The following is a 53,721-nucleotide window of genomic DNA, read 5'->3' as shown; positions in this document are numbered from 1 at the left end:
GCTTCTGGACCATCTTGTCGCCAGGGGAGTGATAGAGACATGACAGACAAGATACCGCTGGCCGGTGTAATCGGCTCGCCCGTGGCCCATTCGCTCTCGCCGCGCCTGCACGGCCACTGGCTCGCCACCTATGGCCTCAAGGGTCATTACATCCCGATGGACGTTGCGCCGGAAGACCTGGAACAGGTCCTGCGCACCCTGCCCCGCATGGGCTTCGTCGGCGTCAACGTCACCATCCCGCACAAGGAGGCCGCGCTCGCGCTGGCCGATCTGGTGACCGACCGTGCCGCCCTGATCGGCGCCGCCAACACGCTGATCTTCAACGAGGATGGCCGGATCCACGCCGATTGTACCGATGGCTACGGGTTCATCGCCAACATGCGCCAGAACGCTTCCGGCTGGTCGGCGGCCGATGGTCCTGCCGCGATCCTCGGCGCCGGCGGCGCCGCCCGAGCGGTGATCTCGGCCATGCTGGATGCCGGTGCACCGGAGATCCGCATCGCCAACCGCACCCGTGCCCGCGCAGACGCCCTGCGCGCCGAGTTCGGCCCCCGTCTGGTGGTGCATGACTGGGGCATGGCCGGCCTGATGTTCGAAGGCGCGAGGACGGTGGTGAACACCACGTCGCTCGGCATGGTGGGCAAGACCGAGTTCACGCTTTCACTCGATCGGCTGGAGCCCGAGGCCGTCGCGACCGACATCGTCTACGCGCCCCTGCGCACGGGATTCCTGCAGGCCGCCGAAGCCCGCGGCTGCCGCACAGTCGACGGCCTGGGCATGCTTCTCCACCAGGCCGCGCCCGGGTTCGAACGCTGGTTCGGCCAACGTCCAGTCGTCGACCAGGCTCTGCGCGACGCGGTCCTCGGCCAATGAGCCGGCCCTTCCTGATCGGCCTCACCGGGTCCATCGGCATGGGCAAATCGACCACCGCTGCCATGTTTGCCGACGAGGGTGTTGCCGTCTGGGATGCCGATGCCGCCGTCCATCGGCTCTATGCCCCGGGGGGTGCCGCCGTCGAGCCGATCCGCGCGCTGCATCCGGCCGCGATCTCGGACGAGTCCGTCAGCCGCCATGCGCTGAAGGCTTGGATCGCGACGGACGACAGCGCCCTGTCGCGGATCGAGGCCATCGTCCACCCGCTCGTCGCGGCGGATCGCCAGTCCTTCATCGACACCACCGAGGCGCGCTTCGCCCTTTTCGATATCCCGCTGTTGTTTGAAACCGGCGCCGATGCGGCGATGGACCTGACGGTCACCGTTTCGGTCTCTCCCGCCGAGCAGCGCCGCCGGGTGCTCGACCGTCCGGGCATGACGCCGGAACAATTCCAGCATATCCTCTCCCGGCAGATGCCCGATGCCGAGAAGCGCGCCCGGGCTGACGTCGTCATCGACACCACCACCATCGAGGGCGCCCGCGCCCAGGTCGCGAAACTGATGAAGGATCTCAGGCAGAAACATGCGTGAAATCGTGCTCGACACCGAAACCACCGGCCTCGACCCCTACGATGGCCACCGTATCGTCGAAATCGGCGGCGTGGAGCTCGACAACCACGTGCCGACCGGGCGCACCTATCACCAGTACATCAATCCCCGCCGTGACATGCCGACCGAGGCTTTCGAAGTTCATGGAATTTCGGAAGAATTCCTCGCCGACAAGCCCGTTTTCGAAGCCATCGCGCAGGAATTCGTGGATTTCGTCGGCGATGCCCTTCTGGTGATCCACAACGCCTCATTCGACATGAAATTCCTCAACGCCGAACTGGAATGGGCCGGGTTCAAGGCGATGCCGATGTCCCAGTCGCTCGACACGCTGGCCATCGCCCGCAAGCGGTTTCCCGGCTCGCCCGCCAGCCTCGACGCGCTCTGCCGTCGCTTCGGCATCGACAACTCCAATCGGACCTTGCACGGCGCCCTGCTCGACTCCGAGATCCTTGCCGATGTCTACCTGGAGCTGATCGGTGGTCGGCAACCGGACTTCGCGCTCTCCACCAGCGGCGGCGGAAGCACGAGCCAGGGCCAAAGCAGCTGGCGCCCCGGCCCGCGGCCGGCGCCCCTGCCCTCGCGCCTGACGGCTGAGGAACTCGACGCGCACAAAAAGCTCATCGACAGCCTCGGAGACGACGCTCTCTGGAAGAAATTCGCCGGCTGACGCCGCCCGCGCCCGCTTCACCTGTCTGGAAATTTCCTCTGGGGGAGCCCCGGACCGGCGCGCGGGGGGCAGACAGCCCCCCGTCCGGCCGTGACGATCAGGCGTCGGCCTTGGCTTTCGCGGCCTGCTCGGCCTGCGCGCGGCGGATCAGCTCCTGCCGGTAAAGAGCAACGAAATCAACGTTGTCGAGGTTCAGCGGCGGGAAGCCACCGTCCCGGGTCACGTCCGACACGATGCGCCGCACGAAGGGGAACAGCATCCGCGGGCACTCGATCAGAAGGAAGGGGTGCAGCTGCTCTTCGGGAACGTTCTCGATGTGGAAGATCCCGCCGTATTCCAGCTCGAGCAGGAACAGCACCGAGTCCGTGCCCTTGCTCTTGGACTCGACCTTGAACTTGGTGATGACCTCGTACTGGTTTTCGGTGCTGCGCTTCTTGGCGTCGAGGTTCACCTGTACCTGGACGTCCGGCTGCAGCTCGCCGCTGATGCCTTTCTGAACGACGACGTTCTCGAACGACAGGTCGCGGATGAACTGCCCGAGCACGCGCATCTGCGGCGGTTGCGGTTGCGGTTGCGTCTGGCCGTCGCCGGCTGCCGGCGCGCCGGTTTCGTTGGGTTGATCGGACATGGTTCTCTCCCGAAATGGATCAATTCTGCTTGATTTGGCTGTATCAAACCGCCGCCAAGGTCTCAATCCCGTGTCCATCCCGACGGACCTTGCGTCCGCCGCGGCTCGGGCTTGATCTCTTCATAGTCGCCGTCGATCACCGACCCACGGTCACCGGTCGGGCGGTTGTAGGATGAGCTGTGGAACGTCGCGGAGGACGTAACGACCATCCGCTTGCGGATCTGCTGGAACGCGGCCTCGCGCACTTTTGGCACCATCAGCAGGAAACCGACCGCATCGGTAAAAAATCCGGGCGTCAGCAGCAGCGCTCCGGCCAGGATGATCATGGCCCCATGCGCGAGCGGTTCGGTCGGATCGTTCAATTCGCCCATGCTGCGTTGCAATTGCATCAACACGCCCCGGCCCTGCCGCCGAAGCAGCGAGGTACCCAGAACCGCCGTTACAACCACGATGAACAGCGTCCAACCCAGCCCCAGAAGGGAGCCGACCTGAATGAACAATGCGATCTCGATCAACGGGATCGCGATGAAGAGCAGCAGGAACGGCATCGGTGTCCTCCAACCGGGTTTGCGTTTGTGGACTTGTCATCCTTGGTCGCTTACATAAGTGCGGTGGGCACGACTTACCAACCCGCCACGTACAAGAGGACATAGATGAGCGCTGCCGTGATCCAGCTCCTGGTTTTGGCCGGGATCGCAATTTTCCTGATCCTGCGGCTTCGGTCTGTGCTCGGGACGAGGGAAGGTTTCGAGAAACCGCAGCTTCCGCCGAACGAGCGCGAGAACCTGCGCCGCGGCGACCGGCCCGATTTCGAAGTGATCGACGGGGGCCCGGACCGCGACATCATCGACCACGTTCCCGAGGGCAGCTCTGCCGCTCTGGCACTGGCCCAGATGAAGCGCGCCGAACCCTCGTTCAGCGTCCATGAGTTCTTGCAGGGCGCCCGCGGCGCTTACGAGATGATCCTCATGGCCTTCGAGCACGGCGAGCTCGAGCGGATCGAGCCTTTCCTGGACAACGATGTGCGCGACGCCTTCGCCGAGGTCATTGCACAGCGCGAGGCCCAGGGTCTGACCGTAAGCTCCAACTTCGTGGGCGTCCGCGAGCTGTCGCTGACCGGCGCGGAGTTCGATGCGGGCACCGATACCGCCGAGATCACCGTGCGTTTCGTCGGCGAGATGACCCACATCGTCCGCGATGCCGAGGGCAAGGTGCTTGAAGGCAGCGAAACCGAAATCAAGCGCCAGCGCGACGTCTGGACCTTTGCCCGCAAGATGGGCACCGGCGATCCCAACTGGCAGCTGGTCGCCACGGGCGAATGACCCCGGCGCGGCCGGTTCCGGCCGCATCTCCCCTTTCGCATCACAGCCCTCTCGCCTTCGACGATCTCGTCGGCTGGCGAAAGGACGACCACGAGGCCGCGCTCGCGGCCTTTGTGGTCACCTGCGATATCCCCGACGGCCCCGAATGGCGGCAGATGGGCGATGCAGCCCGGGCACAACCGGACCCGCGCGCCTTCTTCGAGCGGTTCTTTCGCCCGGTCCTGATCGGCGACGGGCCGGCGCTCTTCACCGGATATTATGAACCGGAACTGCCCGGCGCGCTGAGCCGGAGCGCGCGCTTCTGCCATCCGATCTACGCCAGGCCTGATGATCTGCCCGAGACCGAGCCCTGGGTGACCCGGGCCGAGATCGAGGCGGGCGGGCTGCTCGAGGGCCGCGGGCTCGAGATCGCCTGGCTGGACGATCCCGCAGAGGCGTTTTTCCTTCAGGTTCAAGGTTCTGGCCGGATCCGGCTTCCCGATGGCACGATCCTCCGCGTGGGCTATGACGGCCGCAACGGGCACCCCTACCGCTCGATCGGACAGGAGATGATCCGCCGCGGGCTCTTCACCCCGGAAGAGATCTCGGCCACGGCCATCAAGGACTGGCTCCGCGGCCATCCCGCCGAGTGCCGGGGAATACTGCAGCACAACCCGTCCTTCGTCTTCTTCCGCGTGCTGACCGACGTGCCGGCCGACAAGGGCCCTATCGGCACGATGGGTCGCCCGGTCACGCCGGGCCGTAGTGTTGCCGTCGACCCCGGGTTTACCCCGCTCGGCGCGCCGGTCTGGATCGAGACCGACGGGCCGGACCCGATCCGCCGGCTGATGATCGCGCAGGACACCGGCTCGGCGATAAAGGGTCCGCAACGGGCCGACATCTTCTGCGGCAGCGGCGATCAGGCGGGCATTACCGCGGGCGCGTTGCGCGATCCGGGACGCATGTTGGTGCTCATGCCCCTGCCGGTGAAGGATTGAGGTCGCGCGGATGTCGAGCAAACGGCCCCCCCGTCGCCTCAGCGAGGACGACATCGCCATCTGGCGCAACGTCGCGCGCAGCGCCACGCCGATGCATCCGCGCGCGAAGGCTGTCACGCCCGAGGGCGCGAAACCCGAACCGGCCCAGCCGGAACCCCTGCCCCGTTCCCCTGCCATTCCGGAATTCCGGGTCGGCGAGGCCGCGCGCTACGACCATTCCAAGGGTCACAACCTGACGCCGACCCTGAGCGCCCGGCTGGCCGCCGAACCGCTGCGCATGGACCACAAGACCTTCAACCGGATGAAGCGTGGCAAGTTGCGGCCCGAGCGCAAGATCGACCTGCACGGCATGACGCTCGCCCGGGCGCACCCGGCGCTCAGCCGTTTCATCATCTCGGCCCAGGCCGATGGTTGCCGACTGGTGCTGGTGGTGACCGGCAAGGGCAGCACCCAGCGGCCCGACGACGACGGGCCTATCCCGACCCCGCGCGGCATCCTGCGCACCCAGGTGCCGCAATGGCTCCGCATGGCGCCGCTCGGGGCGCTGGTCCTGCAGGTTTCGCAGGCGCATGCGAGCCACGGCGGCTCAGGCGCCTACTACGTCTACCTGTCCCGCCGGCGCTAGCAGCCGCCCGGCGCGCCGCAACCCGATGGCGGCAAGCAGCGTCGCGACAAGGCAATAGCCCGCCATCATCTGTAGCTGCGTCTCGAAGCCGATCCCTGCATCCACCGCGACGCCGGTCACCACCGGCCCGATGGCGGAGCCGAAGACCATCGCCGAGGTCGCCATCGCCTTGATCGAGCCGAGATACCGGGTTCCGTAGGCTTCGGCCCAGAAGGCGTTGGGCAGGGTCGCGTTCGCGCCGCTGGTCATGCCGACCAGCGCCATCCCGAGCGCCACCCCCAACAGCGAATGGGCCAGCGACAGGGTCAGCAACCCGCAGGCCATCGGCAACAGGAGGAACGTGAGCAGGCGGAACGTGCCCAGCCGGTCAAGCGCGACGCCGCTCACCATCATCGTCGTCACCGCGCAGACGGTGAAAACCGGGAACAGAGCGACCAGCGAGAGATGGGCGATCCCCTTGATCTCCGCCAGAAGAACCTGCTGAAAAAACAAGGAAGTAACCAGAAACGGCGGCGCCAGGACCAGCGGCAGGATCAGCCAGAACAGCCAGTGTCGCAGCACCTCGCCCCGCTGCCAGGCGCGGCCTTCCATCCCGACGGAAGGGCTGGCGTCGAGATCGGCCTGCGGTGTCCGCTCCAGTCGCAACAGGGACAGCAGCACCGGCACCACGCAAAGGATCAGCATCGCCGCCAGCAGCCACAGGCTCCGCCATCCGGCGACACCGAGCAGCGCGACGAAGCTCAGCGGCATCAGCGACTCGCCCAGGGTGATCCCGAGGCTCGCCACCGAAAGCGCGCGGCCCCGCGTTGCGACGAACCAGCGGCCCATGGCGACGATCGCGATATGGGTGGTCATCCCCTGCCCCGCGAGCCGCAGGGCGAAGATCACGAATGGCAGCGCCCAGGCGCCCGGCGCCACAGCCATCGCGAGGCAGGCGAGCGCGAAGAACGGCAGCACCACCTGGATCAGCTCCCGCACCCGGAACCGATCCGTCAGGGTGCCGGCCCAGATCATGGTGATCGCCGAGGCCAGCGTGCCGGCCGAGTAGATCGCGCCCCAGTCCCCGTGACTCAGCCCGAAGGCGCCGCGGATCTCGCCGGCGAAGACCGAGATGAAAAAGGTCTGCCCGAAGCTCGACGTCAGCGTCAGCAGGAATCCCGCGGCCAGCCAGGCGGCGTTCTCGCGCAGAAAGGTCAGCGTGGAGGTCATCGTCCGGCCCGTCCTGCGGAAGGCCGGGCCGGGTTCGGGTCAAAGTGTGTGAAATGGAAAAAGGAAAGCATGGCGCAGCACTAGCGCCATTGCGGTGCCCGCGCCATGCTTTCTGTATCGTCAGAGGACGTAGCGGCTCAGATCGGCCGACCGGGACAGTTCGCCCAGGTTCTTTTCAACGAAATCGGCATCCACCGTCACGGCCTGACCGGCCCGATCCGGCGCGGCAAAGCTGAGTTCCTCGAACACCCGTTCCATGACCGTGTAGAGCCGCCGCGCGCCGATGTTCTCCACCGACTGGTTCACTTCCGCCGCGATCCGGGCCAGCGCCGCAATACCGTCGTCGGTAAAGCTCACGCCGACCTCTTCGGTCGCCATCAGCGCCGTGTACTGGCGGGTCAGCGCGTTGTCGGTCTCGGTCAGGATGCGCACGAAATCGCCCTCGGTCAGCGCCCGCAGCTCGACGCGGATCGGCAGGCGGCCTTGCAATTCCGGCAGCAAATCCGAGGGTTTGGCGATGTGGAACGCGCCGCTGGCGATGAACAGGATGTGGTCCGTCTTGACCGGCCCGTGCTTCGTCGAGACGGTCGTGCCCTCGATCAGCGGCAGCAGGTCGCGCTGCACGCCCTCGCGGCTGACGTCTCCGCCGCGGGTTTCCTGCCGCGCACAGACCTTGTCGATCTCGTCGATGAAGACGATCCCGTTTTCCTGGACCGATTCCAGCGCCACCTTGGTCACCGTCTCGTCGTCCAGGAGCTTGTCGGCCTCCTCGGAGATCAGCACCTCGTAGCTGTCGGCCACGGTCAGTTTCCGCTTCACCTTCCGCCCGCCAAAGGCCTTGCCGAATATGCTCCCGAGGTCCATCGCTCCCATGTTCATCCCGGGCTGCCCCGGAATGTCGAACATCGGCATCGACGGCCCGGCCTCGGCCACCTCCAGCTCGATCACCGTGTCGTCGAGCTCGCCGCGCTTGAGCTTGCCGCGGAACATCTCCCGCGTCTGCTCCCGCGCATCGGATCCTGCAATCGCCTCCAGAACCCGCTCCTCGGCATTCGCATGGGCCTTGGCCTTGACCTCCTCGCGCATGTATTCCCGGGTCTGCTGGATCGCCGCATCCACCAGGTCGCGCACGATCTGCTCGACGTCCCGGCCGACATAGCCGACCTCGGTGAACTTCGTCGCCTCGACCTTGATGAAGGGCGCACGCGCCAGCTTGGCCAGCCGCCGGGAGATCTCGGTCTTGCCGACGCCGGTCGGCCCGATCATCAGGATGTTCTTGGGATAGACCTCCTCCCGCAGATCGTCGGCCAGTTGCTTGCGCCGCCAACGGTTGCGCAGCGCCACGGCCACGGCGCGCTTGGCGTCCTTCTGGCCGATGATGAAACGGTCGAGCTCGCTCACGATCTCGCGGGGGGTCAGGTCTGTCATATCCTTGCCTCGTCTGGCAGCGTCTGGGCCTAGGTAATCATGTGCGCCGCCAACGCAAGGCATTCGGCGCGGTTTCCGTCTCCCGGCAATCCTCCGCCGGACCTCGCGCTGCCCCTTGCCAGCCCGGCCAGTGCTTGCGCAAATGGCAGGACGCGGGCAGTCCGCCCGCCGGTTTGCCGGGAGCCTGCCGATGCGACTGCCTGCCCTTGCCTGCATTTTCGCGGTCCTCGTGCTCGCCGCCTGCGGCAGCCCGGCCGACCGCCGGCAGACATCCACTGCGCGCCTCGTGCCGCCGAACCACGTCACCGTCTCGCACCCCGTCTTCGCCGATCACGATCCCCACGACTGGGACGGGCGGCGGCCCACGGCCTACCCCGTCCACGGCATCGACGTCTCTCGCTGGCAGGGCGAGATCGACTGGCCCCGCGCCCGCGCCGCTGGCGTTTCCTTCGCCTTCATCAAGGCGACCGAGGGCAAGGAGGAGCTCGATCCCTCGTTCGAAGCCCACCGCCGCGGCGCCGCCCGCGCCGGAATTCCCCATGCCGCGTATCACTACTACTATTTCTGCGCCTCGGCAGAGGATCAGGCCCGCTGGTTCATCGCCAATGTCCCGCGCAGCATGACCAGCTTGCCCCATGTGCTCGACATGGAGTGGAACCACCGCTCGCCGACCTGCCGCAAGCGTCCCGACGGCGCGACAGTGCGGGCCGACGCCGCCCGTTTCCTCGACATCCTCGAGCGCCACTACGGCCGCCGTCCGGTCCTCTACACCACGGTCGATTTCTGGGAGCAGACCGGTATCGGCCGCCTGCCCCGAACCGAGTTCTGGCTCCGGTCTGTCGCCGACCACCCGCGCGAAACCTATCCCGGCGCGCGCTGGACGTTCTGGCAATACACCGGCACCGGCAGCATCCCCGGCATTCCGGGTCCGGTGGATATCAACGTCTTCGCCGGCTCGCAGGAGGCCTGGCAGACCTGGGCACGGTAGCGGCGGGCTCTCGACATGATTTTCCCGGCTTTTTCTGCTAGGCTCTCCCTTGGGGGCCCAGGCGTCGAGGGCCGAAACCATGGTCGAATACGGAATAGCCGCAGGCGGCGTGACGGGTGGCGGAAGCAGCTTCAACGGCTCGCGGGCCGCCGATCTGGTGATGTCCGTCGGACATGATCCGACGAAGCTTCTGATCGCCGGCGCCATTCTCGCCGCCCTGTTCTTGGTGCTTCGGGCGATCTGATCGCCGTCTGTCTCACGCCATGTTGCTCTTCTGCCGGGCGGGCCCGTATAGAGGCGCATGAACACGTCACCAGATCTCGACATCTTCCTTGTCGCCACCCCCGGCCTCGAAGACGCGCTGCTGTCCGAAACCCTCGAGCGGGGTTTCTCTGGCGCGAGCATAATCCCGGGCGGAGTCGAATTCCGCGGTGGTTGGCCGGAGGTCTGGCGCGCCAATCTCGAACTGCGCGGCGCGACCCGGGTGCTGGCCCGCATCGGCGCCTTCCGCGCATTTCACCTCGCCCAGCTCGACAAGCGCGCCCGCAAGTTTCCCTGGGCCGAGGTGCTGCGCCCCGATGTTCCGGTGCGGGTGGAGGCTTCCTGCCACCGGTCCAAGATCTATCACAAGGCTGCCGCCGCCCAGCGGGTCGCACGCGCCATCACGGAAACGCTCGGCGCACCGATTGCCGAGGACGCGCCGGTCCAGATCAAGTTGAGGATCGACGACGATCTCTGCACCATCTCGGTCGACACCTCCGGCGAGTCCCTGCACAAGCGCGGACACAAGGAGGCCGTCGGCAAGGCGCCGATGCGCGAGACAATGGCCGCGCTCCTCCTGCGGAGCTGCGGCTATACCGGAACGGAGCCGGTGCTCGACCCGATGTGCGGTTCCGGTACCTTCGTCATCGAGGCCGCGGAAATCGCCGCCGGCCTTGCCCCGGGCCGCAGCCGCAGCTTTGCCTTCGAACAGCTGGCGAACTTCGATCCGGCGGCTTGGGAAGCACTCCGCGCGTCGATCAAGCCATTGACTCCAAATCTAATCTTCCACGGCTCGGACCGTGATGCGGGCGCAATCCGGATGAGCCAGGCCAACGCCGAGCGCGCGGGCGTGGCCGGTTGGACGGAGTTCGTGACCCGCTCGGTCAGCGATCTGGAACGGCCCGAGGGCCCACCGGGCCTGGTGATCGTCAACCCGCCCTACGGTGCCCGGATCGGTAGCCGCAAACCGCTCTTTGCGGTCCACGATGCGCTCGGCCGCACCCTGAAGGAGCGCTTCTCCGGCTGGCGTGTCGGCATTGTCACCTCCGACGCGGGCCTTGCGAAGTCCACCGGCCTGCCCTTCCTGCCGACCGGCGCGCCGATCGCACATGGCTCGCTCAAGGTGCATCTGTTCCGCACCGACCCGCTGCCCTGACCGGCCTCAGCCGAGGTAGACCCGCCCCTCCGGGAACTTCACCCGCGAGGCCCGCTTTGTCGCCAGGAAATAGCCCAGCGTCAGCGGCCCGACCCGGCCCAGGAACATCAGGAAGATCATGATCGTCCGGCCGAGCGCGTCGAGCTCCCCGGTCGCGCCGCGGCTGAGCCCGGTGGTGCCGAAGGCGGAGGCGACCTCGAACGCGAGGTCGAGGAAATCGCCGTCATGCGAGATCGACACCAGGAACAGCCCGGTCAGCATGGTCAGCATCGCGATCGTGGTCAGCGCCATCACCTTGAGCACCTGTTCCGGCCCGATCCGGCGGCCGAAGGCGCGCGGCGAGCGCTGCTTGAAGAACGCCACGGTCGCCATCAGCGCGACCATCAGCGTCGTTACCTTGATCCCGCCCGCCGTGGAGGCGCTGCCGCCGCCCACCAGCATCAGCGCGATCATCATCAGCGAGGTGCTGTCGTGGATGTGCGACAGGTCCACCGTGTTGAACCCGGCGGTGCGTGTCGTGACCGACTGGAACCAGCTCGCCGCCAGTTTCTCGCCCACCGTTCCGAGCCCGCCCAGCGTGCCGGGATTGGTCCATTCGAGCGCCGCGAACCCGACCGTTCCATAGATCGTCAGCCCGACCGACCCGACGATCATCAGTTTGGTATGCAACGACAAAAGCCGCCAGCCGCGCTTCTCCATGATGTCCCCGATCACCACGAAACCGAGCCCGCCGGTGATGAAGAGCGCCGGCACCGCGATGTTGATGATCGGGTCGCTCACCCAGAATGACAGGCTGTCCGACCGAAGGCCGAAGCCGGCATTGTTGAACGCCGAGACCGAGTGGAAGATCGCGTACCAGAGCCCCTGACGGATCCCCAGGTCCGGCACGAAAACGAGGCACAGGACCGCGACCCCGGCGGCTTCCACCGCCAGCGAAATCCGGACAACGGAGCCGGCCAGCTTCATCAACTGGTGGGTCGTGCTCTGGTTGAGGTCTTCCCGCAGGACGTGCCGGGAATGGGCGTTGATCTTCAGCCCCAGCGACGAGAGCAGCAGCACCGCGAAGGTCATCAACCCGACCCCGCCGATCTGCACCAGCACCAGAAGCACCGTCTGCCCGAAAACCGTCAGATCCCGGCCCACGTCGATCACCGACAGGCCGGTCACCGTCACCGCCGAGGTCGCGGTAAAGAAGGCGTCGGCGAGCGTCAGCCCGTCGGTCGAGGCGAAGGGGAGCGACAGCAGCGCCGAACCGGTGAGGATCAGCCCGAGGTAGAGCAGCGCCAGCAGCACCGGCGGTGCTGGCAGCCTGTTCCGGCGCAGCCGATGCTTTGCCATTTCAGAGGCTCGCCGCGAAATCGCGCAGATCGTTCCGGCGGCCGAGCAGCATCAGCTTGTCCTCGACCTTCAATTGCGGATCGTCGGCCTCGGTGCCGAGGAAATCCGTGCCCCGCATCACGCCCAGGCTGCGGACGCCGAACTTGTCGCGCAGCCGCAGCTCCGACAGGCGCTTGCCCCCGAGTTGCTCCGGCACGAGGAAGTTCACCACGTGGAAGCCGTTGCCCATGCTGAGGTAATTCCGCATCCGCGGGTTGTGCAGCACCTGCGCGACGTGCAGCCCGACCTCTTCCTCGGGCAGGATCACCCGTTCGGCGCCGAGCTTGCTCAGGATCCTGTGGTGGGTGCGGTTGATCGCCTTGGCCCAGATCGTCTCGACGCCCACCATCTTGGTGTTGATCGTGGCAAGCACGTTCGCCTCCAGGTCCTCGCCGATGGCGATCAGCGCGACGTCGCAATCGCCGACGCCCGCTTCGCGCAGCGCGGCCTCGTCCCGGGCATCCGCGATCACGGCATAGGAGATATGGTCGGCAACTGCGGAGACGTTCCGCTCCTCGATGTCGATGCCGATCACCTCGTTGCCGATCCGCGCCAGCTCCCTGGCGACCGTGGTCCCGAACGTACCGAGGCCGATGACGGCGAAACTGCGCGGGGCGGAGGGCATGGCGTAACCTGCGTGCTGGGACAACGGCCCCACTATTGCCGAAACGCCGGCAGTTTCAACTCCGGTGGACGGATGCCGAGACCGGGCAAGGAGCCGCTCATGGATGCCGCCGGCCCGTCGATCCGGCGGAACAATTGCCAGCGGATTCCGTTCTCTTCCCGAAGGCGCCGCATGGTGCGAGCGCCGATATTCGAGGAAGGGGAATGCCATGAACTGGGATCAGATTCAGGGTAACTGGAAAGAGATGAAGGGCAAGGTCATCGAGTCCTGGGGCAAGCTCACCGAAGACGAGCTGACCGAGGCGCAGGGTGACCGCGAGCAGTTCGAAGGCCTGCTTCAGCAGAAGTACGGCAAGAGCAAGGAAGAAGCGCGCGAAGCCGTTGATCGCTGGCTGGCCGACGTCTGACAGCTCACCGCTCTCCCGAGGGAGAGCCACGGCGGGGCGTGATCGCCGGACGATACCGGTGCGGTCGATCCGCTGACGCCACCCCACGAGTGAATTCCCCCCATGTGCCCGGCCGGACGCGCGTGGGGGTATTTTTGTGCCCGCGGCTGGCCGGCGGACCGGGCGTCGCCGGGCGCCTGGCCAAAGGGCTGAAGGGGCAGGGCGGGTGTCACTCCGCCGTGGCCCTTTCGCTGCCCGCAGGGGCATCTCCGTTGGCTTCGATGTCCGCGATATAGGCTTTCATTTCCGCGATCTCGCTGCGCTGGGTCTCCGCGATCCGGGCGGCCAGCGCCTGCACCCGCGGATCGGACAGGGTCGCGCGTTCGCTGGTCATGATGGCGATGGAATGGTGCGGGATCATCGCCTTCATCCAGGCCAGGTCGCCCACCGTCGCCTGCGAGCGCACCATCGTGACGCCGAGCGCAAAGGCGAGGCCGGCGCCGATGAAGATCGCCATGTTGACCCGCCGGTTGGCATACATCCCAAGCATGAAGGCCAGCATGATGACGGCCATCGCGCCGCCCATGTAGAGCGCCATCCAAGCCCGCGTCTGGGAGAAGAACACATGCCCGAGCGCATAGGTGTTGAGATACATCAGGCCATACATCACCAGCGTGGACGTGCCGATCATCGCGAAAAACCGCCCGTAGCGCATTCCGCCCGAGCCGTGGTGTGAGCTGTCCATAAAATCCTCCGTCGATTTCTTGCGCCATGTCGGGGGCAGGGGAGCGCTCCGCTCCGCCTGCCATTCGGCGCTGTCAGAAATGGAAACGGGTGGCGGAGATCGGAGTTCCGCCACCCGTCGGGAAAGTATCCGCCCGGCGCGTCGGCACCGGGCGGTTCGTTGGGTCAGGGAGCCCGATCCCAAATGCGCAGCGCGGTGGCGGCGCTCAGGAAATCGGCGGCCGAAGTGTGATCGAGGCACATGACGCCTTCGCCGGGATCCTCCGGCATGCCGGCCCTGGTCATCAGCGCCTCGGCATCCGTGCTGTGAGCGATGAACTTGCCATGCGCCCAGGCGTCCGCCACCCAGGTCCGGGCAGCATGCATCGCCCCGAGGGCCTTGGCGCCGTCGCCGTCCACCAGGATCGCCGCCACGTCGAACAGGACCGAGGGGCCGCCGTCGATCTTCTCGTCGGCCTCCGTCGTGCTCCCGTCCGACAGCGTGACGCTGCCAACCCGCGGCCCGACGAGCACCGGTCTGACGCCGGCTTCCTTTGCGGCCTCTGTGAGCGAGGCCAGCGCCTCGGCGTCGGCGCCATCCGAGATCAGGATGCCGAGCTTGCGACCGGCGAGGCTCTCCAGGCCGTTCTTCAGGATCGACAGGGCAGGGGAGGCGGGCAAGCTCTCGTTCACAGGAAAGGCGGGTTCGGCCGGCTCGGGAAGCTCCATGCCGAGCCCTTCGGCGGTCGCCTCGGCCAGATCGGTGTGGATGTTCAGCAGGTGCGAGAGCATCCGGGTGCGGACCGCGGGCGTCTCGACCTTGCTGAGCTCGAACACCAGCGCGTCGACGATGTGGCGCTGCTCCACCTCGGTCTGGCTGATGTAGAACTGCCGCGCCTGGCTGTAGTGGTCGGCAAAGGTTTCCGACCGTTCGCGCACCTTCGGGCCGGGGTTCTCCTCCGGCAGCGACTGGAAGCCGTCTTCCGGACTCTCCCGCGGACCACCTTCCGCGCCGCCCCAGGAATTCGGCTCGTAATTGGCGCGGCCTGTGGGGTTTTGCATCGCCATGTGGCCGTCCTGCTGGAAGTGGTGGAACGGGCATTTCGGCGCGTTGATCGGCAGGTGCGCGAAATTGGGACTGCCCAGCCGCTTCAGCTGCGTGTCGAGATAGGAAAAGTTGCGCCCTTGCAGAAGCGGGTCGTCGGTGAAGTCGATGCCGGGGACGATGTTGCCGGTCTGAAAGGCGACCTGCTCGGTCTCGGCAAAGAAGTTGTCGACCATCCGGTCGAGCACCAGCCGGCCGACCTTGCGCACCGGCACCAGTTCCTCGGGGATCAGCTTGGTGGCGTCTAGCACGTCGAAATCGAAGCTGTCGGCGAAGTCGTCGTCAAAGACCTGCAGCCCCAGCTCCCATTCGGTATAGTCGCCGCTCTGGATCGCTTCCCACAGGTCGCGGCGGTGGAAATCTGGGTCCGCGCCGTTGATCCGCAGCGCCTCCGGCCAGGTGACGGATTGCACGCCCTGCTTCGGTTTCCAGTGGAACTTGACGAAATGCGATTGTCCTTCGGCGTTGACCATCCGGAAGGTGTGCACGCCGAAGCCCTCCATGAAGCGGAAGGAGCGGGGGATTGCCCGGTCAGACATGGTCCACATGACCATGTTCATCGCTTCGGGCATCAGCGAGATGAAGTCCCAGAAGTTGTCATGCGCCGTCTGCGCCTGCGGGAAGGCGCGGTCCGGGGCCTGTTTGGCGGCGTGGATCAGGTCGGGGAACTTGATCGCGTCCTGGATGAAGAACACCGGGATGTTGTTGCCGACGATGTCCCAGTTGCCCTCCTTGGTATAGAGCCGCACGGCGAAACCGCGCACGTCGCGGGCGAGGTCGGCCGAGCCCTTGTTGCCCGCCACGGTGGAGAAACGGACAAAGGCCGGCGTCTTCTCGCCCTTGCGCTGGAACAGGTCGGCGCGGGTCAGTTCCGGGATCGGGTCGTAGGTCTCGAAGTAACCGTGCGCGCCGTAGCCGCGGGCATGGACCACGCGCTCGGGGATGCGTTCATGGTCGAAGTGAAAGAGCTTCTCCCGGAAATGGAAATCCTCCATCAACGCCGGGCCGCGCGGGCCCTGCCGCAGCGTGTTCTGGTCGTCGGAAACGGGCGTGCCCTGCTGCGTTGTCAGGCGGGGAACGTCATTGCCGGATGTCTGGTGAATCTCTCCTGCGCTGCCGCGCCGGGATGTCTCTCGAGCCATGGGGATAATCTCCGTCTTGATGTGCCAGTGTCGGGCAGGGGACTCTGGCGGCAGGCGCAAAGCCCGGCCGTCCGGCCCCCATGTGCCCGGTTAACGGGTCAGTCCGGGATTGGTTCCTCAAGGTTTCGATAAAAAACTTAGGTAAATCAAATATATAAACACCACGAGAAAGGGCGCCGGAGACACGGTCTCCAGCCCTTGTAGGCGCGGATCGTCGGGTGGAGGACGGTCATGGCCGCAGCCTGCCACGCCTCACGGAACGTCAAACGCCGGAAAGCGCCCTCGGTTCCCATGCGGGCTCCGAAAACCCGAAAAACCCGGTGTGGTTGGCCCGCACGCGGGAACCTGCACCCCACCTCGCGCGTTACCCGTTCGCCGGCGGCTGTCCGGCGCATCTGTCACGACCTGGAGAAACAGACGTCATGAGTTCATCGAAATCCCGCGACCAGATCTGGAGCGAGTGGAGGGATCTGGTGAACATGAGCCCGGCCGAGATCGAGGACTGGCTGGAGACGGAACAGAGCAAGTCGGTGGGCGACACCGGCGATGCAGGCTCCACGGGGCGCGATTCCGGCCGCCGGATCGTCGAGATCAAGCGCAGCCGGAAGGACGAGCTGTCGGATGGCCATTGGGACCACATGGCCAAGGTCGTCGGCTACATCAAACGCCATTGTGCCCAGGGCGGCCCGGACGACGGCGTCGAGGACAGCGCCTGGCGGTATTCGCTGATGAACTGGGGCCACGATCCGCTCCGCTCCGACGGGTGTTCCTGAGATGGATGGCAGCCAATTCCTCTCCGCCGAGCCGCATCTGCGCGCGCTCCCCGATCCGGCGCCCATGGGGCGCCTCTCCCCGCCGTTGCAGCAACTCGTGGCGACGGAGCACCCCGAACCGGTCTTCCTGCCCGGTCTGTTCGAGACACCGCATGTCTGGGCGGACATCATCCATAGGCTCGACCTCGCGGATCCGCTCTGCCTCGACCTTCCCGGTCACGGGGCGGCGGATTGGGGCGAGCGGCTCCGGCCGAAGCTCCGGATCGACGCCTGGCTCGACGCCGCCGCGCGATCGATCGAACAGCGGCACGGCGAGACGGGCGTCGTGCTGGTGGGTCATTCGACCGGCGGCCTTCTGGCCCTCGCGCTGGCCGCGCGCCGCCCGGAACTGATCTCCGGCCTGTTCCTCGTGGGCGCGCTGACCTCCGGCGACCGCGGCCGCCGGTTCGACCCCTGCGCCCGGGCGATGATGCTGCCGGGCATCGGCCGTCCGCTGGCGCGCCTGTTCTGGTCCGCCTGGCTGCGCACGCCCGCCCGTTTCCGCCGTGGACTGGACGCTGCCGCCGGGATGGCGCTTGACGCGCCCTGGGCCGAGGACATGCGCCGCGCCCTTCTGGGCTGCGACCCGGACGCGGTGAGCGCCTGCGCCGAATGGGTGCTGACCGCCGATATCGGGCACCTGCTCGAACGGGTGGACGCGCCGGTCCTGTCGCTGATCGGGACAAGGGACATCGTGGTGCCGCCGCATCACCAGCTCGAACTCATCCGCAAGGCGCCGAAGGCGCAGGCCATGCTGATCGACGGCGGCCACCTGCTCTTTGCCGAAAGCCCGGGCGACGTCGCGACCGCGCTGCGCGGCTGGCTGCAGCATTGCGGCCGCATCGCCTGACCGAGTGAACCGACGAACCCGAAAAAAAGGGGCCGTACGGCCCCTTTCCCATTTTCAGATGTTCCGAAGCGCTGGGCGGCAACGGCCCCCGACAGTCACGCCGCGTCGGCGAGCTTGATGACGCGGTGCACGCCGATGTCGGGATAGCCGCCACCCTCCGAGAGGCCCGCGCGCAGCAGCTTGAGCCCGACCAGAACCATGTTGGCTTCCGACGCCCAGATCGCCGCTTCATCCGGCGTGAACCGCAGCAGGCAGACCTTGGGATCGTTCCGTCCACCTTCGAACCAGGCCGCGACGGGCGTGCTCCAGAGCTCGTCCAGCTTCGCGGCATCCTGCACGATCTCCAGCTGGCCGGTGACGCTGGCGTGGTAGTCCTGGTTGCTCGATACATAGGTCAGCGCGGCCTCCCGGCCCGCACCGATCCCCTGCGCCAAGTCGGTGTCGGACGAGGTGATGTACCACAGCACGCCGTCCTCCTCGTCGGTGAAATGGGTCATCGGCTGCGGATGCTGCGGGCTGTCCTTGAGCCAGAGCATCGACACCCGGCCCTTGTCGAGTTGCGCCCAGAGCTGCTCCCGTGCGCCTTCGTCGGTTTCCACTTTCCTGGCCATGAGATCATCCTTTCCGTTTGCGATTTGTGCGCGCCCCGCATCTGGCAACGCGCGATCCGTCCTTGTTGGGAAAACCGGCGAGGGGCGGGATTGGTTCCATGGAACCCGGGCGTTCTCTCGCGCGTTCTCCTGCCATCCACGTCACGGGAAAGGAGCGTGCAGGATGGCCCTGAGCTATGTGAGCGACACCGACCCCGGTTATCGGCGCCGCCGCTGCGGGCGCGGCTTCACCTATCTCGACACCGACGGCCGCCGCCTGGCAAAGGCCGAGACACGGGCGCGCCTCAAGGCGCTCGCGGTGCCGCCGGCCTATACCGATGTCTGGTACTGTCCCGATCCCCGGGGCCACCTGCAAGCCTCCGGCCGCGATGCGCGCGGGCGGAAACAGTACATCTATCACCCGGACTGGGCGGCGCGCCGGGCGGAGCTGAAGTTCGCGCAACTGCCGGCCTTCGGCGCCGCCTTGCCGCGTCTCCGGCGTTGGGTTGCAAGCCGCCTGCGGGACGATCCGTCCGACCGCGACACCGCCATCGCCGCGGTGCTGGCGCTGCTCGACCGTGCCTCGATCCGGGTGGGCGATCCGGCCTACGCGGCCGAGAACGAGAGCTTCGGCGCGACCACCTTGCAGGCCCGGCACGTGACGATCTCGGAAGACCGGATCAGGCTCCACTTCGCCGGCAAGGGCGGGCGCAGGATCCGCACCCAGCTGACCGGCACCCGGCTTGCCAGGGTGCTGGAGGCCTGTCAGGACCTGCCCGGCGCGGAGCTGGTCACTTTTGCCGAAAGCGGCGCGCCGGTCCGGTCCGAGCACCTGCGCGAGGTGATGAGCGACCTCGCCGGGGAAGAGCTGACGCCCAAGACCTTCCGCACCTGGAACGGCACCCACGCCGCCTTCTGCGCGGCCGCCGAAGGTGCGCTGAAGATTTCCGATCTGGCCAAGGCCGCCGCCGAACGGCTGCACAACACCCCGGCCATTGCCCGGACGAGCTACGTGCATCCCGAGGTGATCGCGCTCGCCGGAGCCGATGCAAAGCCCCTATCGTTCGACCCCGCGCCGGGAGATGGCTGGCGGGTCGGCGAGCCGGAACTGCTCCGTTTCCTGCAGGGCTAGCCGGCTGCGCCTGTGGCGTCGAGCTCCGGACCCGAGCCATTCGCGCACAGGAAAGTGGCGCTGGCGGAGCCGTCTGGCCAGTAACCTGCCGACCCCAGCACGCGCAGGCCAGACCCTGCCGATACTCGTGGTCAGCAACGCAGGGTTATGTCACAGTTGAATGCCTGGCCGCCGGAACTGTTCCAAATGGTCCCGGCCAAGCAAGGAACATGTGCCGCCAATGAAGCTGATTTTCCTGGAACCGGACGTGGTGATCGCCGCGGACATGGCCGAGACCGCGCGTGAGGTGTTCGGCCAGCCCGAGATCCGGATTGTCGAAACCATCGACGACGCCTGTGCCGCGCTCGCCGAAGACGGCGCGACATGGTCCGCGATGGTCCTCAACGGGACGACCGATGAACTGGCCGACGCCAGGCTGCGCGGGCTGTTGGAGCAGAGCGCCGTCCCGGCGATCGTGACCACGGCCGGCGATCTGGTGGAGCTTCCTGCCGGCTGGCACGCACTGCCAATGCCATTCACCAGCGGCGATCTTGCGACCCTGCTACTTCGCGTTGTGAGGCCGCGCCGCCCCGATTTCGACGGCGCCGCTCCCGGCCCCCGTGGGCCGGTGCTGGACATGTCCGGTCTGAACGGCGGGGACACAGGCGCGCCCTCGGCACATCCGCAGCCAGAGGTGCAGGCGCCGCTCGGTCTCGAGGCCCAAGCCCGCCGGCTGCGCTGATCCCGGCAGCGCCGGTCGCGCGCGACCGAGGGAGAAGGGCAGGGCGGTGCTCAGCCCGCGGCCAGCGCACCGCGTCGATCCCCGCCTCGGCCGTCGCCACCTTCGCCCAATGTGTCGGCTTTCACAGCGCCGCGCGATCCCATCGGGCGATCCGGCCCGACGGTCGTGTCCCGCGCGGTCTGCGCTTCCAGTTCGGCATCGAGCAGCGCCCCCGACAGAACGATCAGCGCCGAGAGCCACATCCAGGTGAGCAGGATGATCACCCCGGCAATCGTGCCGAAGGTCTCGTTGTAGCTGGCGAAGCTCTGCACGTAATGGCTGAACCCGATGGTGCCCGCGATCCATAGGACGCAGGCCAGCACCGACCCCGGCGTGAGCCAGCGCCATTTCGCGGACCGGCGGTCCGGTCCCCATCGATAGAGCATCGCGATCATCGCGATGCCGATCACCGCGCCGATGGGCCAGCGCGCGATCATCACGGCATCAACCAGCCCCTGACCCGCCCCGACGATCGCGAGGAACCCGGGGATCGCCGCCACGACGCCGATGAACAGCCCGAGCCCGGCGATCAGCGCCAGCGTCATGCCGATGGTCAGCAACCGGGTTTTCACGAAACCGCGCTCGTCCTCTTCCTCCCAGATCAGCCCGATCCCCTGGATCAGGCTGCCGGTCGCATTTGAGGCCGACCAGAGGGCGATGGCGAGCGAGAGAAGCGCTGCGAAGCCGAGCGAGTCGGACGCTGCTCCGGCCACCTCCCGCACCTGGTCGGAGATGATCGACGCGGCGGAATTCGGCAGTTGCTCGAAGAGCCACTGGGATTGCGAGACCAGCGTGCTCGGGTCCAGCACGAGGCCCAGAACGGCGACACCTGCTGAAATCGCAGGGAAAATTGCCAGCAATCCGTAAAACGCGACACCTGCGGCGATCAACGGCAGATGCAGCGATCCGAACCGTTGCCCCACGCGTGCCGCCGTGTCGCGCCACCCGGGAAGGGTCATTTCGGTCGGTCGTCTCGCATCGCGTCCGCGGCTCATGATCATGCTCCTCTTTGGGGCATTAACGCGATGCGGCGCGACAAGGTTCCGGGAACATATCGGTGAGACGCGGCGTTGGCTGCTCAAGGAAACACATCGCGAAAGGAGGCTGAGATGGCCGACGTCACCGAGAGAACCGTTACCGAACAAGTGAAGCATCACGCCCAGACTGTCGCCGAGGACACCCGCGAAAAGGTCGAGGCCCGCATCAAGGGCGAAGCCGAAGCCGCCTTCGACAGCGTGGCCAATCAGATGCATCGCCACGCCAGCGCAGCCGATGCAGCCGCCGCCGAGTTCGACCCGAATTCGATGCAGGCCCAGGCAATCGAACAGGTCGCGGCCCGGATCGACGACCTGGCGAACCAGGTGCGCAACACCGACATCGACCGCCTTGCCCACAGCCTGAGCGATGCCGCGCGGCGCAATCCGCTGCTCTTCGTCGCCGGTGCGACGCTGGCCGGCTTCGCCGCCACCCGCTTCCTCAAGGCGCGCGATCCCGAACCGCGCTATGCGCACCCGAGCGATGACCCCTGGGCGCGCGACACGGTTCCGCCGAACAGCGCGCCGACCATCGTTGGCGGCAATCACGTGAGCGCCGATCCGACCTCGCGCGGGGCGGTTTAAGTCATGGCGCGCCCTGCTGAACTCAAGGAGACCCCGAACCTGCTGGTGTCGGCCTTCCGGCACTTCAGCACCCTGCTGCAGGACGAGATCGAGCTGGCCAAGGCCGAGGCCCGTCGCAGCGCGACCCGGGCCGGCACCGGCCTCGCCCTGATCGGCGTGGCCGCCATCGTTGCCCTGACCGCGCTGGACGTGCTTGCGGCGGCGCTGGTGGCCTGGATCGCGGCAAGCGGTATCGAGGCCGGCTGGGCCGCGGTGATCGTGGGGGGCGGCGCGCTGCTGCTCGCCATAGTCCTCGCGCTCTACGGCAAGTCCCGCCTCAGCGCGGAGGCCCTCGCACCGGAGCGCACCGCCCGCAACATCCGGGCGGATATCGAAACCATCAAGGAGGCGACCCATGCCTGACGGATCCATGACCGACATCGAACAGCGTGTGGCCCGTGACCGGGCCGCCCTGGCCGACACGCTCGACCAGCTGAGCGACACCCTCGCGCCGGAACGGTTGAGGGCCGAGGCGCGGCAGACGCTCGACCGCTACCGCCGCGACATTGGCGGCCAGCTCTGGGACGCGACGCGCGAGAACCCGGCGGCTTTCGCCATGCTCGGTGCAGGGTTGGCGCTGCTCCTCGGCAACGCCTCCCGCCGTTCCGACGCCGCCGCCGCCGAAGATCCGGCGCAGGCGGTTCCCCCGGCCGAGGCGATGGCCGGATTCGACGCCCGCGTTGCCGCTGCGGACCGCGAGATGCGGGCCGAGATGACCGGCCGCTCCGACGAGGTGCCACGCGCCGAACGGATGCGGGCGGCCCTCGGGTCCGGGCTCGACCGTCTGCCTCCGGCCGCGCGCCAGCGGGTGATCGACGCAAGGGTCGCCGCGATCCGGGCGCAGGAGGCCGTCGAGCGACGCGCCCGCCGCATCACCCGCAAGTCCGAGGCGCTGATCGAACAGCAGCCTGTCGTCGCGGGCGCCGCCGCTTTCGGTGTCGGTGTCCTGCTCGCCGCCTTCCTGCCCGGCACCCGCCAGGAGGACGCGCTGCTCGGCCGTCACCGGGACGAGGCGATGCGCGCCGCCCACGCCGCGCTGAGCCGGGAACTCGAGGCGTTGCAGGCCGTCGGGCGCGATGTCCGGGGGCAGGTGCGCGACGTGCCGCACCGCGGCCCGGTCGCGATCCCGTCCTGACGCCGACCCACCGGGTCTTCGACGCGCGGAGACCCGACCATCCCCATTCAAGGAGACGATCCATGACCAGCACCTATCACCCCAACGGAAGCATCGACCCCAACGACACCACCAAGCCCCGGACCGGCGCCGCGAGCGACCCCGGCGTCGCGGACCAGGTCCGCGAACGGCTGGCCGAACATTCCGAGGCGCTCCGGGAGCGCGGCGCCGAGATGCGCGACCAGCTCGGCGGCACGGCCCAGCAACTGGGCGAGACCGCCCAGCAGGCCACGGAGGAAGGCGCGCGCTTCGTTCGCGAGAACCCGGGCCTTGCCCTCGCCGGCGCGCTCGGCGTCGGCCTGCTGATCGGGTTGAGCGTGCGCGGCCGCTCCTGATGCGCGCCACAATCGGAACGCCGGGCCGGCAGGCGGGACAGCCCCGCCTGCCGGCCTTTCTTTTGGCCGTGGTCCTGACGCTGATCGCAGGCGCCGCCGCCGCCCAGACCACGGCCCCGACAGCGCCCGAGGGCGCGATCGAGGTGGGCGAGAACGCCATCTCCGATGCAGAGATACGGAACAGGATCCAGCAGGTGCTGGCCGAGCTCGAGGCGTTCGAGCGCGTACAGGTTTCCGTCGCCTCCGGTGTTGTCACGCTCGAAGGCATCGTCATGGACAGCGCCGCGGAAGAGGAACTCTCCGGCATCATCGGCCGCGTGCAGGGCGTGGTGGCGATCGAGAACGAGCTGCAGCAGAACGCCGACCTGAACGAGCGCCTTGCACCGGCGCTCGACCGCGTGATGGGACGCGGCGAGCGGATTCTCGTCAACGCGCCGATCTTTCTCGTGTCGCTCGGCGTCTTTGCCGTGATTTCCGGGCTCGGCTGGATGCTGGCCAGCCGGTTGTCGCTCTGGCGCAGGCTCGCGCCGAACAGCTTCATCGCCGACATCTACCGCGCTGTCGCGCGGATCGCGTTCCTCTTGCTGGGGCTGGTGATCGCCCTCGACATCCTTAACGCAACCGCCCTGATCGGCGCGGTGCTGGGCGCGGCCGGCGTGGTCGGCCTGGCCGTGGGGTTCGCGGTGCGCGACACGGTGGAGAATTTCATCGCCTCGATCCTGCTCAGCCTGCGCCAGCCGTTTCGCCCCAACGATTTCGTCGAGATCGACGGCGATCTGGGCAGCGTGGCGCGGTTGACCTCGCGGGCGACCATCCTGATCTCGCCGGACGGCAACCACATCCGGATCCCCAATGCGACCGTCTACAAGGGCCGGATCGTGAACTACACCCGCGATTCCAACCGCCGCTTCACCTTCGATCTCGGTGTCGATGCCGATGCGGATCTCGCCGCCGCGCTCTCCACCTCGGTCGCGGCGCTCGAAGGCCTGGCCTTCGTGCTGCGCGACCCGCCGGTCTCGGCCTGGATCTCGGATGTCGGGGACTCGAATGTCGTCCTGACCTTCGCGGGCTGGGTCGATCAGCAGAGCAGCGATTTCCAGAAGGCCCGCGGCGAGGCGATCCGGGCCACCAAGACCGCGCTGGAAGGCGCAGGCTTCGGCCTGCCGGAGCCGATCTATCGGCTGCGGATCGAGAATGCGCCGGAGGAGCTTGCCGTGCCTCCGTCGGTACCGGCCAATCGGCCCGTGCCGGATGCCGACCTGCCGCAGGCCGCCACGCCGGAGATCCCGGACCAGGCGACCGAGGAGGCGGTGGACCGCGAGCGCAAGGCGCCCGACGCCGGCACGGATCTGCTCAGCGAGGGACGGAGCGCGGAATAGGGGCGGCGCCAGGGCCGCCCCCGCACTCGTTAATGGTATGGCGGGCAGCCCGCAGGAGAGCGGGGCTCCCGCCCGTCGTCGACGCATCGAAGATGCGCCTCCTCCCGTTGGGCCGGGCGCCGCCTCGCGGCGGCGCGGCCCTCCAACGGGCGGGTCAGGCCGCCGTGGCCGGGACCCGCTTGCCCTTGTTGGTCCAGTCCAGCAGGGCGCGCTGCGCCTCGCCCCAAGTGCGGATGTCGTAGGCCTCGACCCGCGCGCGCAGCCGCTTCATGCGCTCGGCGCGTTCCTCCGGTCCCATCTCCAGTGCGTGGGCGATGGCCATGTCCATGGCGCGGTGCGACAGCGGGTTGGTGGTGATCGCCGCATCGAGCTCCACCGCCGCGCCGGCGAATTCCGACAGCACCAGCACGCCGTCCCCCTCGACGCGGGAGGCGACGAATTCCTTGCAGACGAGGTTCATGCCATCGGCGATCGGGGTGATCCAGGCGACGTCCGCCGCCCGGTAATAGGCGATCAGCTCCGCGAAGGGCACGGCGCGCGAGATCAGCGCCACCGGCTGCCACTCGAAGCTGCCGAAGCGGCCGTTGATCCGTCCGGCGACCTGCTCGATCTCGCTCTGGATCTCGGCATAGGCCTCCATGTTGCGGTTGGCGGAAACCGAAACATGCATCAGGCGCACCTTGCCGCGCAGGTCCGGGCGGCTCTCCAGAAGCCGTTCGTAGCTTTCCAGCTGCTGCGCGCCGCCCTTGGTGTAGTCCGTGCGGCCGACCGAGAGGATCAGCTGCGCCTCGCCCAGCTCCTCGCGGATGCTGGCCATGCGGTTGCGGGTTTCGATGCTGCGGGCGCAGGTGTCTATATAGCTCACGTCCACGCCCACCGGCGTCGCGGCCACCGTGATCTTGTGCCCGTCGTGCAGCAGGCCCGTCGCCATGCTGCGCTCGGTCAGTGCGGTGCCCTCGTTGATGAGCGATTCCTCCACCGTGACGCGGCCCGTCGTCTCGACGTCGAAGAGGCTGCGGGCGACCTGCACGAAGTTCACCGCGTAGCGCGGGATGTGGAACCCGACCACGTCGCAGGCCAGCAGGCTCTCGACGATCTCGCGCCGCCAGGGCAGCACGTTGAACAGATCGGCGGCGGGGAAGGGCGTGTGGTGGAAGAAGGAGATCTTCACGTCCGGGCGCAGCTTGCGCAGGTATCCCGGCACCAGCCACAGGTTGTAATCGTGCACCCAGACCACGGCGCCCGGCGCGGCCTGCGCGGCGGCGGCCTCGGCGAAGGCCCAGTTCACCTGCCGGAAGTTCGGCCAGTCCACCGGGTCGTAATTGTAGCGCTCGCGGAAGCTGTGGAGGATCGGCCAGAACGCCTCCTTGGAGGTGACGTGGTAGAAGCCGCGCACCTGTTCGGGCGTCAGCGGCAGGCGCGAGACGGTATAGCGGCCGAAGGCGTCCTCGATCTCGATCTGGCGCTCGAACTCGGGGTTCGCGGTGTCCTCGGCGGCCTTCCAGGCGATCCAGGCGCCGTGGTCGGCATCGGCGAAGAAGCTGCGCAAGGTGGGCACGATGCCGTTCGGGCTCGTGTTCTCGCGCAGCCGGATAGAGCCATCCTCCTCCTCGACCTCCTCGTAGGGCTGGCGGTGGTAGACGATCACGAGGTCGGAGGTCTGGCTGTTGTCGGCTGTGTCGATGGTCTTGGGTGTCATGTGGCAGGTTCCTGAAATGAAGGGATGAATTGGGGCGTGGGGCGGGGCTCAGTGCAGGTCGAGCACCCGGATCGCCTCGTCGATGCCGGCCGCGCCGACGCCTTGGGCGACGTGGACATGGTCCAAATGCCCCACCTGGTCGAGCAGGCGGCGTTCGGAGCCGCCCACGGCGACCGCGGGAATCCCGAGCGCCAGCATCGAGGCGTCGTTGAGCGTGTCGCCGGCGGCGAGCACGCGGCTCTCGACCAGCCCGAGATGGGCGATCAGCCGCTTGAGCGAAGGACCCTTGGAGACCCCGGCGGGCAGCACGTCGAAGAAGCGGTCGTCGGAGGTCAGCACCTCCAGCCCGAGCCGTTTCACCAGCGCATGGGCGCTCGGCCGGACACGCGCCGGGTCCATGTCATAGCTGACCCGGTGGCGGAACTCGGTCGGCTGCAGGGTCAGGCCCGGCTCGTCGGCCAGCAGCTCGCGCACGCGGGCGCCGCTGCCGTTCCAGGCGCGGGTGATCTCGGCCTCGAGCACCGGGATCGGAGAGATCTCTCCCTCCGGCGTGACCTCGGCGATCGTGGTGCCGACATCGCCGATCACGTAATCGGGCCAGGGCACATCGCCCGAGCCGCAGAGATCGCGGATGAACGCAGGGTCGCGACCGGTGACGAAGATCAGCCCGACGGTGGCGCGGTTGTCCTCGATCCAGCGATAGAGCGTCCGGCGATCCCCCGGCGTGCCACCGAGGAACGTGCCGTCCAGGTCGGTCGCCAGCACGAAGCGGCGGCCGGAGAGCGGCGCGGGATAGGGGTTGGGAAAGACGAAGCCGGCGGTCTCGGCCGGCGTGGTGAAATCAGCGGTATGGGTCATCTCAGCTTTCAAAGTCTGCTTGGGGCGCAATTGCGCCTCGGAATGGGTGGGATCAGGCGATGCGGCGGGCGAGGCCGGTAACGGCGTCGGCATCGGCCGGGTGATCGAGCAGGATCGCGAGGCTCCGCGGCTCGCCCTCGATCGGCGAGGCCCAGAGCCGGGCAAAGGCGGTGCCGAGGTCGGCGCCCTCGTGCAGGATCGCCCGCACGGTCTCGCAGATCGGCATCGGCACCCGCACGCGATGCGCCAGGTCGGTGACGGAAAGCGCGTTGCCCTCGCCCTCGACGACCACCGGGCGGCCGTCGAAACACGCGTTCCGTGCAAGGCCCTGGCCGAGCTGCATCCCGAGCGACATGTTCCGCGAGGTCGGAGAGGAACAGCTCAGCGACAGGTCGCCGATCCCGGCCAGGCCCGTCACCGTCTCGCGGCGGCCGCCGAGCGCCTCGGCCAGCGCCTTCATCTCGTCAAGCCCGCGGGTGATCAGCGCCGCGCGGGTGTTCTCGGCAAAGCCCGCGCCGGTCATCATCCCGCAGGCAATGGCGATCACGTTCTTCACCGCGCCGCCGATCTCCACGCCAACCGGGTCGTCGGAGATATAGGCGCGGAAGCTCTCGGTCGAGACCGAGACGGCCAGCCGCGCCGCGGGGGAGGCGGCGGGGTTCAGCCGGTCGACATGGGTGAAGGGAAAGGCCACCGTCGCGGCCGTCGGATGGCCAAGCGCGGCCTCGCGGGCAAAGGTCGGGCCGGAGAGCACGCCGTAGGGGCGGGGGCCCAGCTCCTCTTCCGCCACCTGGGTCATCATCAGCCCGCTCTCGGGCTCGACCCCCTTGGCGCAGAGTGCGACCGGCACGTCCGCCCCGATATGCGGCGCCGCGGCGGCACAGACCCCGCGCACGGCACGCGACGGCACGACCAGCAGAACCGCGCTCGCACCGTCTAGGGCCTCGGCGATGTCGGTGGTGGGTTCGATCCCGGCCGGCAGCGGCACGTCGGGCAGGTGCCGCAGGTTGCGTTGCCGGGTGGCGATGGGGGCGAGCGCCTCCGCGTCCCGGCCCCAGAGGGCGACGCGGCATCCGGCGCGGCGGGCGAGGGCGGCCAATGCCGTCCCCCAGCTACCTGCGCCCAGAACGGCGACCTTTTCATAGGGTTTGGCGCGCATTGTCAGCTGCGCGGGCTGGGTCTTGTTTCGGGTCATACCTGTCGTTGGTTGGGGAAAGGGCGGGCGAGCGGGGGGAGGGTTGGCGAAGTCCGGCGCAGCGTACCTGTACGGGCCGCCGCGCTGGGTCGCCGGGGTGATGCGTCAGATCCTCTTCGCCTCGGCGCGGGGGCCGGCGAAGAGCCAGATCAGGAAGCCCACCAGGGGCAGGACGATCACGAGGACGATCCAGAGCACTTTTGCACCGGTGCCTGCGCGCGATCCGAAGATCGACACGATCGCCCAGATATCGAGGACGAGCAGGATCAGGCCGAAAAAGCCGCTCAGTTCAAACATGGTCACTCCAATGTATCAGCGTTCATCTGATTACGCACCATGCTAACGCTGCAGGTGCGAAAAGGTTCCAAAGAAATCCACATCGCCGCATTTCGGCGTGCTCACGCCCGAATCTCGGCACCGGCTGGCCGTCGCCGGACGAGAGGCGCCCAGCAAGGCGTCGATCGCTGCTTTCGGGCGCCCAAATTCCGGGCGCAAGCAGAATTCACCCGGGTGAGACAGATGCGGCCCTTGAGCGAAAAGGCCGGCCGACGCTGTGGTGGAGAGGCAGGGTACTTAGGGTTCCGCCCGGTTCGACGATGCCGGGGCCTGGTCCGAGAAGTGCCGCCGGGGTGGCAAATTCCGCCCGGGTACACGGCGGGCCAAAATCCCGGGAGAGTACTGCGTCGGTTCGCCCGCGCTCTATCTCCTTGTTCCGCCAGCGGACCGGCAAATCGAAACATCGGCGGAACGACAGGGAGCTGAAAGATGCTGAAGACCTCACTTCTGTCCGCCACGATCCTCGCCGCCGCACTCGGTGCCCCTGCCGCGATGGCCCAGGAGAAAACCGAGTTCAAGGTCGCCTGGTCGATCTATGTCGGCTGGATGCCCTGGGGGTATCTCGAGACCTCCGGCATCATGGACAAATGGGCCGAGAAATACGGCATCGACGTCGAGATCGTGCAGATCAACGACTACGTCGAGTCGATCAACCAGTACACCGCCGGCGCCTTCGACGGCGTCTCGGCCACCAACATGGACACGCTCTCGATCCCCTCGGGCGGCGGCGTCGACACCACGGCGCTGATCGTGGGGGACTATTCCAACGGCAACGACGCGGTGATCCTTAAGGGCGAGGGTGACCTCGCCAGCCTCGCCGGCAAGCCGGTGAACCTCGTCGAACTCAGCGTGTCGCATTACCTGCTGGCCCGCGCGCTCGACAGCGTCGGCCTGTCGGAGCCCGACCTCGGCGGGGTGATCAATACCTCCGACGCCGACATGATCGCCGCCTTCGCCACCGATGACGTCGAGGCCGTCGTGACCTGGAACCCGCTGGTCTCCACAATCCTCGAACAGCCCGGCGCCAACAAGCTCTTCGACAGCGCAGATATCCCGGGCGAGATCATCGACCTGATGGTCGTCAACACCGAGACGCTGGCCGACAACCCTGCCTTCGGCAAGGCGATGGTCGGCGCCTGGTACGAGGTGATGGCGCTGATGCAATCGGGCGACGAGGAGGCGCTGACCGCGATGGCCGAAGCCTCCGGCACCGACCTCGCCGGCTACAAGGCGCAGCTCGACTCGACGAAGATGTTCTGGACCCCGGCCGAGGCCGTCGCCTTTACCGAAGGCCCGGAACTGCCCGACACCATGGTCAGCGTGGCCGAGTTCCTGTTCGACAAGGGGATCCTCGGCGAAGGCGCGCCGTCCGCCGACTTCGTGGGGGTCGCCTACCCGGACGGCTCCGTGACCGGCGACGCGAACAACGTGAAGTTCCGCTACGACACGACCTACATGAAAATGGCGGCCGAGGGCAGCCTGTAACCCCCCTCTCGCGAGGCCAGCGCCCTGCCGCCGTGGCGCGGCAGGGTGTGCCCGGAGCTTGCCATGCGCCTGATCAACCGAAAACCCGGCCCCGTGCTGGCCACCTTCCTCGCGCTGCTGCCGTTCGCGCTGGTGCTGGTGGCCTACGTGATCGCCTCCGACATCCGCCTGGCCGCGAACCCGGCCGACAAGCTGCTGCCCGCACCCTCGACCATCTTCGAGACCGCCCAGCGCCTGTTCACAGAGCCCGACAAGCGCTCGGGGCGGATCCTGCTCTGGCACGACACCGCCATGAGCCTGCAACGGCTTGGCCTCGGGGTGGCGATCGCGGCCACCATCGGGCTCGGCGCGGGGCTGCTGATCGGGCTGTTTCCGCACATGCGGGCAGGGCTCGCGGGGTTCATCGCCGTGGTCTCCATGGTGCCGCCGCTGGCGCTGCTGCCGATCCTCTTCATCGTCTTCGGGCTGGGGGAGCTGTCAAAGGTCGTTCTGATCGTGATCGGCATCACGCCCTTCCTGATACGCGACCTCAGCCAGCGGGTGATCGAGATCCCGCGGGAGCAGATCGTCAAGGCCGAGACGCTCGGCGCCTCCTCGGCCGTGATCGCGCTGCGCGTGGCGCTGCCGCAGGTGCTGCCCCGGCTGATCCAGGCGGTGCGGCTTTCGCTCGGCCCGGCCTGGCTGTTCCTGATCGCGGCCGAGGCCATCGCCTCCGATCTCGGCCTCGGCTACCGCATCTTCCTCGTCCGCCGCTACCTCGCGATGGACGTGATCCTGACTTATGTCATCTGGATCACCTTCCTCGCCTTCGTGATCGACTGGGCGCTGCGGAAGCTGTCGGTCCGGCTGTTCCCGTGGATGGAGGAGGGGCTGTGATGCCGGGATTCGTCATCAACCCGTACAGAGGGCAGCGCCCGGCCAGAGGGGAGGCGCAGAACGCGCCCGCCCTGGGGGGCGGGTCGGGCGCTGCCCGGCGTTGCCGTCGGGCGGGACCTTGCGACGGGACGCATCTCTTCAATGCGGAGGGGTCAGAATGAGCTTCGTCTCCGTCCGCGACGTCTTCCAGTCCTACGGGCGCCGCCCGATCCTCGAACGCGTCAACGTCGAGGTCGACGAGGGCGAGTTCATCTCCATCGTTGGCGCCTCGGGCTGCGGCAAGTCCACTTTCCTGCGGCTCCTGCTGGCGCAGGAAACACCGACCCGCGGCACGATCTCCATCGACGGAAACCCGCCCGCCGTGGAGCCCAACCCCGAGCGCGGCGTGGTGTTCCAGCGCTACTCCGTCTTCCCCCACATGACGATCCGGCAGAACATCATCGCCGGCGAAAGCCTCGGCCAGCCGCTCGGCCGTTTCTTCGGCAAGGCCCGGAAGGAGGCGCGGGACCGCGCCGACACCGTGCTCGCCCGCATCGGGCTTGCGCATGTGGCGGACCAGTACCCGGCGACGCTCTCGGGCGGCATGCAGCAGCGCCTCGCCATCGGGCAGGCGCTCACCGCCAAGCCGCGCATCCTGCTGCTGGACGAGCCCTTCGGCGCGCTCGACCCCGGCACGCGGCTTCAGATGCACGACTTCCTGATGGAGCTGCGCGCCGAGACCAACATGACCGTCTTCATGGTCACCCACGACCTGACCGAGGGCTTCAAGCTCGGCGATCGGGTGCTCGTCTTCGACAAGCCGCGCTGGGACCCGACCGACCCCGAGGCCTTCGGCGCCACCATCACCTACGATTTCGATGCCCGCGACGGCGGCATTCCCTTCCAGAGACTGACGGAGGAAACCCATGTTCCCATCCCCGCGTGACCGTTCGCGGCCCCATCACCCGAGGCAGATGCGCCACGTCGATGCGCGCCATCACCATCCGGACCTGACCAAGTTGCTGGGCTGGAAGGCGATGCAGGCCGAGGCCGAGATCCCCGGCACCCGCTGGGACGAGGAACGCCGCTGGGCGCTGCGCATGGGCCTGACCGGGGCCGACAGCATCGAGGACAAGTCGATCCCGACCTTCGCGCGGGGCGAGCTGCCGCATTACGCCGGCATCAACACCTTCCTCAAGGCGCCCTATGCCGAGGACGTGCTGGAGGTGGCCAATTACGACGCCACCGTGCTCGGCATTCCCTTCGACGGCGGCACCACCTATCGCGCCGGCACCCGCTTCGGCCCGCAGGGCGTGCGCAAGATCTCCGCGCTCTACACGCCCTACAACTACGAGATCGGCGTGGACCTGCGCGAGCAGATGACGCTCTGCGACGCGGGCGACGTCTTTACCATCCCCGCCAATATCGAGAAGAGCTTCGACCAGATCTCCCGCGCCGTCTCCCACGTCTTTTCCAGCGGCTCGCTCCCGATCATGATCGGCGGCGACCATTCCATCGGCTTTCCCTGCGTGCGTGGCATTGCCGAATGCACGTCGAAGAAGATCGGCATCGTCCATTTCGACCGCCATGCCGACATCCAGGAAAAGGATCTCGACGAGCGGATGCACACCACGCCGTGGTTCCACTCCACCAACCTGCCCAACGTGCCCGCAAAGAACCTCGTGCAGGTCGGCATCGGCGGCTGGCAGGTCCCGCGCGAGGCGGTGAAGGTCGCCCGCGAGCGCGAGACCAACATCATCACCATGTCCGACATGGAAAAGATGGGCGTCGACAAGACCGCCGAGATGGCGCTGGAGATGGCCTGGGACGGGGTGGACATGGTCTACATGTCCTTCGACATCGACAGCATCGACTGCGGTTTCGTCCCCGGCACCGGCTGGCCCGAACCGGGCGGCTTCCTGCCGCGCGAGGCGCTGGCGCTGGCCTCCAAGGTCGCGGCCGAGGGGATCTGCGGCATGGAGCTGGTCGAGGTCGCGCCGCCCTACGACACCTCCGAGATCACCGCCCTCATGGGCACCCGCGTGATCGTGGACGTGCTCGGCGCGATGGTCTCCAACGGCACGCTCGGCAAGCACAAGGCGCATATCGACAAGCCGGTCTCGATCCCGCACGGCCAGTTCGAAGGCAAGAGGTGGTCCAATGCCACATGATCACCCGCACCATCATCACCACCATCACGACCACGCGCCCCATGGCGAGGGCCACAACCACGCCCACGGCGACCACCTGCATTCGCACATGCATGCCGAGGACGAGGCGGCGGACCTGCAGGTGCTCGCCACCCAGTTCATCGACGGGTTCGTGAACGCCGCCGACAAGTCCGCCTACCTGCGGCTCGCGGGTGTGCCCTTCGAGAAACCGGGGGTCGGCGGCGCAACGGCGCTGAAGCTGGTCGACGTGGAGCTGAAGACCGAATGGCAGGTGGGCACCGCTTCACCCTCCTTCGGGTCGCGGGAACTGAGCTATCTTCCCTTTCCGGGCTCGATGGTGCAGGACCGTACCAACATGTCGCTCGTCTATGTCTCCATGGACGAGAAAGTGACGACCGATATCAGAGATTTCCTGGCCCTGAGAAAGACGGAGCTTTCACGATGAAGAAACTCGCCATCCTCCCCGCCCTGGTCGCCGCGCTGCCCGCGATGGCCCACGAAGGCGGGCCGATCGCCCATGCCCACCCGCACGGGACCGAGGCCATCGCCGCCGCGGTGATCGCCGCCGCCCTGGCCGCCGGCGCAGTCTGGTGGATGCGCCGCTCCTGACCGGCCCCGGCCGCGGCCGGAATGAACGCGCTTTTCCGGCCGTCGCCCGCGTGGTGGCGGCCGGTTTCTTTTTGCGGTGCCGCCAGAGCGGGCGGTTTCCGGCTTCCAAATCCACGGCACCCCCGACAAGGTGAGTGCAACGCCCACCCGCATTCGCATCCAGCCGGAGGCCCCTGCCGCCATGACCCTCCCCGCCGCCGCAGCGACATCGTCCTGACATGGGGTCGCGCGCCTGGATCCTGACGTTGCTGCGCGACCTGCGGGCGAGCTACTGGTTCCTGCCGCTGGTCCTCGTGGCGCTCTCGCAGGTGCTGGCCTTCAGCCTGCTCTGGCTGGAGCGCACCCAGCCGGAGCTGGCGCTCTCGCTCCTGCCCGCCGTCCTGCGGGACACCCAGCCCGCCGGTGCGCGGGGGCTGCTGTCGCTGATGGCCAGCTCGGTGATCGGCGTCACCGGGGTGATGTTCTCGCTGACCATGGTGGCGGTCTCCTTCGCCTCCGGCAATTTCGGGCCGCGGCTGGTCGGCAACTTCATGCGCGACCGCGGCAATCAATGGTCGCTCGGCATCCTGATCGCCACCTTCGCCTTCTGTCTCCAGTCCCTGCGCGCGGTGAAGGGGCCGGAGGCCGAGATCTTCGTGCCGCATCTGTCGGTCGGGGTGGCCTTCGGGCTGACCATGATCTCGGTTCTGGTGATGATCTACTTCATCCACCACGTGCCGGAGACGATCAACGTCGGCAACATCATCGCCGGGCTCGGTCGCCGGCTGGAAGCGGCGATCCGCAACGAGATCGCCGATCCGGCCGAGCCGGAGAACGTGCCCGACCTGCAAGGCGCGCCCCTGGCGCAACCGAGCCTCGGCACCTCCGGCTACGTCCGGACGCTGGATCTCGACCGGCTCAAGACGCTGCGGGACGACAACGGCTGGATCATCCTGCTGCGGGCCCAGCCCGGGGATTTCGTCACCGCCGCCGCGCCGGTGGTCGAGGTTCACCCCGGCGAGAACAGCACCGCGCCCGACGAGGAGGCCTGCGACGCGATCCGCGCCTGCTTCGCCCTCGGCGACAGCTGCACCGAGGAGCAGAACCCGCTCTTCGTGGCCGACCAGCTCGTCGAAATCGCGGCCCGCGCCCTGTCGCCGGGGGTCAACGATCCCTTCACCGCCCACGATTGCCTCAACCGGATGTACGGCGCGCTCGACGCCGCGCTGACCCACGAGGGCGGGCTCGCCGACGGCGTCTCCGGCCCGCTCGGCCGGCGCTGGCTGGACTTCCCGACGCTGCTGGACCGCAGCTTCGCCGCGGCGCTTCCCTACGTGGCGGACGACCCGATGACCCGGGACCACCTGGGCCAGCTCATCGCCCGCCTGCGCCCGCAAGCCCGCAACGACGACGAGCGGCGCGCGCTTGATGACCTGAGCGAAACGCTGGAGCGCGCCGCCGGCTGACAGCGCGATCCGGAGCGCGCAAACGCCCGCAGGCGTGAATTGTTCCGGTGAAAAAACGATAAATTTCAGGAACCTGGCGCCGCTCTGCGCGGTTCTTTCTCCAATCAGCGGCGCGACGCCGCAGCTCAGGAGAAGGAAACGCTCATGACACGGATGTTCCTCGGTACCGTCTTCGCCACCAGCATCGTTCTGCCGATGGTCGCGACCGCGCAGATGGAAACCGAAGCCCCCAGACCGCAGCCCGGCGCCATGCACACGGAAATGCCCGCCGCCGTGAATGGCGAAGGCGTGCCCATGCACACCGAGTTCCTGGCAGCCCCCTCCGCCCAGTCGCTGGAAGCCTCCGACCTGATCGGCGCCCGCGTCTATGTCGCCGAGGAAGTGCCCGTCGATCAGCCCGTCGTCGACATCGTCGACAATTGGGACGACGTGGGCGAGGTCGGTGACATCCTGATCGCCCGCGACGGCCGCATCGAGGCCGCGCTGGTCGATGTCGGCGGCTTCCTCGGGATCGGTGAAAAGACCGTGGCCGTGGGCATGCCGGGCCTCGACATCGTGGCCGAGAAGGACGGCTCCGGCTGGTTCGTCGTCTTCGCCGGCGACCGCGCCTCGCTGGAGGATGCGCCGGAATACGAGGCGGCCGAGCCGACCCGTGAGGCCATGGCCGACGACATGCCCGCCGAGGACACCGCCCGCGCCGAGCAGCCGCCGGAGCACCTGCCGCAGACCTGGCAGGAGGACGGCGTCTTCGTCGCCCCCGCGCCGGACATGGAAGCCCGGGGCTTCACCCTCGCGGACCGCGCCGCCCTGACTGCCGACCGCCTCACCGGTGCGCCGGTCTATGACGGCAACCATGAGCATGTCGGCGAACTCGGCGAGCTGGTCCTGGCCGAGGATGGCCAGATCGAGACTGGCGTGATCGACGTCGGCGGCTTCCTCGGCATCGGCGAGAAACCCGTCGCCGTGGATTACGAAAGCATGTCCATCGCCACGGACGATCTCGATCGCCTGACCGTCCATGTCGACCTCGGCCGCGAGCAGCTCGAACAGCTCCCCGAATTCGAAGGCTGATCGATCCGCGCCTTGCTGCACACCGGCCCCGCCGACCCCCACCGGAATCCTTCCGGCGGGGGTCGCTGCACATTCCCGCCAACAGGTCTGCTGATGGCAGCCCCCCCGCCACTGGAGAAGCTCTTGAACATCCCCGCCCGCATCATCCGTTCCACCGCCCTTGTCCTCAGCCTCACCGCCCTTGCCGCCCATGCGCAATCCGGCCCGCCCCCCGGTGGCGACGGTGCGCGGCTGAGCGCGGAGCAGGTCGCCGAGGATCCCTTCGTCGGCATCACCACCGACGGCACCGTCGTTCCCGACCTCTATCCGCTCACCGTGACCGGCCTCTCCACCGACGCCGTGCGGGACGCCGCCTCCGCCTTCATCGCGTCGCTGACCGATGAGCAGCGCGACGCGGCGCTCTATGACGTCGATGCGCTGGAATGGCGCCTGTGGAGCAACGTCGACGATTACGACCGCGAGGGCGTCAGCCTCGACGAGATGACGGACGCGCAGAAGTCCGCGGCCTTCGCCATGCTGGACGCCGTCCTGAGCGACCAGGGCATGACCGAAGTGCGCGACGCCATGCAGCTCAACCGCACGCTGGGCGAACTGACCGGCGAGCTCGACCGGTTCAACAAGAACCTCTACTGGTTCACCATGATGGGCACCCCCGACGCGGAAACGCCCTGGGGCTTCCAGATCGACGGGCACCACATTGCCATCAACTTCCTCGTGGTCGGCGACCAGCTCTCGATCACGCCTGCCTTCCTCGGGGCCGAGCCGACCATCGCCCCCGAAGGTACCAGCGACGCCGGCCTGTCGATCCTGCAGACCAAGCAGAACCTCGGCCTCGCCTTTGCCCAGTCGCTGGACGAGGCGCAGCTCGACCAGGCCGTGATCTCCCCCGAGAAGGTGAGCGACGACATGATTGCCGCGGCCTTCTCCGACAACGTGGAGATCCCCTATGCCGGCCTCAATGCCGCCGAGATGACCGAGGAGCAGCGCGAAGACCTGATGGGCGTGATCGCCGCCTATGCCAACGACATGGAGGAAGGCCACGCTGAGGCATGGCTGGACCATATCGCGACCCATCTCGACGAGACCTGGTTCGCCTGGATCGGCGGAACGGCGGACGACGCGGTGTTCTACTACCGCATCCAGAGCCCCGTGGTTCTGATCGAGTTCGACCACCAGACCCACAAGCCGCTTGCGAATGTCGAGGGATACCCGCGCGACGTGCCGGTGCGCACCCATGCGCATTCGATCGTCCGCACGCCGAACGGCAACGACTACGGCAAGGACTGGCTCGCCGAGCACCTTGCGACCCACCACTGATCTGCCTGGTTGCGCGGCCCGCCACCGGGCCGCGCGTTCAGATCAAACGACCCCGGGTGCCGCGTCCCTCCGGGTGCCGCACCTTTCCATCCATTCTTTCGGAAATGTCGAAGTGGGAGCGGCCCCTCAGCCGGGGCTGGCCAGCGCGCTCGCAACCGCGCGGGCCTGATCCTCGCCGCTGCGCCGGCCCTCGGTGCGGGCCCGTGCCGCGGCCACCAGCGCGGCAAAGATCCGGCGCTGCGCCCGGCGATAGAACAGGTGCTCCGGATGCCACTGGACGCCGATCGCCATCGGGTCGGTCACCCGCTCGATCGCCTGCACCATGCCGCCGCCATCGCGGGCGGAAACGCGCATGCCCTCGCCGAGCCGATCCACCGCCTGGCTGTGCAGCGCATTGACCTTCAGGCACTCCTTACCGGCAAGCGCGGCGAGCCAGGTGCCCGGGCGCAGCCGGACCTTCCGGCGCGGCAGGATGGTGCTGTAATGGCGGGACTCCGGGTGGCGGGCAAAGGCGTCGCCCATCAGCGTGCCGCCGGCGGCCACGTTCAGCATCTGCGCCCCGCGGCAGATCCCCAGAACCGGGATGCCGCGCGCCAGCGCCGCCTCGGCCAACCCGCGTTCCAGCCGGTCACGGGCCGGGTCCAGCCGCGCCTCGGCCACCAGCTCGCCGCCGTAGAGCGCGGGGGAGATGTCGTCGCCGCCGCCGATGATCAACCCATCAACATCGTCCAGATCGGCCGGCCGCCCGGTGCCCCAGCGCTCGCCCCGGCCCCCGGTGAGCCACAGGTTCAGCGCCACCAGCGGAAAGATCCGCCAGCCGGAGCGGGCGGAGGTGGTCACGGCGATGCGGGGGCGCGTTGCGCGTCCCATCACGCCCCCGCCGATGCGTCGGGCCCGCCCTCCGGCGCCAGGTCCGCCAGCGGACCCAGGATGCGCGTCACCGAGGCGAACCATTCGCCGCGGTCCGGAACCAGCGGCGCCTCGCGGGTCAGCCACCAGGCATGGCAGAGCGCCGTCAGACGCCGGCTGTCTGCCGCCAGCCGCTCGATCAGCACCCAGCGGTTCCATTCATAGGCCAGCGACCAGCCCGGGCTGCCGATCCGGCAATCGGGCAGGCGATAGTGATAGGCGGGCCGTGCGGTGACGCTGCTGTCCTCCGGCATCCAGCGCGTGAAATCCTCCCGCGCTACGGAGGCCCAGGCGGGCAGCAGGTCGAGCCCGTAGTTCCGGCTGGAGATGTGACGGTGCAGCGCTTCCAGAAGGCCCTGGCGGTCGAGGTCGGGCCACTCGGCCGCGAGGTCGGCGGTCAGGGATGTGGGCCAGGGATCGACGAAGGGCAGCATCCGCCGCCCCGTGTCCAGCGGATCGCGATGCCGCAGCCAGCCCTCGAGCAGCCCATAGGCAAGCGCGATCCGGGCCATGTCCGCGCCTTCCTCGGGATCGGCGAGCTCGATGTTCAGATGCAGGCCGTAGCCGCGCAGCAACCCCGCCTCGGTCCCTTCGGCGCCGGCCTCGTCGAGGCTCCCGATCAGGACGCCGACCTCGGGCAGGGCGGATTGCGGCAGCGGCTCGGTGACGATCTCCACCGGCACGACGGAACGCCCCAGCTCCACACCGGCGCGAGCGAGGGCGCTGTCCTCGCTCGGGCGCCACGCGGTGTCGAGGTAGATCTTCACGTCGCCGTGGCGTCCGCCGGACACCCACCAGTTCCCCGGGCCGAGACGCTCGGGCCTGCCGCCCAGCACATCGGCCACGCAGGCCGCGGCCGCTTCGGGCGACAGCCCGCCGAACTCGATCTCCACGCCGACCCGCCGCCGGTCGGCCGGACCGAGGGACCGGACCTTCGGAACCAGGCAGGAGATGTCGGGCAGGGCCTCGTAACCGCCGGCCGGCAGGGCAGCCTCGGAGGCGTGTGGGGGTGATATCGGGCGCACTTTGTTCGTCTGCATGGGCAGACAACGCCGGCGATGGCGGAAGGTTCCGGCACCGCCCGGCCCTGCATCCCGGCGATATCGCCACCGGGGGGTTGGGACTATGCTGACGCAGGGAACAAACCTGCGTGATCCGCGTTCCCGACCCGGAGGTTCCCAATGACAGAAAACACTGCCCCGCTCCGCGTTCCGCTCGTCCTGCTGGCGGCCTTCGCGGTCGTTGCGGCGCTGAAGCTGGCGACGGGGCTCTTCGCTCCCATCGTCTTCGCTCTCGTGGTGGGCGTCGTGCTCGCCCCGATCACGGACAGGCTCGCCAGGCTCGGCCTGCCCGCAACCGTCTGCGCGCTGGGAGGATTGCTGATGGCGATCATCCTCGCGCTGCTCTTCGTGCTGTTCCTGCAGCCCCATGTGATGGAACTGGTGCGCCGCTGGCCGATCCTCTGGGCCGAGGCGCAGAGCGTCATCGCCGACGTGCAGCGGATCCTCAACGGGATCGAGGAGGTGGCCGACAACGTCGCCAAGGCGCTGGACGGCGACGAGGGCGGCGAGAAAGCCGACGCCGGGGGCGCCTCTGCCGCCGTCCCGAACGTCGCCACCGCGATCAGCTACGCCCCGGCGCTGGCCGGCCAGGCGCTGATCTTCATCGGGACGCTGTTCTTCTTCCTGCTGTCGCGCGGCGAGGTCTACGCCCTGCTGGCCAGCGTCGCGCCGCGCCTCAGCGTGCGCCGGCTCTTTACCGCCGAACGGGTCGTGTCGCGCTACTTCCTGACCATCACGGCGATCAACGGCGCCCTCGGCCTCGCGGTGACCGCCGCGCTCATGGTCATCGGAATGCCCAACCCGATCCTCTGGGGCGTCCTCGCCTTCGTGGTCAACTTCGTGCCCTACCTCGGGCCCGCGCTCTTCGCGACCACGCTGGCCATCGCCGGTATCCTGGTGTTCGACGGGGTCTACGGCATCGTCCCGGCCGCCTGTTATCTCGTGCTGAACATGACCGAAGGCCAGTTCGTCACGCCGGCGCTGGTGGGGCGGAGCATGTCGATCAATCCGCTGCTCGTCTTCGTCACGCTCACCGCGTGGCTGTGGCTCTGGGGTCCGATCGGCGGCATCGTGGCGCTGCCGATCCTGCTCTGGGTGTTGTCGCTGACCGGCTGGCGCGTCGGCTGGGGCCCGGAGGAGATGCCGCCGCTGGCCGCCCGCTCGCCGCACAAGACCGCAGCGATGGCCGGCGACGAGTGATCCGACCGGCAGACGCCGCCAATCTCAGGCGGCGTCGCCATCCGGGTCGAAGGAGGCGGCCGTGAAGGTGACCCGGAGCGAATAGACGTCCTGCGCATCCTCCACCTCGGGCTCGCCGCCCAACTGGCGGGAGAACGCGGTGATCAGCTGGTTGCCGAGGCCCGTTCCCGCGATCTCCGGCTCCTCGTCCCCATCCGGGGCCTCCGGCGATTGCGAGCTCTGCACGTAAAGCTGCACCTGATCCTCTGACCGGTCCTCCAGCCCAACCCGCAGCCAGGTGTCGCCCGTGGAATCCGGCCCGAGATACTTCAGCGCATTGGTCACGGCTTCCACCACCAGCAGCGCCGCCGGCACCGCCTGGTCGGGATAGAGCACCACCGGATCGAGCCGCAGCTCCACCCGCGGACGGCTCTTGCCGGGCTGGGCCAGATCGGTGAGCGGGGCCACCACGTCGCGCAGCAGCTCGTCCGCGCGCACCTGGCCGAGGTTCTCCGCCTGGTACAGCCGGCGGTGCACCGTCGCCATGCTGCTCACCCGCCGGTTCACGCTCTCCAGCGCGGCGCGGGTCGGCTTGCTGGTCGTGCGCCGCGCCTGCATGTTCACGATGGAGGAGATGAGCTGGAGGTTGTTCTTCACCCGGTGGTGGACCTCCTTCAGCAGCACGTCCTTGTCGTGCATCGTGTCCAGAAGCTCCGCCTCGTCGCGGATCAGGCGGGCCGCCATCAGCACGAACTCCTCCTCGATCGCCTGAAGCTCGTTGGGAAGCCGCCCCTCGGGCAGCGCCGCCGGCAGGGCCCGGTCGCGGCCGAACCGGCGCATCTGGTCCGCGATCACCCGGACATGGCGCACCAGCAGCCATTCGACGGCCATGATGACCAGCACCAGGCTCGCGGCCCACATCAAGATGGGAAAGAGCGCCGGCGACCAGAGGAACCGCATCGCGGTGTCGGACGGCACCCCGTGCTCCGGCTGCCAGGCGCCCACGGCATAGACCGTCCCCTCCACGATCGGCACCACCGAATAGATCCGCTCCTGCCCGAGCCCGTTCCGCGCCGAGAAGCGGTCTGCCCCGCCGACGAGGGCCTCTGCCGCCCGGTCGGCGGGCAGGCGGTCGGCGGCCGTCCCGATGGAGCCGGAGGCCGTCAGCACCTCGCCAGTGCGGTTGATCGTGAACAGGTCCATCGCCCGCCCGCCGATGATCTCGGCATAGGGGGAGTCGAGGTCGTTGTGCGGAATCGAGATCGCGACGAAGCCCTCGTAGGCGCCATCCTCGCCATGAACCGGCAGGCTCACGACCAGCACCGCCTCGCCGGAAAGCCGGCCCACCTGGTCGAGCGTCACGGCGCGCTCGCGGATATCGACGATTTCCTTGAAGGTGCCGAAATCGGAGATGTCCGCGACCTCTCCGACCGACGAACAACTCACGATCCCGGAGCGTGGCACGAAGCCGGCAAAGCTGAACCGGCCACGCGCCTCCTCGAGAAAGGTCGAGAACACCCGTTCGCAGCGCTCCGGATCGTTGCCGAGTTCGGGCAGGGAGGCGGCGAGGCCGTTGGCGGCGCCGAAGGCGGCCTCGATTCTCTCCCGCTCCTGCGAGGCGACCTGCGCGGTGAACGAGATCAGCGTGAGCGAGTTCACCTCGCCCAGCTCCCGTTCCAGCCGCCATGTCTGCGAGACCGCGATCATGCCCAACGGCAGGAGCGCGACGGAGAGCAGCATGGCGAGGCGGACCGACAGGCTCCGCCAGAATGGCATGTCTTCCCGGCCCGGCAGTCGGGACCGAAACGCCCCGATCACCCGATCATTCCGCCATTGGCCGCCACCACGGCCCGCGTCGCATTGTCGGTCAGCTCCATCGGCTCGTTCTCGGAAATCTGCATCGCCACGGCGAGCGCCTCGCGGCCACGGTTCAGCCGGCTCTTCACCGTGCCCACCTTGACCCCGCACATCTCGGCGGCTTCCTCGTAGGAATATTGCAGCGCCCCAACGAGAGTCAGAACCTCGCGCTGTTCCGGCGGGAGCGTGTCGAATGCCTTCAGGAAGTCTGCATATTGCAGGCGGCCGTCGTGGGCGGGCTTCTCCGCCAGCTTGCCGGTCAGCACGCCGTCCACGTCCTCGGACTCGCGGGCAGCCTTGCGGCGCGACGAATAGAAGGTGTTGCGCAGGATCGTGAACAGCCAGGCCCGCATGTTGGAGCCTTCCTCGAAGCTTTCCATGTTGGACCACGCCTTCAGCACCGTGTCCTGAACCAGGTCGTCGGCAGCGGCGGAGTTCCGGGTGAGGCTCATCGCGAATGCGCGAAGAACCTTCATGTGGCCGACAAGCTCGGCCTTCGCGTCCTGACGATTCAAGATGTGGCTCCATCCTTGTCGGCGGCCAGGCCGCCGGACTCGCTGGATGCCGCAGGCTGCGGAACCTCCACCTCGTCCAACCGGTTAAGTAGAGTCAGAAGGGTATCCGGCAAGTCCGCCCGGGCATCTTCCTCGAAGATGCGTCGCAGGTTGTCGTCGATCTGTGTCTGCAGGTTCTTGTCTACGGGACTCATTGCCGGGCCTTACCTCTGCGCCATATTTTTTTACCGTGAATCATCCAGATTTCTCGGAACAAACGCGCGACCCCGGCGTTTGTTCCGAGAAAAACGACCGGATTGGAGAAAAAATAGTGACCGATCTTCCGCGCCCGACCACCATGTCCGAACTGATCGGACCGCACCTGCCGTTCCTGCGGCGCTACGCGCGCGCCCTGACCGGCAACCAGGACAGCGGAGACCGCCATGCCGCCGCGACGCTGGAGGCGATCCTCGTCGACCCGACGTGTTTCGATCAGTCCATCGGCGGCAAGGCCGGCCTCTTCAAGGTGTTCCACTCGATCTGGTCCAGCGCCGGCGCGCCGGTGCCGGAAGCCTCCGACGGGCTCAGGGGCCGCGCCATGGCGCATATGGCCAAGCTCACACCCAACACCCGCGAGGCGCTGCTTCTTCACACCGTCGAGGGGTTCAGCCTCGACGATGTCGGCGCCATCATGGGGCTCAGCGGCGACGAGGCGCAGGCGCTGGTGGACCTCGCCCGCAAGGAGATGCAGCAATCGGTGCAGGGCCGGGTCCTGATCATCGAGGACGAGGCGATCATCGCCATGGACCTCGAAGGCATCGTCACCATGATGGGCCACGAAGTCACCGGCATCGCCCGCACCCGCGACGCGGCGGTGAAGATGGCGCTGGAGCACAAGCCGGACCTGATCCTCACCGACATCCAGCTCGCCGACAATTCCAGCGGCATCGACGCGATCAACCAGATCCTGCCCGATCACGACGCGCCGGTGATCTTCATCACCGCCTTCCCCGAGCGTCTGCTGACCGGCGAACGTCCGGAGCCGGCGTTCCTGATCGCCAAGCCCTACGAGCCCGATCAAGTGATCAGTGCGGTCAGCCAGGCGATGTTCTTCGCCTCGACCGAAACCCTCAAGGCCTGACACGACAAAGCGCGCCGGCACCCCGCCGGCGCGCTTTTGCCTGCCCGCCCGGCGGATCAGATCGCCGCGACGAACCCCTCGACAAAGCTCGCCAGCCGCTCCTGCGTATCCGCGTCCTTCAGCTCGCCGGTCTCGTCGAACTTTTCCCGCGCCTTCCCGACCATCAGCCGCCCCTCGTACCAGGGCCGCGTGCCCAGGGTGCGCAGCACCGGCCACCAGGCGTCCTGGGCCAGAACCGTGCCGAAGGCCATGGGCGAGGCGCCAATCACCGCGACGGGCTTGCCCTTGAACGCATCCGCCCCCTTGCCGCTGGCCATCCAGTCGATGGCGTTCTTGAACACGCCCGGAATCCCGTTGTTGTATTCCGGCGTCGAGAGCAGCAGTCCGTCCGCCGCCTCGAGCTGCGCCCGCAGCCGCGCCACGGCCTCCGGCGTGCCGTTGGCCGCCTCGTCGTCCCCGTTGTAGAGCGGCACGCCCTCGATGGAGCCGAATTCGAGCGTCGCGCCCTCCGGCATCATGCCGGCGGCCGCGCGCAGCAGGCCGGTGTTGAACGAAGCCTTCCGCAGGCTTCCCGAAATCCCGAGTATCGTCGTCATGTGGTCACTCCTGCTGGTTTCGCCCCGGTCACGGGCCATCGGGCCCGGGCAGGCGCGAGAGGTCAAGTAGCCTGCCGCCCGGCGCGGTCCAGCCGCGCGCCCCCAACCCAAGAAAAAGCCCCCGCCGGGTGAGGGCGGGGGAGGCAGGGACAGGGCAGGCACCCTGAAGTTCGATTACGAGGCAGCAATCGAACGCAGCATCCATGCGGACTTCTCGTGGAAGGCGGCACGGGCAATCGCGAGGTCGCCGGTCACCGGGTCGTTGTTCGACTCCGCCAGCTCGACGAGGGCGCGCAGACGACGCGCGACGCGCTCGTGGTCAGAGGCAAGGTCCTTGGCCATGTCGCCGGCCGAGGGTTTGCCCTTCACGTCCTTGATGACCGAGGTGCCGATGATCTCGCTGATCGTCATCGGCGCCAGGTGACCCAAGGCACGGATCCGCTCGGCCAGCTCGTCGGTGGCGGCGAACAGCTCACCGTACTGGCCCTCAGTCAGGTTGTGCAGCGCGTAGAACAGCGGGCCTTCGACGTTCCAGTGATAGGCGTGTGTCTTCAGCACCAGCGCATAGGTATCCGACAGCACGTCGGCCAGGCCTTCGGCGATCTTGTCGGAATGGCGCACGCCGCTTTTGACGTCGGTGGCGGCGGGTTTGATGTCGAGAACTTCGGACATATCGGGTCTCCTTTCGGAAATGGGGAAAAGTCGTGTCTGCGGGCAGCAGGACGCCGTCCGACCGGTGGGCCGGTCGGCGTCCTGCGCCTCGAATGTGGCTTATGCGGCGGTGCGTTACGGCGTCTTGCCGCGCATCAGGCGCATCGCCATGGCGATGACGAAAAGCACCAGGAAGACAACGAACAGGATCTGCGCGATCCCGGCCGAGGCACTGGCGATGCCGCCAAAGCCGAAGAGGGCTGCGATCAGCGCGATCACGAGAAAGGTCAGGGCCCATCCAAGCATGGCATCTCTCCTTCGGTCGGTTGCGGTGTCCCTTGCGGGCTCTGTGCAATCAACGGAAACGGCCGCGAAAGGTTCCCCGGAGGTCCAGGGAATCTTCGCGGCCGGAGATCACGCGGGCGTCAGGTCAGGAATAGGCGCCGGCGGAATAGGTCAGCTCGTAGCTGTGGCTGTAGATCTCGAAGATGATCCCGAACGGGTCCTCGACATAGACCATGCGATAGGGCTTCTCGTCCGGGAAATACTCCCGCACCGGCATCCGCTGCTTGCCGCCCGCGGCGACGACCTTGGCCAGAAGCCCCTCGAGGTCCGGGTCCTGCACCGCGAAGTGGAAGGTGCCGTGGCGGCGGAAGTCGAAGTTCTCCTCCGGCGCGCGGTTGCCGTCGAACTCGAACAGCTCGAAGCCGATCCCCTCGGCGGTCGACAGGTGCGCGATGCGCAGGCTGTTCCAGCCCGGCCCGAACACGCCGGTGCACATCTGCCCGATCGCGCTGTCGTCTTCCACGATCTCGCTCGGCTGCATGATGACGTAGAAGCCGAAGACCTCGGAATAGAACTTCACGGCGGCGTCGAGATCGGGAACCGACAGGCCGATATGGGAAAAGCTGCGGGGGGCGGGGGTTTTCATTTCGTGTCCTTTCATCTGTTGCGTGCCACACGGGCTCGTCCAACAGGTAGACAGCGCAGCGCGTTTCGTGAAATTATCATTCAGACTAATAATCATAACGCGGTGTAATCCATCGTGCTCAACGCAACCTGGCTCGAAACCTTCACCGTGCTCTGCGAGACCCGGCATTTCACCCGCGCCGCGCAGCGGCTGAACATGACCCAGCCGGGCGTTTCGCAGCACCTGCGCAAGCTGGAAGGCCAGATCGGCCGCGCGCTGGTCGACAAGGAGGGCAAGAGCTTCGCCCTGACGCCGGCGGGCGAGGCGGTCTTTGCGATGGGGCAGGCGCGGCGGGCGGAGGAACGGCGCCTGCGGGAGTTGGTCGAGACCGACGATCCCGATGTCGGCGCCGCCCATATCGCCTGTTCGGGCAGCTTCGCCACGCTGCTCTACCCGCACCTGCTCCGGCTGATGCACGATGCGCCCGGGCTGCAGGTCCATCTCGAGGCCGCGCCACGCAGGAGCGTGCTCGCCGGGGTGCTGGAGGACCGGTTCGATCTCGGCATCCTCGGCGAAGACCCGCGCCACCCCCGGCTCGAGGCCCGCCAGATCGGCACCGAGGAGCTTTGCCTCGTGCTCCCCGCCGAGGCCGCCGCCGAGCCCGTCACCTTCGACGGCCTGCAGGCGCGCGGCTTCATCGCGCATCCCGACGGCTACGCCTATGCGGACGATCTGTTCGCGCTGAATTTCGAGGATGCGTTCTCCGGCGCGGATCGCCTGCGGCTGCGCGGCTTCGTCAACCAGATCGGCCAGATCCCCGCCGCCGTGGCCGCGGGGATCGGTTACACGCTGCTGCCACGCAGCGGCGTCGATGCCTATTCGGGGCGCGACAGGCTCTGGCTCGCCGCGCTGCCCCGGCGGCGGTACCACGCGCTCTGGCTCGTCCATCGCAAGGGGCGGCGGCTGAACGCGCGTCTGTCGCGGCTGGCGCAGGTCATCGGCGCGGTCGCGGACACGCTCTCGCCGGGTTGACCCGCCCGCCGGCTCAGCCCGCGATCTTCTCCACCGTCAGGTTGCCGTTGGTATAGACGCAGATGTCCGCTGCGATCGCCATCGCCTTGCGCGCGATCTCCTCGGCGGGCAGGTCGGTGTCGATCATCGCCCGCGCCGCGGCCAGCGCGTAATTGCCGCCCGAGCCGATGGCGGCGATCCCGTGTTCCGGCTCCAGCACGTCGCCCGCGCCGGTGATCACCAGCAACTCGGTGCCGTCGGTGACGATCAGCATCGCCTCCAGCTTCTGCAGGTACTTGTCGGTCCGCCAGTCCTTGGCCAGCTCAACCGCCGCGCGCGCCAGCTGCCCCGGCGTCGCCTCCAGCTTCTTCTCCAGCCGTTCCAGCAGGGTGAAGGCATCCGCGGTCGATCCGGCAAAGCCGCAGACCACGTCCTTGCCGCCGGGCGACAGCCGCCGCACCTTGCGGGCGGTGCCCTTGATCACCGTCTGGCCCAGGCTCACCTGCCCGTCGCCCGCCACGACAACCTCGCCGCCCTTGCGCACGCCTATGATCGTTGTCCCGTGCCAGCCGGGAAATTCGCTGTCGGCCATATCCGTCTCCGTCTCTGTCCCGGCCTATATGGCCCCCACCCGCCCCGGCGACAACCGGGCAGCAACGCGGGCCGGGCCCCTAGTAGAGGATCGTCGCCGCAACCGCATCTGCCTCGGCCCCGAGCACCACGATGGTATTCGTCGCCCAGTGGATCAATGTATCGTCCCCGGATTGCACGATGTCGACGTCGGAGCGGGCCACATCGAGATCGATCCAGTCGGTCTCGGTCCAGTCGACGATGGTGTCGGTGCTGCCATCGTCTTCGGCCTGACGGAAATGGAACGTGTCCCGCCCGTCACCGCCGGTCAGCCGATCATCGCCGCTGCCGCCGTAGATGTCATCGTAGCCGATCCCGCCAAAGATCGTGTCATCTCCGGCCTCGCCATAGAGATCCGTACCGCCCCGTTTCGCCTTCGGGCGTGTGAAGTCCCGGCCGTGGATCTCGTCGTCGCCCGCGCCGCCGAAAGCGTCCGCCGCTTCCAGCAACAGGTCGTTCCCGACATTCCCAAAGAGCTGATCGGCCCCGGAGCCGCCGTCGAGCCGGTCGTTGCCCTTGCCGCCCTTGAGGTAATCCCGACCCGAGCCTCCCTTCAGCGTATCGTTGCCGGCACCGCCAAACAGCCGGTCGTCCCCATTGCCACCCACGAGGACATCGCGCCCCGCGTTGCCATGCAGGACGTCCTTTCCGGCCTTCCCTGTCAGCGTGTCATGCCCGAGGCCGCCGCGAAGCCGGTCATCCAGCGATCCACCGACGATCACATCGTCGCCCGAAAAGAACGCGGCCACGTGGTCGTAGAGGGCGTCGGACAGCAGGGAAAGCCAGGCCGCATTCGCATCGGCTTTGACACCGGTGAGGCTGGCGATCGTCACGCCGTCGTAGCTCACCCGGTAGCTTTCCACCGTCCCGCTAACCGTGCCGAGATTGCCGTAGCTGAAGCGCCCGGTCATCTCGACGGTGAACGTGGTCTCCCGGCCGGTCATGTCCGTCGAGTCGCGCGGATAGTTCGGTTCCACGAACGGCGCATCCTCCGTCCGCGCCACGATCCGCGACCGGGAGGCGCTCTCCGCGCCCGCCACCGAGAACAGGTCGAACGACGCCAGCTCCACCTGCTCGGGCTCGAAATACGATCCGAGAAAATCCAGCCCGGATTCCAGAATCCTGAACGTCGCCATTGCGCGCCTTTCCTTGAACATGCCCCGCACCGATACCCTTAGCGGTCACGTCGGCGGTCAGGAAGCGGCATCTCCCGGCGACAGCCGGGCACGAAAAAGGGCGCCTAAGCGCCCCGTTCCGTTCCGGTCGTTTTCGCGGCCCGACGCGTGGTCGTTTTCCGCGGTCAGAACGACCGGAAGTCCGACCGGATCAGATCGACTCGTCGATCCAGGCCTTCAGCGCGGCCTTCGGCGCGGCGCCGATCTTGTTGGACACCACCTGGCCGTCCTTGAACAGGAACAGCGCCGGGATCCCGCGCACGCCCATCTGGGCCGGCGAGTTCGGGTTCTCGTCCACGTTGACCTTGGCGATCTTGATCTTGCCTTCGTATTCCTCGGCGAGCTCTTCAAGAGCCGGGCCGATCTGCTTGCAGGGGCCGCACCATTCGGCCCAGAAATCCACCACGACGGGGATATCGGAGTTCTTCACATCAGCGTCGAAGCTGTCGTCTGTCACGGGGACGGTTGCCATTTGAGGTCTCCTTGGCATCGCGTGTTGGTGCCGGAACGTAAGGAGCCGGCCTGCCAGCGTCAAGGGAGGGGGACCCCGCTCACCGCCTCGTGCACAAGCGCCGCCGGCAGGTGCACCAGCCGCGCGGATCGGGTCCACAGGATTGCCGTCCGGATCTCGTGGTCCGGAAAAACCTGTTTCAGACCAGAGGCATAGCACCCCATCTGACGGAGCAGGCCAAGCGGTGTCTGCTCCGCGGCGTCAGGCACCAGCGCGTTGGTCTTGAAGTCCACGGCGAGCACGTGTCCGGCGCCGATCACCAGTCTGTCAATCGTGCCGTGGATACGCCGCCCGCCGAGTTCGGGCAGGCTGGCGCTCAGCGGCACCTCGGCCAGCGTTCCCGGCGCGAACAGGAACTCCAGATCCGGTTCTTCAAGGATGCGCAGCGCCTCGCGCAGCAATTCCGCCTGTTCGGGCGCACTGACCTCCGGCCCCAGAAGGGCGGCGGCGCGCCTGGGTCGGTCCGCGGGCGGGCAGGGGGCGAGGTGCTCCAGCAGCAGGTGGATGCGCGTGCCGCGTTCCATCGCCGCCTCGGTGTCGAGCCCGCCGGCCTGGGCCCCAGGCTCACCCGGCAACACCTTGGCCCCGCCCAGATCGGAGGGCGAAAGCGTCGCGGGCGGGCGGTCCGCGGCTTCGGCGGGCTGGTCGAGCCACTCGGGCAGCGACGGCGCGGCGGCTGTGGCTTGCGCTTCCGCTGCCGGGCGTTTCCCGGCGGACCAGTGCGGCGACTCCAGCCGCAGGCCCGGCCCTTCGGCGAAGTCAAGGGCAACCGCTCCGCGCGCCTCCAGCCCGGTCTGGACCTGCTCGTACCAGCTGTCGCCGGCCTTCCCGAGGTCGCCCGCCGCGGCAACGATCAGCCATTGCTCGGCCCGGGTCATTGCGACGTAAAGCAGGCGTTGGGATTCCTCGAGTTGCCGGGTGACGGCCGCCTGCTTCAGCTCGGAGAGCGCCCCCGGCCCCTCGCCCTGCGACATGGACCAGAGCGGCACGCCCTCGGGGCCGGAGAGGAGCCGTCCCTTGTACATGCGCGGGGTGCGGCGGTTGCCGGTGTCGGGCAGGATGACGATGGGCGATTCCAGGCCCTTCGCGCCGTGGACGGTCATCACCCGGACCTTGGAGCTGCGACCCTCGGCGCGGCGTTTCACCTTGACCTCGGCCCCTTCCATCCGGGCCAGGAACCCGGTCAGCGAAAGCGGGCCGGATTGTTCCAGATCCAGCGCCTGCGCGAGCAGCGAGTCGATCCCGTCGGAGGCCTCCTCGCCCAGCCGCGCCACCAGCCGCCGCCGCCCATCGTGGCGGATCAGCAGCCGTTCGATCAGGTCGTAGGGGCGCAGGTAATCCAGTTGCCCGAGCAGGTCCCAGAGCATCGCCACCGTGTCGGGGAACTGCTCGGCCCGGTTCCGCAACGCACGCCAGAGGAACTCGCCCTGTGCACGGCCGGCGGCGAGGTCGTAGAGATCGGCTTCGGTCCAGCCGAAGAGCGGCGAGCGCAGGGCGGCTGCGAGCGAGAGGTCGTCCTCGGGCGTGGCGAGGAAGCTGAGCGTGGCGCGGATGTCGCGCACGGCCAGCTCCTCGCCAAGCTTCAGAACGTCCGCCCCGGCGACCTCCAACCCGGCGGTCTTGCAGGCGCGGATGATCTCGTGGAAGAGCGGCCCGCGGCTCTGCACCAGGACCAGCACGTCGCCGGCGCCGATTGGCCGTTCGATGAAGCCGCCGTCCCGCTCCTCCCAGAGAAAGCCCGTATCGACCATCTCCCGGATCTGGCCCGCCACCTGCCGGGCGAGCCGCATCGTGTGGTGCTCGTCGCTGCGCCTGTCGACCGGGTCGAACCAGTCGCCGGTCTCGGGCTTCTCGGACGGCTCGACCAGCGGCCAGAGATCCACCCGACCGGGCATCTGGCCCTTGAAGGCGATGTGGTTGACCGTGTCGCCCATGCCGCGCAGGTCGCCTTCGCCGAAGGTGCAATCCACCGCGCCGAGGATCTCGCCCGAGGAGCGGAAGGAATACTTCAGCTCCAGCTGCTGCAGCCGCAGGTCGATCGCTTCCAGCCGTTCGGCAAAGGTCTGCCGCATCCGGATGAACCCCGCCGGGTCCGCGCCCTGGAACGAATAGATCGACTGCTTGAGGTCGCCCACGACGAAGATCGACCGCTCGCCCACGTCGGACCGACCCGCGCCGGAGGTGAACTCCCGCGTCAGATGCTCGATCACCCGCCATTGCAGGGGGCTGGTGTCCTGCGCCTCGTCGACCAGCACGTGGTCGATCCCGCCGTCGAGCTTGTAGAGCACCCATTCCGCGATGCCGGGTTGCGCCAGCAGGCGTTCGGCGCGCTCGATCTGGTCGTCGAAGTCGAGCCAGCCGCCTTCCTCCTTGCGCCGGGCGTATTCCGGCAGGAAGGCCGCGGCGAAGCGATGCAGGGCGAGGGTGCGGCGCGCGGCCTCGAGCGATTTTAGCTGGTCAAACGCCTCAAGAGTGACTCGGCACAGATCGTCGAAGATCTGAGCCAAGTATCCTAGCTCTTCGCGCCGCTTATCCGATAACACGTTGGTCTTCGGCAAGCCGTCAGCTTTTCGGAGAAGCAAATCTGCGATGGCGCTGAACGCCGTCTGATCAAAACCATGCTCAAGCGCTGCATTCAGCGCCTGCGCCACCTTTTTCGTAGTCGCTGTCTGTTTCGATAGAGCCGAAGCCAGATCGCATAGCTCGTCTTCCCCGACACTTAGGATATGCCCGACAGCAGTCTTCTCGTCGAAGCCCGGTGGCAGATCGTAGAGCGCGAGCACCGTGTCCCGGCTCGGCGAGGCGGGGAAGAGGGTGCGGTGGGCGGAGATTTCCGAGGCCAGCCCGGTCAGGTCGGCATCGCCGATCAGCGCGGCCATCTCGGCGAAGGCCTCCGGTGCGCGGAGCGCGACGGTGTCCAGCACCTCGGTCTGCAGGCGGGCGGTGGCATCCTCGTCAAGCTCGGTGAAGCCCGGGCTGACCCCGGCCTCCAGCGGGAAGCGCCGCAACAGCCCGGCGCAGAATGAGTGGATGGTCTGGATCTTCAGCCCGCCCGGCGTCTCGATGGCGCGCGCAAAGAGCCGCCGCGCCCGGGCCAGCGTGTCCGCATCGAGCGCCCGCGCGACGCCAAGCTGCGCCAGCGCCTCGCGCAGCTCGTCATCCTCGCGCATCGACCATTCGCCGAGGCGCCGGAACAGCCGGTTCTGCATCTCGGAGGCGGCGGCCTTGGTGTAGGTCAGGCAGAGGATGTTCTGCGGTGGCACGTCGTCGAGCAGCAGGCGGGCCACCCGGTCGGTCAGCACCCGTGTCTTGCCGGAGCCGGCGTTGGCCGAAAGCCAGGTCGAGGCGCGCGGGTCGGCGGCGGTGATCTGGTGGCGGGTGGCCTCGTCGAACTGCAACGTTGTCATTCGCTGGCCTCCTCCGGGCCGACGTGCACGGGCCGTGCGTCGTCGGTCAGGTCCCATTCGCCATAGCGGGCGAGGTGGTCGTAGTCGCCGGCATAGCTGGTGAGCTGCGCGGCGCGGATCGCGGTATAGCCCTGCTCGCGCCGGTTGTAGCGGCCGATCAGCGCCTGCAGCCGTTCCCACGTGGTGTCAGGCAGGCGGCCGTCGTCGTCTTCCATCTTGAGCATCCGGTCCGCGCCCGAGGCGCCGATGGCGATATAGCCCAGCCCGTCCAGCCGCGCCTGGCCGGCGGGGCCGGCGACGGAGAAGCCGCCGCGCTCCAGCATCGCGCCTTCCAGCGGCAGCTGCTTCTCGAAGTGCTT

At 67.8% G+C, this 53,721-nt stretch carries 60 protein-coding genes and 1 riboswitch (2 of these 61 cut by a window edge); of the genes, 32 read left to right on the top strand and 28 right to left on the bottom strand.

The genetic code is table 11. From position 1 onward, the window contains the following. The 4 genes in view from CHB86_RS18875 to dnaQ are tightly spaced (each overlapping or abutting the next) and all read left to right on the top strand, a layout consistent with a single transcriptional unit that may run on beyond the window. Nucleotides 1-43, top strand: partial view of a Maf family protein gene (locus CHB86_RS18875; RefSeq protein WP_089234656.1) — the final stretch only. Its footprint begins 569 nt before the window's first position; the window shows 43 of its 612 coding nt (coding positions 570-612); its start codon lies beyond the left edge, outside the window; the stop codon is at nt 41-43. After that, on the top strand, nt 40-873 hold the full coding sequence (locus CHB86_RS18870) for a shikimate dehydrogenase (RefSeq protein ID WP_089234655.1): 834 nt from the start codon (nt 40-42) through the stop codon (nt 871-873). The genes CHB86_RS18875 and CHB86_RS18870 overlap by 4 nt, the downstream gene beginning before the upstream one ends. Further along, nucleotides 870-1,463 carry a dephospho-CoA kinase gene (coaE, locus tag CHB86_RS18865; RefSeq protein ID WP_089234654.1) on the top strand — a complete coding sequence of 198 codons (594 nt, stop codon included), beginning with the start codon at nt 870-872 and terminating at the stop codon, nt 1,461-1,463. The genes CHB86_RS18870 and coaE overlap by 4 nt, the downstream gene beginning before the upstream one ends. After that, nucleotides 1,456-2,148, top strand: a complete 693-nt coding sequence (gene dnaQ / locus CHB86_RS18860) for a DNA polymerase III subunit epsilon (protein WP_089234653.1) — start codon at nt 1,456-1,458, stop codon at nt 2,146-2,148. Before coaE ends, dnaQ begins: the two co-directional genes overlap by 8 nt. A 97-nt stretch (nt 2,149-2,245) precedes the next feature. On the opposite strand, the gene secB is transcribed toward dnaQ, so the two are convergent. Continuing rightward, nucleotides 2,246-2,776: a protein-export chaperone SecB gene (secB, locus tag CHB86_RS18855; protein ID WP_089234652.1), complete on the bottom strand. Its 531-nt coding sequence runs from the start codon at nt 2,774-2,776 to the stop codon at nt 2,246-2,248. A gap of 62 nt (nt 2,777-2,838) precedes the next feature. Continuing rightward, the gene (locus CHB86_RS18850) at nt 2,839-3,324 is read right to left on the bottom strand and encodes an FxsA family protein (protein ID WP_089234651.1); all 486 of its coding nucleotides are present in this window, start codon (nt 3,322-3,324) and stop codon (nt 2,839-2,841) included. Between the two features lie 105 nt (nt 3,325-3,429). On the opposite strand from CHB86_RS18850, the gene CHB86_RS18845 reads away from it, so the two are divergent. From CHB86_RS18845 to CHB86_RS18835, 3 genes are read left to right on the top strand one after another with little or no spacing between them, the layout of a single operon-like run. Beyond that, nucleotides 3,430-4,098, top strand: a complete 669-nt coding sequence (locus CHB86_RS18845) for a Tim44/TimA family putative adaptor protein (RefSeq protein ID WP_089234650.1) — start codon at nt 3,430-3,432, stop codon at nt 4,096-4,098. Beyond that, nucleotides 4,095-5,075, top strand: a complete 981-nt coding sequence (mltA, locus tag CHB86_RS18840; protein ID WP_089234649.1) for a murein transglycosylase A — start codon at nt 4,095-4,097, stop codon at nt 5,073-5,075. The genes CHB86_RS18845 and mltA overlap by 4 nt, the downstream gene beginning before the upstream one ends. A 10-nt stretch (nt 5,076-5,085) precedes the next feature. After that, nucleotides 5,086-5,700 (top strand): Smr/MutS family protein, encoded by a 615-nt coding sequence (locus CHB86_RS18835; RefSeq protein WP_089234648.1) that lies wholly within the window; start codon nt 5,086-5,088, stop codon nt 5,698-5,700. Here the strand turns inward: CHB86_RS18835 and CHB86_RS18830 are convergent. Both CHB86_RS18830 and hslU read right to left on the bottom strand, forming a co-directional pair. Beyond that, on the bottom strand, nt 5,662-6,909 hold the full coding sequence (locus CHB86_RS18830; RefSeq protein WP_089234647.1) for an MFS transporter: 1,248 nt from the start codon (nt 6,907-6,909) through the stop codon (nt 5,662-5,664). The genes CHB86_RS18835 and CHB86_RS18830 overlap by 39 nt on opposite strands. Nucleotides 6,910-7,029: 120 nt before the next feature. Further along, nucleotides 7,030-8,337 carry an ATP-dependent protease ATPase subunit HslU gene (hslU, locus tag CHB86_RS18825; RefSeq protein ID WP_089234646.1) on the bottom strand — a complete coding sequence of 436 codons (1,308 nt, stop codon included), beginning with the start codon at nt 8,335-8,337 and terminating at the stop codon, nt 7,030-7,032. A 190-nt stretch (nt 8,338-8,527) separates the two neighbouring features. On the opposite strand from hslU, the gene CHB86_RS18820 reads away from it, so the two are divergent. The 3 genes from CHB86_RS18820 to CHB86_RS18815 all read left to right on the top strand — a co-directional run bounded on the left by CHB86_RS18820 (nt 8,528) and on the right by CHB86_RS18815 (nt 10,742). Next, nucleotides 8,528-9,325: a glycoside hydrolase family 25 protein gene (locus CHB86_RS18820; protein WP_089234645.1), complete on the top strand. Its 798-nt coding sequence runs from the start codon at nt 8,528-8,530 to the stop codon at nt 9,323-9,325. A gap of 79 nt (nt 9,326-9,404) precedes the next feature. Beyond that, entirely contained in the window at nt 9,405-9,569 is a 165-nt protein-coding gene (locus CHB86_RS24740; RefSeq protein WP_176442934.1) for a hypothetical protein, read from the top strand. Between the two features lie 57 nt (nt 9,570-9,626). After that, nucleotides 9,627-10,742: a THUMP domain-containing class I SAM-dependent RNA methyltransferase gene (locus CHB86_RS18815; protein ID WP_089234644.1), complete on the top strand. Its 1,116-nt coding sequence runs from the start codon at nt 9,627-9,629 to the stop codon at nt 10,740-10,742. A 6-nt stretch (nt 10,743-10,748) separates the two neighbouring features. Here CHB86_RS18815 and CHB86_RS18810 read toward each other — a convergent pair whose 3' ends face one another. Together CHB86_RS18810 and CHB86_RS18805 are read right to left on the bottom strand one after the other, a co-directional pair. Then, a complete protein-coding gene (locus CHB86_RS18810; RefSeq protein ID WP_089234643.1) occupies nt 10,749-12,080 on the bottom strand; it encodes a TrkH family potassium uptake protein in 1,332 nt (443 codons plus the stop codon). A gap of 1 nt (nt 12,081) precedes the next feature. After that, nucleotides 12,082-12,744, bottom strand: a complete 663-nt coding sequence (locus CHB86_RS18805) for a potassium channel family protein (protein ID WP_089234642.1) — start codon at nt 12,742-12,744, stop codon at nt 12,082-12,084. Between the two features lie 208 nt (nt 12,745-12,952). On the opposite strand from CHB86_RS18805, the gene CHB86_RS18800 reads away from it, so the two are divergent. After that, nucleotides 12,953-13,150, top strand: a complete 198-nt coding sequence (locus tag CHB86_RS18800) for a CsbD family protein (RefSeq protein ID WP_089234641.1) — start codon at nt 12,953-12,955, stop codon at nt 13,148-13,150. Between the two features lie 208 nt (nt 13,151-13,358). Here CHB86_RS18800 and CHB86_RS18795 read toward each other — a convergent pair whose 3' ends face one another. Further along, nucleotides 13,359-13,874, bottom strand: coding sequence for a DUF305 domain-containing protein (locus CHB86_RS18795; protein ID WP_245838164.1), 516 nt, complete (start codon nt 13,872-13,874; stop codon nt 13,359-13,361). Nucleotides 13,875-14,038: 164 nt separating this feature from the next. After that, nucleotides 14,039-16,099: a catalase gene (locus CHB86_RS18790; protein WP_089234639.1), complete on the bottom strand. Its 2,061-nt coding sequence runs from the start codon at nt 16,097-16,099 to the stop codon at nt 14,039-14,041. Between the two features lie 422 nt (nt 16,100-16,521). Here CHB86_RS18790 and CHB86_RS18785 point away from each other — a divergent pair, with 422 nt between their 5' ends. Continuing rightward, nucleotides 16,522-16,872, top strand: a complete 351-nt coding sequence (locus tag CHB86_RS18785) for a DUF3140 domain-containing protein (protein WP_089234638.1) — start codon at nt 16,522-16,524, stop codon at nt 16,870-16,872. A 1-nt stretch (nt 16,873) separates the two neighbouring features. Beyond that, nucleotides 16,874-17,761, top strand: coding sequence for an alpha/beta fold hydrolase (locus CHB86_RS18780; RefSeq protein ID WP_089234637.1), 888 nt, complete (start codon nt 16,874-16,876; stop codon nt 17,759-17,761). A 95-nt stretch (nt 17,762-17,856) separates the two neighbouring features. Here CHB86_RS18780 and CHB86_RS18775 read toward each other — a convergent pair whose 3' ends face one another. Then, the gene (locus CHB86_RS18775) at nt 17,857-18,372 is read right to left on the bottom strand and encodes a pyridoxamine 5'-phosphate oxidase family protein (RefSeq protein WP_089234636.1); all 516 of its coding nucleotides are present in this window, start codon (nt 18,370-18,372) and stop codon (nt 17,857-17,859) included. Nucleotides 18,373-18,535: 163 nt separating this feature from the next. On the opposite strand from CHB86_RS18775, the gene CHB86_RS18770 reads away from it, so the two are divergent. Beyond that, a complete protein-coding gene (locus tag CHB86_RS18770) occupies nt 18,536-19,483 on the top strand; it encodes a DNA topoisomerase IB (RefSeq protein ID WP_089234635.1) in 948 nt (315 codons plus the stop codon). Between the two features lie 220 nt (nt 19,484-19,703). After that, nucleotides 19,704-20,204 (top strand): hypothetical protein, encoded by a 501-nt coding sequence (locus CHB86_RS18765; protein ID WP_089234634.1) that lies wholly within the window; start codon nt 19,704-19,706, stop codon nt 20,202-20,204. Between the two features lie 50 nt (nt 20,205-20,254). On the opposite strand, the gene CHB86_RS18760 is transcribed toward CHB86_RS18765, so the two are convergent. Further along, on the bottom strand, nt 20,255-21,238 hold the full coding sequence (locus tag CHB86_RS18760; protein WP_089234750.1) for a YihY/virulence factor BrkB family protein: 984 nt from the start codon (nt 21,236-21,238) through the stop codon (nt 20,255-20,257). A 114-nt stretch (nt 21,239-21,352) separates the two neighbouring features. Between CHB86_RS18760 and CHB86_RS18755 the strand changes: the two genes are divergently transcribed. The 5 genes from CHB86_RS18755 (at nt 21,353) to CHB86_RS18735 (ending at nt 24,789) form a co-directional block, all read left to right on the top strand. Continuing rightward, a complete protein-coding gene (locus CHB86_RS18755; protein WP_089234633.1) occupies nt 21,353-21,862 on the top strand; it encodes a hypothetical protein in 510 nt (169 codons plus the stop codon). A 3-nt stretch (nt 21,863-21,865) separates the two neighbouring features. Beyond that, nucleotides 21,866-22,264 (top strand): phage holin family protein, encoded by a 399-nt coding sequence (locus tag CHB86_RS18750; protein WP_089234632.1) that lies wholly within the window; start codon nt 21,866-21,868, stop codon nt 22,262-22,264. Next, a complete protein-coding gene (locus tag CHB86_RS18745) occupies nt 22,257-23,036 on the top strand; it encodes a hypothetical protein (RefSeq protein ID WP_141134931.1) in 780 nt (259 codons plus the stop codon). The genes CHB86_RS18750 and CHB86_RS18745 overlap by 8 nt, the downstream gene beginning before the upstream one ends. A gap of 62 nt (nt 23,037-23,098) precedes the next feature. Continuing rightward, nucleotides 23,099-23,410, top strand: a complete 312-nt coding sequence (locus CHB86_RS18740; RefSeq protein ID WP_089234630.1) for an ElaB/YgaM/YqjD family protein — start codon at nt 23,099-23,101, stop codon at nt 23,408-23,410. Continuing rightward, nucleotides 23,410-24,789, top strand: a complete 1,380-nt coding sequence (locus CHB86_RS18735) for a mechanosensitive ion channel domain-containing protein (protein WP_089234629.1) — start codon at nt 23,410-23,412, stop codon at nt 24,787-24,789. The genes CHB86_RS18740 and CHB86_RS18735 overlap by 1 nt, the downstream gene beginning before the upstream one ends. Nucleotides 24,790-24,943: 154 nt before the next feature. Here CHB86_RS18735 and ggpS read toward each other — a convergent pair whose 3' ends face one another. From ggpS to CHB86_RS18715, 4 genes are all read right to left on the bottom strand, one after another. Next, a complete protein-coding gene (gene ggpS, locus CHB86_RS18730) occupies nt 24,944-26,488 on the bottom strand; it encodes a glucosylglycerol-phosphate synthase (protein WP_089234628.1) in 1,545 nt (514 codons plus the stop codon). A 48-nt stretch (nt 26,489-26,536) separates the two neighbouring features. Continuing rightward, a complete protein-coding gene (locus tag CHB86_RS18725; protein WP_089234627.1) occupies nt 26,537-27,346 on the bottom strand; it encodes an HAD family hydrolase in 810 nt (269 codons plus the stop codon). Nucleotides 27,347-27,398: 52 nt separating this feature from the next. Continuing rightward, nucleotides 27,399-28,505, bottom strand: coding sequence for an NAD(P)H-dependent glycerol-3-phosphate dehydrogenase (locus CHB86_RS18720; protein ID WP_089234749.1), 1,107 nt, complete (start codon nt 28,503-28,505; stop codon nt 27,399-27,401). Between the two features lie 141 nt (nt 28,506-28,646). Continuing rightward, a complete protein-coding gene (locus CHB86_RS18715; RefSeq protein WP_089234626.1) occupies nt 28,647-28,838 on the bottom strand; it encodes a PLD nuclease N-terminal domain-containing protein in 192 nt (63 codons plus the stop codon). A gap of 265 nt (nt 28,839-29,103) precedes the next feature. Beyond that, nucleotides 29,104-29,217, top strand: a riboswitch (guanidine-I (ykkC/yxkD leader). A gap of 89 nt (nt 29,218-29,306) precedes the next feature. Here CHB86_RS18715 and CHB86_RS18710 point away from each other — a divergent pair. From CHB86_RS18710 to CHB86_RS18675, 9 genes are all read left to right on the top strand, one after another. Beyond that, entirely contained in the window at nt 29,307-30,362 is a 1,056-nt protein-coding gene (locus CHB86_RS18710; protein ID WP_089234625.1) for a putative urea ABC transporter substrate-binding protein, read from the top strand. Nucleotides 30,363-30,425: 63 nt separating this feature from the next. Continuing rightward, nucleotides 30,426-31,238: an ABC transporter permease gene (locus CHB86_RS18705; protein ID WP_089234624.1), complete on the top strand. Its 813-nt coding sequence runs from the start codon at nt 30,426-30,428 to the stop codon at nt 31,236-31,238. Nucleotides 31,239-31,395: 157 nt separating this feature from the next. Next, nucleotides 31,396-32,163, top strand: a complete 768-nt coding sequence (locus CHB86_RS18700) for an ABC transporter ATP-binding protein (RefSeq protein ID WP_089234623.1) — start codon at nt 31,396-31,398, stop codon at nt 32,161-32,163. Beyond that, complete coding sequence (locus CHB86_RS18695) at nt 32,144-33,388, top strand: agmatinase family protein (RefSeq protein ID WP_217898338.1); 1,245 nt, start codon at nt 32,144-32,146, stop codon at nt 33,386-33,388. Before CHB86_RS18700 ends, CHB86_RS18695 begins: the two co-directional genes overlap by 20 nt. Further along, nucleotides 33,378-33,833 carry a hypothetical protein gene (locus tag CHB86_RS18690; RefSeq protein WP_089234621.1) on the top strand — a complete coding sequence of 152 codons (456 nt, stop codon included), beginning with the start codon at nt 33,378-33,380 and terminating at the stop codon, nt 33,831-33,833. The genes CHB86_RS18695 and CHB86_RS18690 overlap by 11 nt, the downstream gene beginning before the upstream one ends. Next, entirely contained in the window at nt 33,830-33,997 is a 168-nt protein-coding gene (locus CHB86_RS24735) for a hypothetical protein (RefSeq protein WP_176442933.1), read from the top strand. The genes CHB86_RS18690 and CHB86_RS24735 overlap by 4 nt, the downstream gene beginning before the upstream one ends. Before the next feature lie 218 nt (nt 33,998-34,215). Continuing rightward, on the top strand, nt 34,216-35,442 hold the full coding sequence (locus tag CHB86_RS18685) for a DUF2254 domain-containing protein (RefSeq protein ID WP_089234620.1): 1,227 nt from the start codon (nt 34,216-34,218) through the stop codon (nt 35,440-35,442). Nucleotides 35,443-35,586: 144 nt separating this feature from the next. Further along, nucleotides 35,587-36,513, top strand: a complete 927-nt coding sequence (locus CHB86_RS18680) for a PRC-barrel domain-containing protein (protein WP_089234619.1) — start codon at nt 35,587-35,589, stop codon at nt 36,511-36,513. A gap of 123 nt (nt 36,514-36,636) precedes the next feature. Further along, a complete protein-coding gene (locus tag CHB86_RS18675) occupies nt 36,637-37,830 on the top strand; it encodes a DUF3500 domain-containing protein (RefSeq protein WP_176442932.1) in 1,194 nt (397 codons plus the stop codon). Nucleotides 37,831-37,956: 126 nt separating this feature from the next. On the opposite strand, the gene CHB86_RS18670 is transcribed toward CHB86_RS18675, so the two are convergent. Both CHB86_RS18670 and CHB86_RS18665 read right to left on the bottom strand, forming a co-directional pair. Next, entirely contained in the window at nt 37,957-38,700 is a 744-nt protein-coding gene (locus CHB86_RS18670) for a gamma-glutamyl-gamma-aminobutyrate hydrolase family protein (RefSeq protein ID WP_089234617.1), read from the bottom strand. Next, on the bottom strand, nt 38,700-39,779 hold the full coding sequence (locus CHB86_RS18665; protein WP_089234616.1) for an amidoligase family protein: 1,080 nt from the start codon (nt 39,777-39,779) through the stop codon (nt 38,700-38,702). Before CHB86_RS18665 ends, CHB86_RS18670 begins: the two co-directional genes overlap by 1 nt. Before the next feature lie 141 nt (nt 39,780-39,920). On the opposite strand from CHB86_RS18665, the gene CHB86_RS18660 reads away from it, so the two are divergent. After that, entirely contained in the window at nt 39,921-41,000 is a 1,080-nt protein-coding gene (locus CHB86_RS18660) for an AI-2E family transporter (RefSeq protein WP_089234615.1), read from the top strand. Between the two features lie 24 nt (nt 41,001-41,024). Here the strand turns inward: CHB86_RS18660 and CHB86_RS18655 are convergent, their stop codons facing one another. The 3 genes from CHB86_RS18655 to CHB86_RS18645 are packed head-to-tail and all read right to left on the bottom strand — an operon-like array spanning nt 41,025 to nt 43,545. Beyond that, a complete protein-coding gene (locus CHB86_RS18655; RefSeq protein ID WP_089234614.1) occupies nt 41,025-42,755 on the bottom strand; it encodes a sensor histidine kinase in 1,731 nt (576 codons plus the stop codon). Nucleotides 42,756-42,793: 38 nt separating this feature from the next. Beyond that, the gene (locus CHB86_RS18650; RefSeq protein ID WP_089234613.1) at nt 42,794-43,351 is read right to left on the bottom strand and encodes an RNA polymerase sigma factor; all 558 of its coding nucleotides are present in this window, start codon (nt 43,349-43,351) and stop codon (nt 42,794-42,796) included. Next, nucleotides 43,348-43,545 (bottom strand): NepR family anti-sigma factor, encoded by a 198-nt coding sequence (locus CHB86_RS18645; protein WP_089234612.1) that lies wholly within the window; start codon nt 43,543-43,545, stop codon nt 43,348-43,350. Before CHB86_RS18645 ends, CHB86_RS18650 begins: the two co-directional genes overlap by 4 nt. Nucleotides 43,546-43,688: 143 nt before the next feature. On the opposite strand from CHB86_RS18645, the gene CHB86_RS18640 reads away from it, so the two are divergent. Beyond that, nucleotides 43,689-44,471, top strand: coding sequence for a response regulator (locus tag CHB86_RS18640; protein WP_089234748.1), 783 nt, complete (start codon nt 43,689-43,691; stop codon nt 44,469-44,471). 56 nt (nt 44,472-44,527) lie between these two features. Here CHB86_RS18640 and CHB86_RS18635 read toward each other — a convergent pair whose 3' ends face one another. The 4 genes from CHB86_RS18635 to CHB86_RS18620 all read right to left on the bottom strand — a co-directional run bounded on the left by CHB86_RS18635 (nt 44,528) and on the right by CHB86_RS18620 (nt 46,649). Next, nucleotides 44,528-45,067, bottom strand: a complete 540-nt coding sequence (locus CHB86_RS18635; RefSeq protein ID WP_089234611.1) for an NADPH-dependent FMN reductase — start codon at nt 45,065-45,067, stop codon at nt 44,528-44,530. A 174-nt stretch (nt 45,068-45,241) separates the two neighbouring features. Further along, on the bottom strand, nt 45,242-45,739 hold the full coding sequence (locus tag CHB86_RS18630) for a Dps family protein (RefSeq protein ID WP_089234610.1): 498 nt from the start codon (nt 45,737-45,739) through the stop codon (nt 45,242-45,244). Nucleotides 45,740-45,853: 114 nt separating this feature from the next. Continuing rightward, nucleotides 45,854-46,024: a DUF1328 domain-containing protein gene (locus tag CHB86_RS18625; protein ID WP_089234609.1), complete on the bottom strand. Its 171-nt coding sequence runs from the start codon at nt 46,022-46,024 to the stop codon at nt 45,854-45,856. 124 nt (nt 46,025-46,148) lie between these two features. Continuing rightward, entirely contained in the window at nt 46,149-46,649 is a 501-nt protein-coding gene (locus CHB86_RS18620) for a lactoylglutathione lyase family protein (RefSeq protein ID WP_089234608.1), read from the bottom strand. 114 nt (nt 46,650-46,763) lie between these two features. Between CHB86_RS18620 and CHB86_RS18615 the strand changes: the two genes are divergently transcribed. After that, nucleotides 46,764-47,660, top strand: a complete 897-nt coding sequence (locus tag CHB86_RS18615; protein WP_089234607.1) for a LysR family transcriptional regulator — start codon at nt 46,764-46,766, stop codon at nt 47,658-47,660. A gap of 13 nt (nt 47,661-47,673) precedes the next feature. Here the strand turns inward: CHB86_RS18615 and hslV are convergent, their stop codons facing one another. The 5 genes from hslV to addB form a co-directional block, all read right to left on the bottom strand. Next, a complete protein-coding gene (gene hslV / locus CHB86_RS18610) occupies nt 47,674-48,231 on the bottom strand; it encodes an ATP-dependent protease subunit HslV (protein ID WP_089234606.1) in 558 nt (185 codons plus the stop codon). 79 nt (nt 48,232-48,310) lie between these two features. Further along, nucleotides 48,311-49,405, bottom strand: a complete 1,095-nt coding sequence (locus CHB86_RS25245) for a calcium-binding protein (RefSeq protein ID WP_176442931.1) — start codon at nt 49,403-49,405, stop codon at nt 48,311-48,313. A 190-nt stretch (nt 49,406-49,595) separates the two neighbouring features. Continuing rightward, a complete protein-coding gene (gene trxA, locus CHB86_RS18600; protein ID WP_089234604.1) occupies nt 49,596-49,916 on the bottom strand; it encodes a thioredoxin in 321 nt (106 codons plus the stop codon). 59 nt (nt 49,917-49,975) lie between these two features. After that, complete coding sequence (gene addA, locus CHB86_RS18595) at nt 49,976-53,362, bottom strand: double-strand break repair helicase AddA (RefSeq protein WP_089234603.1); 3,387 nt, start codon at nt 53,360-53,362, stop codon at nt 49,976-49,978. Next, nucleotides 53,359-53,721: the 3' end of a double-strand break repair protein AddB gene (gene addB, locus CHB86_RS18590; RefSeq protein ID WP_089234602.1), read on the bottom strand. 2,622 nt of this gene lie beyond the right edge of the window; only the last 363 of its 2,985 coding nucleotides appear in the window; its start codon lies beyond the right edge, outside the window; its stop codon occupies nt 53,359-53,361. Before addB ends, addA begins: the two co-directional genes overlap by 4 nt.

The sequence above is a fragment of the Tropicimonas sediminicola genome, assembly GCF_900188335.1.
Taxonomy (GTDB): Bacteria; Pseudomonadota; Alphaproteobacteria; order Rhodobacterales; family Rhodobacteraceae; genus Tropicimonas; species Tropicimonas sediminicola.
Note: the sequence above shows the minus strand (reverse complement) of the source record. Positions and strands in the feature narration are given on the sequence as shown.

Coding starts and splice junctions, on each gene's coding strand:
- CHB86_RS18870 (WP_089234655.1), top strand. CDS start 40: ATGACAGACAAGATACCGCTGGCCGGTGTAATCGGCTCGCCCGTGGCC.
- coaE (WP_089234654.1), top strand. CDS start 870: ATGAGCCGGCCCTTCCTGATCGGCCTCACCGGGTCCATCGGCATGGGC.
- dnaQ (WP_089234653.1), top strand. CDS start 1,456: ATGCGTGAAATCGTGCTCGACACCGAAACCACCGGCCTCGACCCCTAC.
- secB (WP_089234652.1), bottom strand. CDS start 2,776: ATGTCCGATCAACCCAACGAAACCGGCGCGCCGGCAGCCGGCGACGGC.
- CHB86_RS18850 (WP_089234651.1), bottom strand. CDS start 3,324: ATGCCGTTCCTGCTGCTCTTCATCGCGATCCCGTTGATCGAGATCGCA.
- CHB86_RS18845 (WP_089234650.1), top strand. CDS start 3,430: ATGAGCGCTGCCGTGATCCAGCTCCTGGTTTTGGCCGGGATCGCAATT.
- mltA (WP_089234649.1), top strand. CDS start 4,095: ATGACCCCGGCGCGGCCGGTTCCGGCCGCATCTCCCCTTTCGCATCAC.
- CHB86_RS18835 (WP_089234648.1), top strand. CDS start 5,086: ATGTCGAGCAAACGGCCCCCCCGTCGCCTCAGCGAGGACGACATCGCC.
- CHB86_RS18830 (WP_089234647.1), bottom strand. CDS start 6,909: ATGACCTCCACGCTGACCTTTCTGCGCGAGAACGCCGCCTGGCTGGCC.
- hslU (WP_089234646.1), bottom strand. CDS start 8,337: ATGACAGACCTGACCCCCCGCGAGATCGTGAGCGAGCTCGACCGTTTC.
- CHB86_RS18820 (WP_089234645.1), top strand. CDS start 8,528: ATGCGACTGCCTGCCCTTGCCTGCATTTTCGCGGTCCTCGTGCTCGCC.
- CHB86_RS24740 (WP_176442934.1), top strand. CDS start 9,405: ATGGTCGAATACGGAATAGCCGCAGGCGGCGTGACGGGTGGCGGAAGC.
- CHB86_RS18815 (WP_089234644.1), top strand. CDS start 9,627: ATGAACACGTCACCAGATCTCGACATCTTCCTTGTCGCCACCCCCGGC.
- CHB86_RS18810 (WP_089234643.1), bottom strand. CDS start 12,080: ATGGCAAAGCATCGGCTGCGCCGGAACAGGCTGCCAGCACCGCCGGTG.
- CHB86_RS18805 (WP_089234642.1), bottom strand. CDS start 12,744: ATGCCCTCCGCCCCGCGCAGTTTCGCCGTCATCGGCCTCGGTACGTTC.
- CHB86_RS18800 (WP_089234641.1), top strand. CDS start 12,953: ATGAACTGGGATCAGATTCAGGGTAACTGGAAAGAGATGAAGGGCAAG.
- CHB86_RS18795 (WP_245838164.1), bottom strand. CDS start 13,874: ATGGACAGCTCACACCACGGCTCGGGCGGAATGCGCTACGGGCGGTTT.
- CHB86_RS18790 (WP_089234639.1), bottom strand. CDS start 16,099: ATGGCTCGAGAGACATCCCGGCGCGGCAGCGCAGGAGAGATTCACCAG.
- CHB86_RS18785 (WP_089234638.1), top strand. CDS start 16,522: ATGAGTTCATCGAAATCCCGCGACCAGATCTGGAGCGAGTGGAGGGAT.
- CHB86_RS18780 (WP_089234637.1), top strand. CDS start 16,874: ATGGATGGCAGCCAATTCCTCTCCGCCGAGCCGCATCTGCGCGCGCTC.
- CHB86_RS18775 (WP_089234636.1), bottom strand. CDS start 18,372: ATGGCCAGGAAAGTGGAAACCGACGAAGGCGCACGGGAGCAGCTCTGG.
- CHB86_RS18770 (WP_089234635.1), top strand. CDS start 18,536: ATGGCCCTGAGCTATGTGAGCGACACCGACCCCGGTTATCGGCGCCGC.
- CHB86_RS18765 (WP_089234634.1), top strand. CDS start 19,704: ATGAAGCTGATTTTCCTGGAACCGGACGTGGTGATCGCCGCGGACATG.
- CHB86_RS18760 (WP_089234750.1), bottom strand. CDS start 21,238: ATGAGCCGCGGACGCGATGCGAGACGACCGACCGAAATGACCCTTCCC.
- CHB86_RS18755 (WP_089234633.1), top strand. CDS start 21,353: ATGGCCGACGTCACCGAGAGAACCGTTACCGAACAAGTGAAGCATCAC.
- CHB86_RS18750 (WP_089234632.1), top strand. CDS start 21,866: ATGGCGCGCCCTGCTGAACTCAAGGAGACCCCGAACCTGCTGGTGTCG.
- CHB86_RS18745 (WP_141134931.1), top strand. CDS start 22,257: ATGCCTGACGGATCCATGACCGACATCGAACAGCGTGTGGCCCGTGAC.
- CHB86_RS18740 (WP_089234630.1), top strand. CDS start 23,099: ATGACCAGCACCTATCACCCCAACGGAAGCATCGACCCCAACGACACC.
- CHB86_RS18735 (WP_089234629.1), top strand. CDS start 23,410: ATGCGCGCCACAATCGGAACGCCGGGCCGGCAGGCGGGACAGCCCCGC.
- ggpS (WP_089234628.1), bottom strand. CDS start 26,488: ATGACACCCAAGACCATCGACACAGCCGACAACAGCCAGACCTCCGAC.
- CHB86_RS18725 (WP_089234627.1), bottom strand. CDS start 27,346: ATGACCCATACCGCTGATTTCACCACGCCGGCCGAGACCGCCGGCTTC.
- CHB86_RS18720 (WP_089234749.1), bottom strand. CDS start 28,505: ATGCGCGCCAAACCCTATGAAAAGGTCGCCGTTCTGGGCGCAGGTAGC.
- CHB86_RS18715 (WP_089234626.1), bottom strand. CDS start 28,838: ATGTTTGAACTGAGCGGCTTTTTCGGCCTGATCCTGCTCGTCCTCGAT.
- CHB86_RS18710 (WP_089234625.1), top strand. CDS start 29,307: ATGCTGAAGACCTCACTTCTGTCCGCCACGATCCTCGCCGCCGCACTC.
- CHB86_RS18705 (WP_089234624.1), top strand. CDS start 30,426: ATGCGCCTGATCAACCGAAAACCCGGCCCCGTGCTGGCCACCTTCCTC.
- CHB86_RS18700 (WP_089234623.1), top strand. CDS start 31,396: ATGAGCTTCGTCTCCGTCCGCGACGTCTTCCAGTCCTACGGGCGCCGC.
- CHB86_RS18695 (WP_217898338.1), top strand. CDS start 32,144: ATGTTCCCATCCCCGCGTGACCGTTCGCGGCCCCATCACCCGAGGCAG.
- CHB86_RS18690 (WP_089234621.1), top strand. CDS start 33,378: ATGCCACATGATCACCCGCACCATCATCACCACCATCACGACCACGCG.
- CHB86_RS24735 (WP_176442933.1), top strand. CDS start 33,830: ATGAAGAAACTCGCCATCCTCCCCGCCCTGGTCGCCGCGCTGCCCGCG.
- CHB86_RS18685 (WP_089234620.1), top strand. CDS start 34,216: ATGGGGTCGCGCGCCTGGATCCTGACGTTGCTGCGCGACCTGCGGGCG.
- CHB86_RS18680 (WP_089234619.1), top strand. CDS start 35,587: ATGACACGGATGTTCCTCGGTACCGTCTTCGCCACCAGCATCGTTCTG.
- CHB86_RS18670 (WP_089234617.1), bottom strand. CDS start 38,700: ATGGGACGCGCAACGCGCCCCCGCATCGCCGTGACCACCTCCGCCCGC.
- CHB86_RS18665 (WP_089234616.1), bottom strand. CDS start 39,779: ATGCAGACGAACAAAGTGCGCCCGATATCACCCCCACACGCCTCCGAG.
- CHB86_RS18660 (WP_089234615.1), top strand. CDS start 39,921: ATGACAGAAAACACTGCCCCGCTCCGCGTTCCGCTCGTCCTGCTGGCG.
- CHB86_RS18655 (WP_089234614.1), bottom strand. CDS start 42,755: ATGCCATTCTGGCGGAGCCTGTCGGTCCGCCTCGCCATGCTGCTCTCC.
- CHB86_RS18645 (WP_089234612.1), bottom strand. CDS start 43,545: ATGAGTCCCGTAGACAAGAACCTGCAGACACAGATCGACGACAACCTG.
- CHB86_RS18640 (WP_089234748.1), top strand. CDS start 43,689: ATGTCCGAACTGATCGGACCGCACCTGCCGTTCCTGCGGCGCTACGCG.
- CHB86_RS18635 (WP_089234611.1), bottom strand. CDS start 45,067: ATGACGACGATACTCGGGATTTCGGGAAGCCTGCGGAAGGCTTCGTTC.
- CHB86_RS18630 (WP_089234610.1), bottom strand. CDS start 45,739: ATGTCCGAAGTTCTCGACATCAAACCCGCCGCCACCGACGTCAAAAGC.
- CHB86_RS18625 (WP_089234609.1), bottom strand. CDS start 46,024: ATGCTTGGATGGGCCCTGACCTTTCTCGTGATCGCGCTGATCGCAGCC.
- CHB86_RS18620 (WP_089234608.1), bottom strand. CDS start 46,649: ATGAAAACCCCCGCCCCCCGCAGCTTTTCCCATATCGGCCTGTCGGTT.
- hslV (WP_089234606.1), bottom strand. CDS start 48,231: ATGGCCGACAGCGAATTTCCCGGCTGGCACGGGACAACGATCATAGGC.
- CHB86_RS25245 (WP_176442931.1), bottom strand. CDS start 49,405: ATGGCGACGTTCAGGATTCTGGAATCCGGGCTGGATTTTCTCGGATCG.
- trxA (WP_089234604.1), bottom strand. CDS start 49,916: ATGGCAACCGTCCCCGTGACAGACGACAGCTTCGACGCTGATGTGAAG.
- addA (WP_089234603.1), bottom strand. CDS start 53,362: ATGACAACGTTGCAGTTCGACGAGGCCACCCGCCACCAGATCACCGCC.